The 55300-nt window shown below is 73.6% G+C and carries 49 protein-coding genes and 2 pseudogenes (1 of these 51 cut by a window edge); 25 read left to right on the top strand and 26 right to left on the bottom strand.

What is annotated here, in order from left to right; translation table 11 throughout:
• Position 1: 1 nt before the first annotated feature.
• Both HCJ93_RS18655 and mgrA read right to left on the bottom strand, forming a co-directional pair.
• Positions 2-412, bottom strand: coding sequence for a hypothetical protein (locus HCJ93_RS18655; protein WP_167996956.1), 411 nt, complete (start codon positions 410-412; stop codon positions 2-4).
• Between the two features lie 209 nt (positions 413-621).
• Positions 622-1614 (bottom strand): L-glyceraldehyde 3-phosphate reductase, encoded by a 993-nt coding sequence (gene mgrA / locus HCJ93_RS18660; protein ID WP_167996862.1) that lies wholly within the window; start codon positions 1612-1614, stop codon positions 622-624.
• 118 nt (positions 1615-1732) lie between these two features.
• Between mgrA and HCJ93_RS18665 the strand changes: the two genes are divergently transcribed.
• Together HCJ93_RS18665 and HCJ93_RS18670 are read left to right on the top strand one after the other, a co-directional pair.
• A complete protein-coding gene (locus tag HCJ93_RS18665) occupies positions 1733-2617 on the top strand; it encodes a LysR family transcriptional regulator (protein WP_167996863.1) in 885 nt (294 codons plus the stop codon).
• A gap of 27 nt (positions 2618-2644) precedes the next feature.
• Complete coding sequence (locus HCJ93_RS18670) at positions 2645-3160, top strand: mycothiol transferase (protein WP_167996864.1); 516 nt, start codon at positions 2645-2647, stop codon at positions 3158-3160.
• Here HCJ93_RS18670 and HCJ93_RS18675 read toward each other — a convergent pair.
• On the bottom strand, positions 3142-4221 hold the full coding sequence (locus HCJ93_RS18675) for an adenosine deaminase (RefSeq protein ID WP_167996865.1): 1080 nt from the start codon (positions 4219-4221) through the stop codon (positions 3142-3144). The two genes, HCJ93_RS18670 and HCJ93_RS18675, sit on opposite strands and share 19 nt — an antisense overlap.
• 46 nt (positions 4222-4267) lie before the next feature.
• Positions 4268-4660 (bottom strand): VOC family protein, encoded by a 393-nt coding sequence (locus HCJ93_RS18680; RefSeq protein ID WP_167996866.1) that lies wholly within the window; start codon positions 4658-4660, stop codon positions 4268-4270.
• 151 nt (positions 4661-4811) lie between these two features.
• Here HCJ93_RS18680 and HCJ93_RS18685 point away from each other — a divergent pair, with 151 nt between their 5' ends.
• Complete coding sequence (locus tag HCJ93_RS18685) at positions 4812-5537, top strand: dienelactone hydrolase family protein (RefSeq protein ID WP_167996867.1); 726 nt, start codon at positions 4812-4814, stop codon at positions 5535-5537.
• Positions 5538-5943: 406 nt separating this feature from the next.
• On the opposite strand, the gene HCJ93_RS18690 is transcribed toward HCJ93_RS18685, so the two are convergent.
• From HCJ93_RS18690 to HCJ93_RS18700, 3 genes are all read right to left on the bottom strand, one after another.
• Positions 5944-7335, bottom strand: a complete 1392-nt coding sequence (locus HCJ93_RS18690; protein ID WP_167996868.1) for a phosphoinositide-specific phospholipase C-related protein — start codon at positions 7333-7335, stop codon at positions 5944-5946.
• Between the two features lie 98 nt (positions 7336-7433).
• Positions 7434-8324 carry a glycoside hydrolase family 19 protein gene (locus tag HCJ93_RS18695; RefSeq protein WP_167996869.1) on the bottom strand — a complete coding sequence of 297 codons (891 nt, stop codon included), beginning with the start codon at positions 8322-8324 and terminating at the stop codon, positions 7434-7436.
• Positions 8325-8543: 219 nt separating this feature from the next.
• Positions 8544-8720, bottom strand: a complete 177-nt coding sequence (locus HCJ93_RS18700) for a DUF8839 family protein (protein WP_167996870.1) — start codon at positions 8718-8720, stop codon at positions 8544-8546.
• 201 nt (positions 8721-8921) lie between these two features.
• Here HCJ93_RS18700 and HCJ93_RS18705 point away from each other — a divergent pair, with 201 nt between their 5' ends.
• From HCJ93_RS18705 to HCJ93_RS18715, 3 genes are all read left to right on the top strand, one after another.
• On the top strand, positions 8922-9362 hold the full coding sequence (locus HCJ93_RS18705; protein ID WP_167996871.1) for an SPW repeat protein: 441 nt from the start codon (positions 8922-8924) through the stop codon (positions 9360-9362).
• Between the two features lie 231 nt (positions 9363-9593).
• Positions 9594-9857 (top strand): GlsB/YeaQ/YmgE family stress response membrane protein, encoded by a 264-nt coding sequence (locus tag HCJ93_RS18710; RefSeq protein ID WP_167996872.1) that lies wholly within the window; start codon positions 9594-9596, stop codon positions 9855-9857.
• Positions 9858-9997: 140 nt separating this feature from the next.
• Positions 9998-10483: a nucleoside deaminase gene (locus HCJ93_RS18715; RefSeq protein ID WP_167996873.1), complete on the top strand. Its 486-nt coding sequence runs from the start codon at positions 9998-10000 to the stop codon at positions 10481-10483.
• 72 nt (positions 10484-10555) lie between these two features.
• On the opposite strand, the gene HCJ93_RS18720 is transcribed toward HCJ93_RS18715, so the two are convergent.
• A complete protein-coding gene (locus tag HCJ93_RS18720; protein WP_167996874.1) occupies positions 10556-11197 on the bottom strand; it encodes a chaplin in 642 nt (213 codons plus the stop codon).
• Between the two features lie 290 nt (positions 11198-11487).
• Here HCJ93_RS18720 and HCJ93_RS18725 point away from each other — a divergent pair, with 290 nt between their 5' ends.
• The 3 genes from HCJ93_RS18725 (at position 11488) to HCJ93_RS18735 (ending at position 16052) form a co-directional block, all read left to right on the top strand.
• Positions 11488-13071 (top strand): alpha/beta hydrolase, encoded by a 1584-nt coding sequence (locus tag HCJ93_RS18725; protein ID WP_167996875.1) that lies wholly within the window; start codon positions 11488-11490, stop codon positions 13069-13071.
• 93 nt (positions 13072-13164) lie between these two features.
• A complete protein-coding gene (locus HCJ93_RS18730; protein WP_167996876.1) occupies positions 13165-14259 on the top strand; it encodes a baeRF3 domain-containing protein in 1095 nt (364 codons plus the stop codon).
• Positions 14260-14606: 347 nt separating this feature from the next.
• Positions 14607-16052, top strand: a complete 1446-nt coding sequence (locus HCJ93_RS18735; protein ID WP_167996877.1) for a PP2C family protein-serine/threonine phosphatase — start codon at positions 14607-14609, stop codon at positions 16050-16052.
• Positions 16053-16191: 139 nt separating this feature from the next.
• On the opposite strand, the gene HCJ93_RS18740 is transcribed toward HCJ93_RS18735, so the two are convergent.
• The gene (locus HCJ93_RS18740; protein ID WP_167996878.1) at positions 16192-17685 is read right to left on the bottom strand and encodes a DNA-binding protein NsdB; all 1494 of its coding nucleotides are present in this window, start codon (positions 17683-17685) and stop codon (positions 16192-16194) included.
• 247 nt (positions 17686-17932) lie between these two features.
• Between HCJ93_RS18740 and HCJ93_RS18745 the strand changes: the two genes are divergently transcribed.
• Together HCJ93_RS18745 and HCJ93_RS18750 are read left to right on the top strand one after the other, a co-directional pair.
• Entirely contained in the window at positions 17933-19072 is a 1140-nt protein-coding gene (locus HCJ93_RS18745; protein WP_167996879.1) for an aminoglycoside phosphotransferase family protein, read from the top strand.
• A 267-nt stretch (positions 19073-19339) separates the two neighbouring features.
• Positions 19340-21325, top strand: coding sequence for an N-acetylmuramoyl-L-alanine amidase (locus tag HCJ93_RS18750; protein WP_167996880.1), 1986 nt, complete (start codon positions 19340-19342; stop codon positions 21323-21325).
• Here HCJ93_RS18750 and HCJ93_RS18755 read toward each other — a convergent pair.
• The 4 genes and pseudogenes from HCJ93_RS18755 to HCJ93_RS18770 all read right to left on the bottom strand — a co-directional run.
• Complete coding sequence (locus HCJ93_RS18755) at positions 21288-21785, bottom strand: hypothetical protein (RefSeq protein WP_167996881.1); 498 nt, start codon at positions 21783-21785, stop codon at positions 21288-21290. The genes HCJ93_RS18750 and HCJ93_RS18755 overlap by 38 nt on opposite strands.
• A gap of 217 nt (positions 21786-22002) precedes the next feature.
• Positions 22003-22905: a universal stress protein gene (locus HCJ93_RS18760; RefSeq protein WP_167996882.1), complete on the bottom strand. Its 903-nt coding sequence runs from the start codon at positions 22903-22905 to the stop codon at positions 22003-22005.
• Positions 22906-23041: 136 nt separating this feature from the next.
• The gene (locus HCJ93_RS18765; RefSeq protein WP_167996883.1) at positions 23042-23284 is read right to left on the bottom strand and encodes a DUF397 domain-containing protein; all 243 of its coding nucleotides are present in this window, start codon (positions 23282-23284) and stop codon (positions 23042-23044) included.
• Between the two features lie 247 nt (positions 23285-23531).
• Positions 23532-23943: pseudogene (locus HCJ93_RS18770) on the bottom strand (Zn-ribbon domain-containing OB-fold protein); the annotation flags it as partial.
• 682 nt (positions 23944-24625) lie between these two features.
• Here HCJ93_RS18770 and HCJ93_RS18775 point away from each other — a divergent pair.
• A complete protein-coding gene (locus HCJ93_RS18775) occupies positions 24626-26179 on the top strand; it encodes an alkaline phosphatase family protein (RefSeq protein ID WP_167996957.1) in 1554 nt (517 codons plus the stop codon).
• Here the strand turns inward: HCJ93_RS18775 and HCJ93_RS18780 are convergent.
• Complete coding sequence (locus HCJ93_RS18780; protein WP_167996884.1) at positions 26145-27005, bottom strand: alpha/beta fold hydrolase; 861 nt, start codon at positions 27003-27005, stop codon at positions 26145-26147. The genes HCJ93_RS18775 and HCJ93_RS18780 overlap by 35 nt on opposite strands.
• 175 nt (positions 27006-27180) lie before the next feature.
• Between HCJ93_RS18780 and paaK the strand changes: the two genes are divergently transcribed.
• Positions 27181-28497, top strand: coding sequence for a phenylacetate--CoA ligase PaaK (paaK, locus tag HCJ93_RS18785; RefSeq protein ID WP_167996885.1), 1317 nt, complete (start codon positions 27181-27183; stop codon positions 28495-28497).
• Here the strand turns inward: paaK and HCJ93_RS18790 are convergent.
• Together HCJ93_RS18790 and HCJ93_RS18795 are read right to left on the bottom strand one after the other, a co-directional pair.
• Positions 28490-29983 carry an acyl-CoA synthetase gene (locus tag HCJ93_RS18790; protein WP_167996886.1) on the bottom strand — a complete coding sequence of 498 codons (1494 nt, stop codon included), beginning with the start codon at positions 29981-29983 and terminating at the stop codon, positions 28490-28492. The two genes, paaK and HCJ93_RS18790, sit on opposite strands and share 8 nt — an antisense overlap.
• A 249-nt stretch (positions 29984-30232) precedes the next feature.
• Positions 30233-30524: pseudogene (locus HCJ93_RS18795) on the bottom strand (nitronate monooxygenase); the annotation flags it as partial.
• Between the two features lie 201 nt (positions 30525-30725).
• On the opposite strand from HCJ93_RS18795, the gene HCJ93_RS18800 reads away from it, so the two are divergent.
• A complete protein-coding gene (locus HCJ93_RS18800; protein ID WP_167996887.1) occupies positions 30726-32501 on the top strand; it encodes a serine hydrolase domain-containing protein in 1776 nt (591 codons plus the stop codon).
• A gap of 109 nt (positions 32502-32610) precedes the next feature.
• Here HCJ93_RS18800 and HCJ93_RS18805 read toward each other — a convergent pair whose 3' ends face one another.
• The 3 genes from HCJ93_RS18805 to HCJ93_RS18815 form a co-directional block, all read right to left on the bottom strand.
• The gene (locus tag HCJ93_RS18805; RefSeq protein WP_206317627.1) at positions 32611-34179 is read right to left on the bottom strand and encodes a phytoene desaturase family protein; all 1569 of its coding nucleotides are present in this window, start codon (positions 34177-34179) and stop codon (positions 32611-32613) included.
• A gap of 91 nt (positions 34180-34270) precedes the next feature.
• A complete protein-coding gene (locus HCJ93_RS18810; protein WP_167996888.1) occupies positions 34271-36685 on the bottom strand; it encodes a serine/threonine-protein kinase in 2415 nt (804 codons plus the stop codon).
• A gap of 500 nt (positions 36686-37185) precedes the next feature.
• Positions 37186-37557: a four-helix bundle copper-binding protein gene (locus tag HCJ93_RS18815; RefSeq protein ID WP_167996889.1), complete on the bottom strand. Its 372-nt coding sequence runs from the start codon at positions 37555-37557 to the stop codon at positions 37186-37188.
• Positions 37558-37663: 106 nt separating this feature from the next.
• Between HCJ93_RS18815 and HCJ93_RS18820 the strand changes: the two genes are divergently transcribed.
• The 6 genes from HCJ93_RS18820 to ppk2 all read left to right on the top strand — a co-directional run bounded on the left by HCJ93_RS18820 (position 37664) and on the right by ppk2 (position 43218).
• A complete protein-coding gene (locus HCJ93_RS18820; protein WP_167996890.1) occupies positions 37664-38038 on the top strand; it encodes a DUF6479 family protein in 375 nt (124 codons plus the stop codon).
• Positions 38039-38349: 311 nt separating this feature from the next.
• Positions 38350-38856 carry a SigE family RNA polymerase sigma factor gene (locus HCJ93_RS18825; RefSeq protein ID WP_167996891.1) on the top strand — a complete coding sequence of 169 codons (507 nt, stop codon included), beginning with the start codon at positions 38350-38352 and terminating at the stop codon, positions 38854-38856.
• An 11-nt stretch (positions 38857-38867) separates the two neighbouring features.
• Positions 38868-39410, top strand: coding sequence for a cellulase (locus HCJ93_RS18830; RefSeq protein ID WP_167996892.1), 543 nt, complete (start codon positions 38868-38870; stop codon positions 39408-39410).
• A gap of 162 nt (positions 39411-39572) precedes the next feature.
• Positions 39573-40874 (top strand): bifunctional glycosyltransferase family 2/GtrA family protein, encoded by a 1302-nt coding sequence (locus tag HCJ93_RS18835; RefSeq protein ID WP_167996893.1) that lies wholly within the window; start codon positions 39573-39575, stop codon positions 40872-40874.
• On the top strand, positions 40871-42301 hold the full coding sequence (locus HCJ93_RS18840; protein WP_240967693.1) for a putative hexosyltransferase: 1431 nt from the start codon (positions 40871-40873) through the stop codon (positions 42299-42301). The genes HCJ93_RS18835 and HCJ93_RS18840 overlap by 4 nt, the downstream gene beginning before the upstream one ends.
• 113 nt (positions 42302-42414) lie before the next feature.
• Positions 42415-43218, top strand: coding sequence for a polyphosphate kinase 2 (ppk2, locus tag HCJ93_RS18845; RefSeq protein WP_167996894.1), 804 nt, complete (start codon positions 42415-42417; stop codon positions 43216-43218).
• Positions 43219-43306: 88 nt separating this feature from the next.
• On the opposite strand, the gene HCJ93_RS18850 is transcribed toward ppk2, so the two are convergent.
• The 6 genes from HCJ93_RS18850 to HCJ93_RS18875 form a co-directional block, all read right to left on the bottom strand.
• A complete protein-coding gene (locus tag HCJ93_RS18850; protein WP_167996895.1) occupies positions 43307-44713 on the bottom strand; it encodes a flotillin family protein in 1407 nt (468 codons plus the stop codon).
• Positions 44714-44826: 113 nt separating this feature from the next.
• On the bottom strand, positions 44827-45336 hold the full coding sequence (locus HCJ93_RS18855; RefSeq protein ID WP_167996896.1) for an NfeD C-terminal domain-containing protein: 510 nt from the start codon (positions 45334-45336) through the stop codon (positions 44827-44829).
• Between the two features lie 180 nt (positions 45337-45516).
• A complete protein-coding gene (locus HCJ93_RS18860; protein WP_240967700.1) occupies positions 45517-46083 on the bottom strand; it encodes an Rv1733c family protein in 567 nt (188 codons plus the stop codon).
• Positions 46084-46150: 67 nt separating this feature from the next.
• Positions 46151-46996 carry a rod shape-determining protein gene (locus HCJ93_RS18865; RefSeq protein ID WP_167996897.1) on the bottom strand — a complete coding sequence of 282 codons (846 nt, stop codon included), beginning with the start codon at positions 46994-46996 and terminating at the stop codon, positions 46151-46153.
• Positions 46993-47382 (bottom strand): TraR/DksA family transcriptional regulator, encoded by a 390-nt coding sequence (locus HCJ93_RS18870; RefSeq protein WP_167996898.1) that lies wholly within the window; start codon positions 47380-47382, stop codon positions 46993-46995. Before HCJ93_RS18870 ends, HCJ93_RS18865 begins: the two co-directional genes overlap by 4 nt.
• A gap of 48 nt (positions 47383-47430) precedes the next feature.
• Positions 47431-47757 carry a TraR/DksA family transcriptional regulator gene (locus tag HCJ93_RS18875; protein ID WP_167996961.1) on the bottom strand — a complete coding sequence of 109 codons (327 nt, stop codon included), beginning with the start codon at positions 47755-47757 and terminating at the stop codon, positions 47431-47433.
• Positions 47758-48039: 282 nt separating this feature from the next.
• Here HCJ93_RS18875 and HCJ93_RS18880 point away from each other — a divergent pair, with 282 nt between their 5' ends.
• From HCJ93_RS18880 to secD, 4 genes are all read left to right on the top strand, one after another.
• Entirely contained in the window at positions 48040-49008 is a 969-nt protein-coding gene (locus HCJ93_RS18880; protein WP_167996962.1) for a HAMP domain-containing sensor histidine kinase, read from the top strand.
• Complete coding sequence (locus tag HCJ93_RS18885; protein ID WP_167996899.1) at positions 49005-49694, top strand: response regulator; 690 nt, start codon at positions 49005-49007, stop codon at positions 49692-49694. The genes HCJ93_RS18880 and HCJ93_RS18885 overlap by 4 nt, the downstream gene beginning before the upstream one ends.
• Positions 49695-49783: 89 nt before the next feature.
• Positions 49784-50152 carry a hypothetical protein gene (locus HCJ93_RS18890; RefSeq protein ID WP_167996900.1) on the top strand — a complete coding sequence of 123 codons (369 nt, stop codon included), beginning with the start codon at positions 49784-49786 and terminating at the stop codon, positions 50150-50152.
• 65 nt (positions 50153-50217) lie between these two features.
• Positions 50218-52518 carry a protein translocase subunit SecD gene (secD, locus tag HCJ93_RS18895; protein WP_167996901.1) on the top strand — a complete coding sequence of 767 codons (2301 nt, stop codon included), beginning with the start codon at positions 50218-50220 and terminating at the stop codon, positions 52516-52518.
• Between the two features lie 151 nt (positions 52519-52669).
• Here the strand turns inward: secD and HCJ93_RS18900 are convergent, their stop codons facing one another.
• Positions 52670-54562: an ABC transporter ATP-binding protein gene (locus HCJ93_RS18900; protein WP_167996963.1), complete on the bottom strand. Its 1893-nt coding sequence runs from the start codon at positions 54560-54562 to the stop codon at positions 52670-52672.
• Between the two features lie 195 nt (positions 54563-54757).
• Here HCJ93_RS18900 and HCJ93_RS18905 point away from each other — a divergent pair, with 195 nt between their 5' ends.
• Positions 54758-55300, top strand: the 5' portion of a protein-coding gene (locus HCJ93_RS18905; protein ID WP_167996964.1) for a lysylphosphatidylglycerol synthase transmembrane domain-containing protein. It continues 357 nt past the right edge of the window; 543 of the gene's 900 nt are visible here — the first part of the coding sequence; the start codon lies at positions 54758-54760; its stop codon lies off the right edge, out of view.

Here is a 55300-nt window from a genome sequence, read left to right on the forward strand (position 1 = left end):
GCTAGGCGACGGGGACGCCCAGGCCGGGTGCGGCGCGCTGCATGCGCAGGGCGTCCACGGACTCGGCGAGCAGTTCGTACTCGGTGGTGTCGTCGCCGGTGGCGACGCGCACCAGCCGTCCGGCGGCCAGCGCCTCGGCGACCTCCTCCTGCCGGGCCGGGTCGGCGCACCAGGTGCGCAGCACGGCGGGGACGTCGGGCACGTCGTCCGGGACGGGGACGAGCGCGCCCGGGGGTAAGTGCTCGGCCTCCGGCCGCGGGTCCAGGCGCTCGGCGATCCAGCAGGCGCGGTCCCGCAGCCACCAGAGGGCGAGCGCGAGGGTGGGCGCACGGTAGGTGCCGAGCGGTACGCCGATGCGCCGGCCGTCGCAGACGCCGTACGCCGTGACATGGCACAGGAACTCGTCGTGCACGTGGCCTCCCCCGCAGAAACGGTCCCGCACACCGAGTATGTTCACGGCTGAAGCACTGTCACCACGCGTTTCCGGCCAGTCTCCCTGGCATATGCACGCCCCCCGGCCGACCGGTTCTCAGCCCCTCCGCTCCGGGTGCCGCGACGGCCACCGGCACCCGGAGCCGACGGGTCCCGCCCCTGCCGGGGAGACGGGCGACCGCGGGACGGCTACTGCTTGACGGCGGCGTCGATGCGGGCCAGCTCCTCCGCGTCGAAGTCCAGCTTCCGGGTGGCGGCGACGCTGTCCTCCAGCTGCTGCGGGCTGCTCGCCCCGACCAGGGCGGAGGTGACGCGGCCGTCCCTGAGCACCCAGGCCAGCGCCATCTGCGCAAGGCTCTGGCCGCGGGCCGCGGCGATCTCGTTCAGGGTGCGCAGCCGGGCGACCAGGTCCTCGGTGAGGGCGTCGGTGCCGAGGAAGGGACTGTCGCTCGCCGCCCGGGAGTCCTCGGGGATCCCGTCGAGGTAGCGGGCGGTGAGCAGGCCCTGCTCCAGCGGGGAGTAGGCGATGGAGCCGACGTGGAGCTCGTCGAGGGCGTCGAGCAGGCCCTCGTCCTCGGGGCGGCGGTCGAGCATCGAGTAGCGCGGCTGGTGGATCAGCAGCGGGGTGCCCAGGTCCGCCAGGATGCGGGCAGCCTCGCGGGTCTGCTCGGCCGAGTAGTTGGAGACGCCGACGTAGAGGGCCTTGCCCTGCTGGACCGCCGAGTGCAGCGCGCCCATGGTCTCCTCGAGCGGCGTGTCGGGGTCGAAGCGGTGCGAGTAGAAGATGTCGACGTAGTCCAGGCCCATCCGCTTCAGGCTCTGGTCCAGCGAGGAGAGCAGGTACTTGCGCGAGCCCCACTCACCGTAGGGTCCAGGCCACATCAGATAGCCGGCCTTGGTGGAGATGACCAGCTCGTCGCGGTACGGGGCGAGGTCGGTGCGCAGGGCCTCGCCGAACGCCAGCTCGGCGGCGCCGGGCGGCGGGCCGTAGTTGTTGGCCAGGTCGAAGTGGGTGACGCCGAGGTCGAAGGCGCGGCGCAGGATCGCGCGCTGGGTCTCGGCGGGGCGGTCGGGACCGAAGTTGTGCCACAGGCCGAGCGAGAGCGCGGGGAGCTTCAGGCCGCTGCGTCCGGTGTGCCGGTAGGGCATGTCCGCGTAACGGCCGGGATGCGGGGTGTACAACGCGACTCCTAGAGGGGTCTCGACGCAAGGGTGATCCGTCGCCCCCACTCTCCCGTGACCTGCGGGCAGCAGTCCAACAGAAGAATCGGATGAGATTCAGCGGCTAGGCTGCTCAATCATGGAACTGCGTCACCTCCAGCACTTCGTGGCCGTCGCCGAGGACCAGCACTTCACCCGGGCGGCGGAGCGGCTGATGGTCTCCCAGTCGGGCCTGTCCGCCTCGATCCGCGCGCTGGAGCGGGAGCTGGGCACGCCGCTGTTCGTGCGCACCACCCGCCGGGTGACGCTCACCGAGGCCGGGCGGGCGCTGCTGAGCGAGGCGGAGCGGATCCTGGCCGGGGTGCGCGCCGCGCACGAGGCGGTGGCGGCGGTGCAGGGCGTGCTGCGCGGCACGCTGTCGATCGGCACCGAGCAGTGCATCGCCGGGGTGGACGTGGCCCGGCTGCTCGCCGCGTTCCGGCGGCGGCACCCGGACGTGGAGATCCGGCTGCGGCAGTGGGGGTCGGGCGCGCTGGCGGAGGAGGTCGCGGCGGGGCGCCTGGACCTGGCGTTCGCCTACCGCACCGGGACCGACTCCGACCAGCTGCGGCCGGTGCCGCTGACGGCGGAGCCGATGACGGTGCTGTGCCATCCCGGGCACCGGCTGGCACGGGCCGGGATGCCCGTGACACCGGCCGATCTGGGCGGGGAGGTGTTCGTCGACTTCCACCCGGACTGGGGACCCCGCCGGTCCACCGACGCGGCGTTCGCCGCGGCGGGCGTGCGGCGCACGGTGGCGCTGGAGCTGAACGACGTGCACAGCCTGCTGGACCTGGTGGACGAGAACCTGGGCATCGCCGTGGTGCCGCGGCACTTCCGGTACAAGCGCGAGTCGCTCACCGCGCTGCCGCTGAAGGACACCGGCGAGGCGGTGTACGAGACGGTCGCCCTGCTGCCCGCCCCGCAGGCCACCAGCCCGGCGGCCCGCGCCCTGATGACCCTTCTGGAGCACGAAGGGGCGTAGCACGCCCGGATGCGCCAGGGTGGATGCATGCATGCCAAGGACATTCTCATCGACGGCTACGGCCGCATCCGGGAAGAGGTCCACGCCGCCGTCGAGGGCCTCGGCACGGACGAGCTGCACGCCCGGCCCGGCCCCGAGGCCAACTCGATCGCCTGGCTCGTCTGGCATCTCACCCGCGTCCAGGACGACCACATCGCCGACGCCTTCGGCCTGGAGCAGGTGTGGCTCGCCGGCGGCTGGGAGCAGCGGTTCGGGCTCGGCCTGCGGCGCCGCGACACCGGGTTCGGCCACAGCCCCGAGCAGGTGGCCCGGGTGCGGGTCGGCTCCGGTGACCTGCTGACCGGCTACTACGACGCGGTGCACCAGCAGACGCTGGGCGCGCTGCGCTCACTGACCGCCGGGGACCTGGAGCGGATCGTCGACGAGCGCTGGGACCCGCCGGTCAGCCTGGGCGTGCGGCTGGTCAGCGTCCTGTCCGACGATCTGCAGCACGCCGGACAGGCCGCCTATGTCCGCGGGCTGCTTCAGAGCACGTCGGCGTAGCCGGGCAGCACCACGTCCCGGATCAGCGCGTTGCGCTCGTCGAACGGCAGGAAGGCACTCTTGACCGCGTTGACGGTGACGGTCCGCAGGTCCTGGACCGTCCAGCCCGCCTGCTCGACCAGCAGCGCCATCTCACGGGTCATGGTGGTGCCGGAGACGAGCCGGTTGTCGGTGTTGAGGGTGACCCGGAAACCGAGGTTCTTCAGCGCGGTGATCGGGTGCTCGGCGATCGAGGTCGCGGCACCGGTCTGGAGGTTGGAGGTGGGGCACATCTCCAGCGCGATGCGCCGGTCCCTGATCCAGGCGGCGAGCCGGCCGAGCTTGCCGGCGGCGAGGTCCGGGATGTCGTCGGTGATGCGCACACCGTGGCCGATGCGCTGGGCGCCGCACACCTGGACGGCCTGATGGATGCTGGGCAGGCCGTGGGCCTCGCCGGCGTGAATGGTGAAGGGCACGTTCTCGCGCCGCAGACGCTCGAAGGCGTCCAGGTGGTCCGCCGGCGGGAAGCCGTCCTCGGCTCCGGCGATGTCGAAGCCGACGACACCGGCGTCACGGAAGGCGACGGCCAGGTCGGCGGTCTCCCGCGTCCGGTCGAACATGCGCATCCCGCACAGCAGCGTGCCGACCCGCACCGGGGTGCCGGCGGCCGCCGCCTTGGCCATGCCGGCGGCGAGGCCCTCCTGCACGGTCTCGACCACCTCGGGGAGGGTCAGCCCGCCCCTGGTCATCAGCTCGGGCGCGTAGCGGACCTCGCCGTAGACCACGCCGTCCGCGGCGAGGTCGAGGACGTACTCCTCGGCGGTGCGCAGCAGGCCCTCGCGGTGCTGCATCACGGCCAGGGTGTGCTCGAAGGTGGCGATGTAGCGCACCAGGTCACCGGAGCCGGCGGCCTCGGCGTACCAGGCGGCCAGCTCCTCCGGGTCGGTGGTGGGCAGGGTGTGGCCGACGGACTCGGCCAGCTCCACCAGGGTGGCGGGCCGCAGTCCGCCGTCGAGGTGGTCGTGCAGCACGGCCTTGGGGAGGCGGCGGAGGGTCTCGGTGTCTATGCGCGTAGAAGTCATCAGCGGTGCTTTCCTGGGCAGGGGGTTCGGGTACTGCGGGCCGAGATCAGGCGGCGGGCTGGAGCAGGTCCCAGTGGTTGCCGTAGAGGTCCTGGAAGACGGCGACGGTGCCGTAGGGCTCGTGCCGCGCCTCCTCCAGGAAGACCACGCCGGCCTCGGTCATCCGGGCGTGGTCGCGGGCGAAGTCGTCGGTGTGCAGGAAGAAGCCCACCCGGCCGCCGGTCTGGTCACCGATGCGGGCACGCTGCCGTTCCCCCTGCGCGCGGGCCAGCAGCAACCCCGTCCCGGCACCCTCGCCGCCGGGCGCGACCACGACCCACCGGGAGCCGTCACCCCGCGGCGTGTCCTCGACCAGGCGGAACCCGAGCGCGCCGGTGTAGAAGCGGATCGCCTCGTCGTAGTCGTCGACGACCAGGGTGACCAGCGCGACGTGCCTCATCGTGACCTTCCTGGAGGTGGGGTTGACCGGAGAGGTTATACGTAAAACCCGACCGGACGCCAGTCCCGGCCGCGGGGAGTCCCACAACCCGCGCTCTGCCTGCAGCAGAACACCGGCCGTACCCGGCTCGGCGGTCACTACAGTCCGGCTCATGACGACAGTCGAGACGCGCTCGGTCGCATACGCGGCGGACGGCCTGACCATGACCGGCCACCTCGCCCTCCCCTCCGGTACCGGCCGGCGGCCCGGGGTCCTGGTGGGGCCCGAGGGGGTGGGGCTCAGCGACGTCGAGCGCCGCCGGGCCGAAGCGCTCGCCGAGCTGGGATACGTGGCCCTGGCCTTCGACCTCCACGGCGGTCGCTATCTGGCCGACCCGGAGGAGATGCTGGCCCGCTGCATGCCGCTGCTCGCCGACCCCGAGCGGATGCGGGACATCGGCCATGCGGCGCTCGATGTGCTCCGCGCGGAGCCGCGCACCGATCCGGACCGGATCGCCGCCGTCGGGTACGGCACAGGGGGTGCCATTGCGCTGGAACTGGGGCGCGCCGGCGTCGGCCTGCGCGCGATCGCGACGGTCAACGGGCTGATCACGGGGCGGCCCGGGGAGGCGGCGCGCATACGCTGCCCGGTGTGGGCCGGGGTCGGGTCGGAGGACCCGATCATGCCGGCGGCGCAGCGCGAGGCGTTCACGGCCGAGATGCAGGACGCCGGGGTCGACTGGCGTCTGGTGGTCTACGGCGGGGCACTGCACGCCTTTCACCACCCGCCGGTGGAGCACGCTGCGCTGCCGGGGGTCGGCCATCATCCCCGGCATGCACAGCGGGCCTGGCGGGACGTGGTCGGCCTGCTGGCGGAGTGTGTTCCTCTGACGGAGTGACCCGGGCGGGCCTCGGTATGCGGTCGGGCGGCGCCCTCGTGGACTCGTGGAGCGGCTCGGGCCGCTGCCGACCGAGGCGTCTGCTCGGCTGAGGCACGGGCGGCGGCCACACCGCCCCGCTGCCCACGCGGGGGCGGGCCGGGGGCGGTGACGGCGGCCCGCGCCTGCAGGGTGCCGCTGCGCCCGCCCGTGCCGCCCCGAGCGGCGCGACCGCCCGAAGCCGCGTCGGCACGACGACCGAAGCGAGGTCGGCGCGACCGCCGCAGCCAGGTCGGCACGACCGGCCGAAGGAGGAACGGCGTGGCAGCCCGCCCCGAGCGCCATGACCGCCCGCAGCTGCGTCGGCGCGGTCGGCGTGGCGGCCCCCGGCGGGGTACGAGGGGGTGCCGGGGGCCGCGCTTCCGGATCAGCCCATGACCGGGGGGTACGTGTAGGTGTTGAGGGTGGTCACCGCGGAGGCGGGGTCGCCGAGGTCGTAGTGGTCCACGGCGAGGTAGTTGGGCTTCTTGCGGGCGGCCGGCTGGCAGAAGCGGCGGGCGCGGTCGGTGAGCTTGGAGTTGTCCGTGGCCGCCGTGGCGGTCACCGGGACGTCACGGAAGTGGTTCATCACGAACAGCGGCCGGAAGCCGGGCTCGGTGCGGGTCAGCGGGATGGCGGTGCCGGCGTCGTACCAGCGGCTGTAGCAGGACCAGTCGGAGGTGCCGACGCCCGGACCCATGGACCAGAAGTTCTCGACCGTCCACTCCCGCTGGTACATCACGCCGAAGCTGTCCCGGGTGAGGCCTGCGGCCTCGTCAGCGGCGCGGCTGTGGTCGGTGAAGATCAGCAGACGGTGCCCCGCGGCGGTGAGTTCGGCCAGGGACGGCCAGCCGTGCTCGCGCACGCCGGTGCGGTCGGGCCGGTAGAGGACGTCCGACAGGCCGTCGACACGGGCGAGTTCGGCGCGCAGGACCGCGGGTTCGACGTAGTCCTCCAGGAACACGGTGACGAACTGGTCGGGGTGGGCCTTGAGGAAGTCGACCATCCGTTGCAGGTCCACCCAGAGGGCGACGGGTCTGCGGACCAGCGTGCAGCTGTTGTGGCAGAGGATGGCGCCGTCCGGCGTCTGGTGGATGTCCAGCATGAACCCCCGTACGCCGTCGGCGAGCTGGCGTTCGATGCCGTGCCGCTGATTGGGGAAGAGGTCGGCGAAGGGCGGCGCGAAACCGCCGTCGACGCCGTTGGCGTAGGCGTTGTGCGCGGTGAGGAAGGTGACCTGGTCGAGGGTGCGGCGGTCCGGGGGAGGCATGGGGCCGGTGACCGGGTCGACCGGGGTGAGGTACCAGGAGGCGAGGTCGTCCGCGCCGTTGCCGACGACGAGTTGCGCGGGGTGGGTGCCGCCGGCCGGTTCGGGGCTCAGGGCGAGGCGGCGGTCGGTGCCGGGCACGGTCAGGGTGAAGCGGTCGTCGCCGGCCGGGGCGATCTGCCAGGGGGCGTCCTGGCTGCCGCAGCCGACGGTGCGGGCCTGGTCGCCGGCGCGGCCGAGGCAGCTGCCGGGGCTGTCGGTGTTCTCCAGCAGGTAGGTGCCCCCGTCGGCGCGCAGGTGCCACTGCTGGCGGTCCTCGTCGCCGCGCGGGCGGTGCTGCTCGACGGCTCCGGAGCGGTCGGCCGCGTTGAAGCCGGTGACGGTGCTCTGGACGTAGTACGTGCCGGGTGGCGGGACCGGCGCGGCGCCGGCGGCGGGCCCGGGCGCCACGACCGCCGCGGCGAGCGCGGCGGTCGTGGCGGCGGCGGCGAGCAGGGCGTGGCGGGTGCGCATGTGGAGTGCCCCTTCGTCCGAGGGGTGGCCGCACGAGAGTCCACCCCATGTGGTCAGGTGCATGACACCACGCCCCACGGTGCGGCGTCAGGGGTTCGTCAGCAGTACAGGTTGCCGCCGGGCGAGACGCCGAGGATCTGGGTGAACCGCTGGTAGGTGTCGACCCGGCTCTGCACCTGGGCCGGGTTCTTGCCGTCGCACTCCAGGGAGCCGTTGATGCTGCGGATGGTCTGGCCGAAACCGGCCTGGTTGACCATGGCGGCATGCGGGGTCATGGTGCCCGGTCCTGTCTGGGTGTTCCAGTACCACAGGGCCGTCTTCCAGGCCACGGCCGCGTCGTTCTGCACCAGCCAGGGGTTGTTGAGCAGGTCGATGCCGAGCGCGTCGCCCGCCGCCTTGTAGTTGAAGTTCCAGCTCAGCTGGATCGGCCCGCGTCCGTAGTAGGCGTCCTGTCCTGCCGGGCAGCCGTAGGGGCGGCTCCAGTCGCAGTAGTGCGGGTAGTTGGCGGTGTTCTGCTCCACCACGTGCACCAGACCGCCGGTCTCGTGGCTGACGTTGGCGAGGAAGGCGGCGGCCTCCTGCTTCTTCACCGTGTCGCTGCCGGTGTTGGCGAAGCCGGGGTAGGCGCTGAGGGCGGCGGTGAGCCCGCTGTAGGTGTAGAAGGGGTTCCGGTTCGGGAACATCTGGTTGAACTGGGCCTCCGTCACCACGAAGGACCCGACGGGGGTTTCCGGCCCGTTGTCACAGGCGTAGGGCTCCCAGTACCAGGTGCTGATGGTCGGGTCGTAGCCCGGGTTGCCGTGCTCGGCCACGTAGGCCCTGCCGTCCGTGTAGCGGACGATGTCACCGGCGTTGTACCACTTCCCGGCCTGCCAGTCCGGGTAGCTGGAGCAGGCGGCGGCCGCGGCGGGGGCGGCGGGGAGCAGGACGGGTGCGGTACCGGCCAGCACGAGTGCGGCGGTCACGGCGGCGAAGCGGCGTCTCGACAAGGGATCAACTCCTTTGCGGGACACGGCCGCTCCCGCGCACAGGGCAGCAAGGGGCGACCCTCGACCGCGTGCACCGGGGAGCCGGTCACGGCGTGGGGGCGGCCGTGGTGGGGGGTGTCGGGCACACTCAACCGCTTTGGTCTGTACCAGTCAAGGGTTTAGACCAATAGATTGCGGGAGTCCGCTTCCACCGCTCCGCCTTCGCCGGCGCCGGCCGCCTCAGCCGCCCTCCGCGGGCACCACGACCAGGAACGCGTCCGACTCCAGATCCATGACCACCGTGGCCGGCTCACCCTGCGCACGACACCGGGCCGCGTACTCCCCGGCCGGCCACGATCCGCGCGGGGACCCCGCGGGAAACCGCTCCAGCACCTTCGCTCCCGATGCCGTGGTCATGGGGGCGGACACCTCCTGTGATCTGCGCGTGCTCACCTCGCCACAGTCCGTCTGCCCCCGCACGACCCGGACATGTCCGGCCCGGAGTCACGCCCCTCTGACCTCTACACATAAAGCCGAGATAAGCGCAAAATATACGTAAGCGGCACCAACCGCATACCGCATCAGTGCGGTCAGGTCTGCTAGTCGAAGGAGACGAACATGGCCAACGTCTCGCACCCCAGTGGCGACATCACGACCCACCCCGATGCATCGGAGATGCGGGCCCGCTACGAGCGCATGCTCGGCGGACGTGATGTGGTCCTCGTCGACGGACCCGTATTCCTGCTCGGCCTGTACTGTGCGGTGTCTCCGTGGATCGTGCACTACACGGCGAGCCAGCCGGCGCTGGTGACCCACAACCTGATCGTGGGTATCGCGATCGGCCTCCTCGGCCTCGGATTCACCGCGGCCCCCGCGCGCATGTACGGCCTGAGCGGAGCCATGTGCGCCCTCGGCGTGTGGATGATCATCTCGCCCTGGATCGTCGGCGAGAGCCCGGACGCCGGGGTCGTCTGGAACAACATCGTCGTGGGCGCCCTGACCCTGGTGCTGGGGCTGATGTGTGTCGCCACAGCGGCGAGGGCCACGACCCGGTCGTGACCCCCGGCCGCTTCCTCCCCTCCTCCACGCATGAAGGGAGCCGGAGGCCGGTCCGCGCCCGCCGCGGACCGGCCCTGACGTGTCCGGCGGTGACCGACCGGGGCGCCGGCGTCACGCCGGTCGCGCCGCGCACGCACCTCACGCCGTGCCACCCAGCGGTGCGTGCCGCCGGGATCCCTGGGCAGAAGCTTCAGAGCGGCTCTACTGCCGGGTCAGGAGAAGAGGGGCGATATGGAGATCGACGGCATCATCAGTGCCATCGTCATCGGCATTGTCATCGGCGTGCTGGGCCGTCTGGTGGTTCCGGGGCGTCAGCGCATCGGGATTCTGTGGACGATCCTCGTCGGCATCGTGGCCGCGCTGATCGGTTCGGCGATCGCGGCGGCCCTGGGCGTGGCCGACACCAAGGGTGTCGACTGGATCGAATGGCTCATCCAGATCGGCCTGGCCGCGGTCGGTGTGATCGCGCTGGACCGGGCGAAGGCCCGCCGCTGAGAACACGGCGGCTTCGGCCACGGACAGCGGAACGGGTCCGGGGCGCACCCCGCGCGGGGTGCGCCCCGGACCCGTTCGCGCCTCGGGCATGCCCAGGGTGACGGGGATGCCGGTCACGTCGTCGTCATGGGAGGTCGTCCATGGTCGTGAAGGATGCCGAACTGACGCATCTGCGTCGCTGTGTGGAGCTGGCGGCCGAGGCCCTCGAGGCCGGGGACGAGCCGTTCGGATCCGTGCTCGTGGGCGGGAGCGGTGACGTGCTCGCCGAGGACCGCAACCGGGTGGCCTCCGGGGATCGTACCCGGCATCCCGAGTTCGCCCTGGCGCGCTGGGCCGCGGAGCACATGGCGCCCGGCGAGCGGGCCGCCGCCACGGTCTACACCTCCGGTGAGCACTGCCCGATGTGCGCGGCGGCGCACGCCTGGGTCGGTCTGGGACGGATCGTGTACGTGGCCTCCTCCGCGCAGCTGACCGGCTGGCTCGCCGAGCTGGGCGTTCCGGCGCCGCCGGTGCGGCCGCTGCAGGTGCGGGAGGTCGCACCCGGCGTCACGGTGGAGGGCCCGGTGCCCGAGCTGACGGAGCGTGTCCGGGAGCTGCACCGCCGGTTCCATCGCGCGGCGGGCTGAGCCCGGGTGACCGCCGGGCCGGCCGGTGCCGAGGGCCCCGGCCGGCCCGAGGCGGCACCAACGGTTCTGCGCTCAGGCGTCCCGGCGCGGGCGGAAGCGGCGGTGCAGGGCGACGCCGCCGAGGAACAGCGCGGCGCCGGTGGCGGCGACCGGCAGGGTGTGATCGGCGCCGGTCTCGGCGAGGGCGCCGGTGGTCTGCTGCTCGGGGGCGGGGGCGGGCTCGCTGCGGGGCGGGACGGAGCGCTCGGGCTCCTGCTCGGCCGGCCGCCCGGGCTTCTCGCCGGAGGTGTTGACCGACTCGTTGCCCTCGGCGGCGTTGCCGGCCCCGGCCACGTTCACGCTGTTGCCGCTGACCTCGACCGGCAGATGCACGGGCAGCTGCACGCCGTTGCCGGAGGCCACGCCCGGGGAGTCCTGTGCGGTGCTCACTGCGGAGGCACCGCCGGAGGCCCCTCCGCCGGACCTGCCGTCGCCGTCCTCGTTGACGCAGGCGTTGCCCGCGGCGGGGTTGAGGAGCCCCACCACGTTCACCGTGTTGCCGCACACGTTGACCGGGACGTGCACCGGCAGCTGCACGGTGTTCCCGGAGAGCACTCCGGGGGAGCCGGCGGCGGCTCCGTCGGCCCCGGCATCGGCGTACGCCGGCACGGCCAGGCCCATCGCGCCCGACGCGGCCGCGACGGCGATCACACCGTTACGGGTAACCCGTCTCATAGGTGTCCTGCCTTCCAGACTCGGTCGCGAGCACTCGCCCGCACCGGGTGCAACGCGGGCCCACCATCCGAGTTATGGCTTATCCGTAAGTCACTCCCCGTTCACTCCAACGGGCGTCCCCGGGGTCGAAACTCCGGCAAAGCCGTCGAACTCACGGCGGCCGCCCACCCGTCCGAACGGGGGTGTGCCGGTGGGCCGTCCGGCCGGCAGGCGAGGCCGCCGGCGCCCGCTTATCGTGGGCCAGGGCGCCGGCTCCCGGTCGGCTCCGGGCGGCGCCCGTGGAGGCATCGATGCAGGCCAAGCTGTCCGTGCGCCCCTCTCTGCGGCGCTGCGCCGTCGTCGCGACGGCGACGCTGGCGCTGCTGGGCGCGGGCCTGCCGGCCGCGGGCGGCGCCGAGGAGCCGGATCTCAGCCGCTTCACCGGCCAGAAGATCAAGTGGTCGGCGTGCGAGGGCATGGACATGCCCAAGGACCTGCAGTGCGGCAAGATCACCGTGCCGCTCGACTACTCCGATCCGGACAGGGGCAGCCTCGATCTGGCCCTGGCCCGCTACCGGGGCACCGGCGACCCGAGGGGTTCGGTGGTGCTGAACTTCGGCGGCCCGGGCGGCTCCGGGGTGCTGGGACTCGCCCACGGCGGCAAGGAGTTCATGGGTCTGACCGACGAGTACGACGTGGTGTCCTTCGACCCCCGCGGCGTCGGCCGCTCCGCGCCGGTCAGCTGCGGCGAGGAGGCCACCAGTCGGGCGCTGGAGGTCACCGACGGCGAGGACATGTCCGATCCGGCGGGCATGATGCGGCAGTTGCGCGAGGTGGCCGCCGAGTGCACCGAGCACTCGGGACCGGTGCTGCGGCACATGGGCACCGTGGACGTCGCCCGCGATCTGGACCTGATGCGCGAGGTGCTCGGCGACGACAAGCTCAACTACCTGGGTTTCTCCTACGGCACCCGGCTCGGCGCGGTGTACGCGGCCCGGTTCCCCGACAAGGTGGGCCGGATGGCGCTGGACGGGGTGGACACCCTGACCGAGCCGCTGACCGAGCAGGGCCTGGTCAGCGCCAGGGGCCAGCAGAAGGCACTGGAGAACTTCCTGACCTGGTGCACCGAGGACATCGCCTGCCCGTTCGGGCAGGATCCCCGGCTCGCCCGCGAGCAGGTCGTGAGCCTGGTCCGCTCGCTGGACGAGGACCCGGTGCCCACGGACTTCGGCTTCGAGTTCAGCGGCCAGGACCTGGCCGGCGCCATGGGGCAGGGGCTGTACAGCAGGGAGCTGTGGCCGCTGCTGCAACGGGCGCTCGCCCAGCTGATGGAGGACGGGGACACACGCGGTGTGGAGGCCTTCGCGACGGGCGGGGTGACGCTGCCGGTCCCGGTGCCGCTGCGCGGCCACACCCCGCTGACCGACGAGGAGGAGGTCCCGCTGGACAACCTGCCGGCGGCGCTGATGGCGGTGAACTGCGCGGACGACCCGGACCGTCCGCCCGTGGCCCGGGTGGCCCGCGACTTCGCCCGGCTGCGGGAGGCCTACGAGGAGGCCTCGCCGGTCTTCGGGCGCTACCGGCTGGCCCAGGTGCTGCTGTGCCACGGCCGGCCCAAGGGGACCGACTACATCCGTGAGCGGGTCAAGGACGTGGACACGCCGAAGCTGCTGCTGGTCGGCACCCGGGGCGACCCGGCGACGCCGTACGCGTGGACGGTGCAGACGGCGAAGCGGCTCGGCTCCTCCGCGGTGGTGCTCGACAACCGGGGCGAGGGGCACACCGGCTACGGCTCCTCCAAGTGCGTCCACCGCACGATCGACGACTTCCTGCTCTACGGCTCCCTGCCCCGCGACGGCAGCTCCTGCGGCTCGGAGGGGGACGAGCGCAGGTAGCGCGGCCGCCGGCCGCCCGCTGGTGGCCGAGGATGCGCGGTCGGCCGGATTGCCCCGAATGCCCTACGGCGGAATCGGCTCTATGGTGCTGTCATGGAGCACGATCTGAGCCCCGCGACCCTTGCCGAACTGCGCCGCCCGCGGCCCTACCCCGCGGTCTCCGTGCTGACGCCGACGAACCGGCGCGATCCGCTCAGCGCCGAGGACGTCGTCCGGCTGCGCAATGCGGTGACCGAGGCCAAGCGGCGGCTGGAGGCCGATCCCGCGGTCACCCGGGACCGGCGCATCGAGGTCTCCAAAGAGCTGGACCGGGCCCTGGCCGAGGTGGATCTGACGCACTGCGAGGACGGCCTGGCCATCTTCGCGGCCCCCGGGGAGCACCAGGTGTGGACGCTGGCGCGTTCCGTGCCCGAGCGTGTGGTGCTCTCGGACACCTTCCTCACGCGCAACCTGGTCTCCGCGCACGCCGCGGAGCAGCCGTTCTGGGTGCTGTCCGTCTCCGCCGACCGGGTCACCCTGTGGAGCGGCGGGGTGGACCGGGTCGTCGAGGAGAAGAGCGGCGGCTTCCCGATGACCCGTCCCCCGGAGAACTTCGACCCCGAGCGGGTGGAGCGGATCGGCGACCAGCCGAGCGCCTTCCGGGACGAGAGCACCCGGCGCTTCTTGAAGGAGGCCGACGCCGCGATGGAGGCCGTACTGCGCCGCGACCCGCGGCGGCTGTACGTCACCGGCGAGCCGGCCGCCCTGTCCGCGCTCAACGAGATCGGCACGGTCACCAAGGACGCCGTGCACGTCCAGCACGGCGGGCTGGCCCACGGCCCGCACGAGGCGGTGTGGCAGGCGATCCGCCCGGTGCGGGAGGAGGAGGCCCGGCAGAGCACGGAGCAGGTGCTCAAGGAGCTCGAGGCCGCCAAGGGGCGCAAGGAGTACGCGGCCGGGGTGGACGAGCTGTGGCAGAGCGCCCGGGAGGGCCGGGTGCGGCTGCTGGCGGTCGAGGAGAACTACCAGGTGACCGTGCGCGACACCGGGGACCATCTGGTGATCGCGGCCAACGGTGAACTGGACGTGCGCCACGACATCGTCGACGAGATCGTGGAGCAGTGCCTGGAGACCGGCGCCGAGGTCCGCTTCGTCCCGGACGGCACGCTCGGGGACGCGCAGGGCATGGCGGCGGTGCTGCGGTACTGAGGTGCTGAGCAGGCTTCGGTGAGGGCGCCCGGACGCGCGCCGGAAGCGGCGCGCTGACGTACCGTCACACGCGGCCGCCTGCGAACGGGCGCCCGCCTCTCGAACGCCTGACTGAAACACCGCAGGTGCCCCATCGGCCCGTCAAGTCACTTGCTTACCATCCGAGTTGACGCCGGGGACCGGCCCGCCGCACATACCCCGGAGTAACTCCGCGAAGACGGTGGCATATGCCCTCGGCACCGCCCTATCGTGTGTTGCCGAATCCCTTACGAGCCGTCGTGGGCTGTGCAACAGTCGTAACAGTCCCTCCGCCTCGAAGGCCGTTCCGACCCGCATCGGAGTGCGTCATGCCGTCCCACCTCTCCGCGGACCGCTCAGCCGCCCAGCCGCCAGGGCGCGGCTCGGTCGACGCACTCATCTCCCAGACCCGGCGGCTCAAGGGCGAGGTGGACGCGGTGCGCCGCGGCACCCCGGCCGACGCCGCCGACCCGCGCAACCGCTTCCAGCGGGCGCTGTACGATCTGGCGCTGCATCAGCTCAACGATCTCGACGAGCACTTGGCACAGCTGCGGGAGGCCCCGCGGCACGCCTCCGGGCCGTCCTCGCCCGCACCGCCGGTGCCCCGGCAGGGCTCCCTGGTCAGCCGGGTCGGCAGCGCGGAGTGGAATCTGCTCACCGACGAGGCCAACTGGTCCCCCGAGCTGTACGGCCTGCTCGGCCGCGACCCCGCCGCTCCCCCGCTCACCCTCGACGAGCTGCCCTCACTGGTGCTCCACGAGGACCGGCCGAAGCTGACGGCGATGGTCACCGGCTGCCTCGTCGACGGCCGTCCCATCGACGGCGAGTTCCGTGTCGTCCTCCCGGACGGCGGCGTACGCACCATGCACATGATGGGCGAACCGGTGCTCGGCGCCGACGGCAGCACCGCCTCGATGTGGGCGGTGCTGCGCGATGTCAGCGAACTGCGCCGCTGCCGCAGGGCGGTCAGCGAGACCCGTGACTCGCTGCACCACCAGAGGCAGGCGGCCGAGCAGATCGAGCACCGGCTCGCGGTCGAGCTGCAGGAGGCCGTGCTCCCGGCACGGCACGGCACCCTGCGGCTCCCGCACACCGGCCCGCGCGGCGCACGGCCCCGGGCAGACCGGCCGGGGCTGGACATCGCCGCCCTGCACCTGCCCTCGTCCACCGGTCCCCGCATAGGCGGGGACTGGTACGACGCCCTCGACCTGACCGACGGAACGACACTGCTGAGCGTCGGCGGACTGACCGGGCAGGGCGTCGCCGTGGCCTCCGCCCGGGCGATGCTGCTCGGCGCGGTGCGCGGCATGGCGATGGCGGGCACGACCCCGGGCCCGCTGCTGACCTGCCTCAACGGGCTGCTCGACGCCACCGTGCAGCCCGCCCTGGGCAGCGCGCTGTGTCTGCGCTACCGGTCCGGCTCCCGCTCCCTGGTGTGGGCGCGGGCCGGCCGGCTCGCCCCGCTGCTGTTCCGCGGCCGGACGGGACGGGTGCTGGAGGCACCGGAGGGCATGCCGCTCGGCGCCGCCTCCGGCGCGGTGTACGGGCAGGCCGAGGAGACCCTCCTGCCTGGCGACCTGCTGCTCCTGCCCACCGACGGTCTGGTGCCGGGGTACGCGGGAGCGGAGGCCGCGCACCGCCTGCTCGCCACACTAGCCCCGCGGATCACCGGGGCCACCACCGCACAGGACTGCGTCCGGGCGATGGTCCGGGAGTTCGGCGAGCAGCACCGGGAGGACGACGCCTGCGTGCTCGTGGCACGGGTGACCGACTAGCGCGGATCACCGACGGCACGGCCATGCGCGGGGTGTCCGGCACGGACGGCCCCCGGCGTTCGGCACGGATCACCTCCGGCTCCGCACACGGATGACCCTCCGGCCCGGCATCCCGGACGCCGGCTCGGCGCCGGTTCCGTCACGCCGGTGCGGTCTTGCCGCCCCGCCCCTTCGGCTTCGGCAGCGCCAGCTCGATCTCCTCGCGCAGCTCCTGGATCCTCGGGTAGTCGGCGAACTGCGCGGTGAGCCGGTACATCTGGCGCAGCCGGTCCCAGGTGCGGTGGGAGGAGTTCTGCCCCATCGACACCAGGGCCAGCCGGGCGAAGCGGTCGGCCTGCTCCGGGTCGTCGGCGATGAAGCAGGCGGAAGCCATGGACAGGAAGTCGAAGATCTTCGACCGCTGCTGGGCCTCCACCCGCAGCGCCAGCGCCTTGTCCGCGTAGTGCTGGGCGTGGGCGGCCGCTCCCGGCTCGAACTCCGCCAGCGTGCGGTACGCCAGGGCCTGCATGCCGTACAGGTCCGCCTCGTTGAACAGCTGCATCCAGCTCGGCGGCGGCACATCGCCCTTGTCGGAGACGAACAGATCCTCGGCCTGGCCCAGGGTGCGGCGCATCGCCTGGCCCTTGCCCATGGACGCCTGCGCCCACGCCTCGATGGTGTGGAACATCGCCTTGGTGCGCGGCAGCAGTTCCTGGCCGGAGCCGGACTGGGCGAGCTTCATCAGGTCCAGCGCATCGTCGGGCCGGCCGAGATGCACCATCTGGCGGGCCGCCCGGGACAGCGCCTCACCGGCGCGCGGCCGGTCGCCGCCCTCCCGCGCGGCGTGCGCGGCGATGACGAAGTACTTCTGCGCCGTGGGCTCCAGGCCGACGTCGTGCGACATCCAGCCGGCCAGGACGGCGAGATTGGCGGCGACGCCCCACAGGCGCCGCTGCAGGTGGGGTGGATGGCGATAGGCGAGCATGCCGCCCACCTCGTTGAGCTGGCCGACCACCGCCTTGCGCTGGAGACCGCCGCCCCGGGCGGCGTCCCAGGCGCGGAACACCTCCACGGAGCGCTCCAGTTCCTCGATCTCCTGCGACCCGATGGGGGCGGCCTCGTAGCGGTCGAACCCAGCGGGGTCGGCGTGCAGGGGATTGTTCAGGCGGGGAGCGTCGGCGGTCAGCGCCGGATCGGTGTGCAGCCAGTCGTGCATGGCGCTGCTGAGTGCGGATCCCGCGGCGAGCGCGGCGCCCGCGCCCACCAAGCCGCGTCGGTTGAGCATGAGGTCCATTCCCGTGAATTCGGTGAGGACCGCGGCGGTCCGCTCGGGCGCCCACGGGAGGGAGTCGGGATGTTCCGCGTTCTGGCCGCTCTGCCGTTTCCCTGCACGCCCGCGCCGGACCAGACCGAGGTCCTCGATGGTCACGACACGGCCGAGACGCTCGGTGAACAGAGCCGCCAGCACCCGCGGTACGGGATCGCGCGGGATCTCTCCCATGTCGATCCAGCGCCGCACCCGGGAGGTGTCGGTCGCCAGCTGGGGGTGGCCCATGGCCGCCGCCTGCTTGTTGACCAGCCTCGCGAGTTCGCCCTTGGACCAGCCGGCCAGGCCGAACAGGTCCGCGAGCCGGGTGTTGGGTTGTCCGCTCACGTAAGCCCCCAGGTTCTCGGCTGAGTTGACAGTAGCCCGGTGAGAGTTGCCGGGCGACTATTCGCCACGGTTCGCCAGGGTGCGCCAGATGGTGTGCCAGGGGACATCGGGTGTCGAGTAGGAGTGCGCCACCACGACCCGGCCGCCCTTTCCGGTACGGCCGGTGCATTCCCCCAGGGTGCGCCTGGAGGGCCCGGGCCGGGTGGGGCACTGACGTCGCAGGCACACGAAGGGATCTGTCTCGCCCATGTACGCAGCATCGTCCTCCGTGTCCGCCCCGCCCCGGCCGCTGCGTTCGCGTCCGTCGGACAGCGGCCCCTATCTCGCCCCCGCACGGCCGGCGGCTCCCGTGCTCGGCGCGGGACGGGTACGGCGCGCTCCGGGGCCCGGCACACAGCCGGTCAGCGGCAGACTCGACCTGTCCGGCCCGCAGGGCGCCCAGTTGCGCACGGCGATCGCCTCGGTGCACCGGATCTGCCCGGAGTTCTCCCCGGTGCAGGTGCTGCGCCGCAGCGGACGGTCGGTGCTGCTGGTCGGCACCACGGGCCGCAGCACCGCGGTCGCCAAGTGCTTACTGGACCACTCCCCCGCCTGGTCCGAGCGGATCCGCCACGAGATAGCGGCGTACCGCTCGTTCGTCCGGCACCGTCCGCCCGTGCGGGCGCCCCGGCTGATCGCGGCGGACCCGGACAACTGCACGCTGGTGATCGAGCGGATGCCCGGCCGGGTGGCGGCACTTCAGCGGCACCCCACGGAGGCGCCGCCGCGGGCGGACATCAGGGCGGCACTCGGAGCGATCTGCCGGCTGAACTCCTGGCGGCCGGCGCCGGGGACGTTCGACGCCCCGCTGGACTACGCGGCCCGCATCGCCCGCTATCACGAGCTGGGGCTGCTCACCGACCGGGACATGGGTGATCTGCAGAAGCTGCTGCACGGCATCGCGGTCGCCGCGGGGCGGCAGGGCATGGGGCAGTTCTGCCACGGGGACGCCCTGCTCTCCAACATCCTGATGTCACCGGCCGGTCCAGTGCTGGTGGACTGGGAGCACGCGGGCTGGTACCTGCCCGGCTACGACCTGGCGACGCTGTGGTCCGTACTCGGTGACGCGCCGGTGGCGCGGCGGCAGATCAGCCAGATCGCGCAGTCGGCGGGCCCGGCCTCGCGGGACGCCTTCCTGGTGAATCTGATGCTGGTGCTGACCCGCGAGATCCGCACCTGTGAGACGGCCGTGCAGCGTTCGATGCAGGACACGGCCCCGGCGGCACCGGGTCAGGCCCAGCCGGGTGCCGCGCCGTCCGGCGAGGAGCAGCGGCTGCTGCTGCGGCGGCTGCACGACGACTGCCAGCTGGCCCGCCGGGCCGTGCGTGCGGCGGTCGGCACTCGCTGACGGGGACGAGGATCCGCGGTGCGCCCGACGGGGGCGCACCGCGGATCTCGTATGTCCTGGGCGGTTCCTGCGCAAGGGGCCATTGGTGTACTCCTGTGCTGCGCCGCCGGCCCCGGGGCCGCCGCCACGAAACTCCCGCACACCTCGATTGACAAGGGAATTCCTCCCCTGCTGGGCATGATTGACGGATCGTCGGACCGGCGGTACCACTGACGCACCGCTCGGCCCCGAACGGCTCATCCCGCTCGTTCGTCCCAGGAGGCTGTTGTGCGAGGATCCCCCATCGAGTCCGTCCGGCCCGCCGGGCGGCGGCGCGCCCGGGGGGCCGCGGGTGCCCTGGCCGCCGCGGCGCTGACGCTGCCGCTGCTCGGCGCCGCCCCGTCGTCCGGGGCTCCGCCCGCCACCGCCCGGCTGCAACAGGCGTTCGCCGAGGCGTCCGCGGAGTACGGGGTACCGCAGAGCGTGCTGCTCGGGGTGTCCTATCTGCAGTCCCGCTGGGACAGCCACGGCGGCGCGCCGAGCGTCGCCGGCGGGTACGGCCCGATGCACCTCACGGACGCCCGCACGGCGCTGGCCACGGCCGGCCACCACGGACGGGGCACGGAGGATCCGCGGGGCGACGACGCCCGGCCCGCGCCGCGCCCCGGGGACCTCGGCTTCCGCGCGGGCACGCTGCCGCCCCGGCTGACCACCCTGCTCGAGGCCGCCCGGCTGACCGGGCTGAGCCCCGAACGGCTGCGCGAGGATCCCGCCGCCAATGTGGCGGGCGGCGCGGCGCTGCTGGCCGAGGCCCAGCGGGAGCTGGGCGCGCCGGCGAGCGGCGACCCGGCCGACTGGTACGGGGCGGTGGCCCGCTTCTCCGGCGCGGACGACACCGCGACGGCGACGGCGTACGCCAACGAGGTCTTCGCGGTGATCCGCGAGGGCGAGCGGCGCACCACGGACTCCGGTCAGCGGGTGGCCCTGGCCGCCCGTCCTGATGTGGTGCCGGACCGCTCGGCGGTGCGGCGAGCCGGACTGCGGGCCGCCTCGTCCGCCGGTACGGAGTGTCCGCCGACGATCTCCTGCGAGTGGATCCCGGCGCCGTACAAGGAGTTCGGCGACGGCGACTACGGCAACCACGACCTGGCGGAGCGGCCCGCCTCGCAGCGCATCCGGTACATCGTGGTGCACGACACCGAGGGCGCCTGGGAGGGAGTCCTCGACATGATCCAGGACCCCACCTATGTGTCCTGGAACTACAGTCTGCGCTCCACCGACGGGCATGTCGCCCAGCACGTCAAGGCGAAGGACGTGGCCTGGCACGCCGGGAACTGGTACGTCAACGCCGGCTCGATCGGCCTGGAGCACGAGGGCTTCCTGACGAAGCCGGACGCCTGGTACACCGAGGCGATGTACCGCTCGTCGGCCCGTCTGGTGAGGTACCTGGCCGAGAAGTACGACATCCCGCTGGACCGGCACCACATCCTCGGCCACGACACGGTGCCGGGCCCGACCACCTCGGCCGTGCGGGGCATGCACACCGACCCCGGCCCGTACTGGGACTGGCGGCACTACTTCGAGCTGCTGGGCGAGCCGCTGAAGGCCACCGGCGGGAAGAACGCGTCCGTGGTGACGATCCGCCCGGACTACGCCGAGCACCAGCCGGTGTTCACCGGCTGTGAGCGCTCGCGCGAGCCGTGCCCGGCGCACGGCTCCAGCGCGGTGCGGCTGTACTCCGACCACGACGAGAAGTCCCCGCTGATCAGGGACATCGGGCTGGGCTCGGCCCCGACGACCGGGGTGAACGACCTGTCGTCACGGGTGTCCACCGGCCAGCAGTTCGCGGTGGCGGACCGCTGGGGCGACTGGACCGCCATCTGGTACCTGGGTCAGAAGGCCTGGTTCCGCAACCCGGAGAAGCAGCCCACGGCCGTGCCGTCGGCCGGACGGACCGTGACCCCGCGCAAGGGCCTGGACTCGGTGCCGGTCTACGGCCGCGCCTACCCGGAGGCCTCCGCCTACCCGGAGGGCGTGCCCGTCCAGGCGGTCTCCCCGCTGCCGTACACGCTGCCCAAGGGGCAGGAGTACGTGGTCGGCGGCGAGATGCCCGGCGAGTACTACTACTCGGTCACCTTCGATACCGGCTCGCACCGGGTGGTCACCGGCAAGGACCGCTACTACCAGATCCAGTTCGGCCACCGGATCGGCTTCGTCCGGGCGGCCGATGTCACGCTCAGCCCTGCTGGAAAAGCTCCGCGGGCAGGGGCTTGAGCAGCGCGTACAGGTCGTCGGTGATGGGCCGGTCCCAGGCGGCGATGGTCACCAGGACATGGTCGCTGCGGTCGAACTGGACGCAGGAGATCCGGTCCTCCGACAGCTTGATGCGCCGCACGATGAGCAGGTTGTCGCCCTGCATCACGGGTACGTCCTCGGTACCGACGACGGTCACTTCCTCGTCGTTCTCCAGCGCGAGCAGCAGCTGGGCGACCTCGAAGGGCACCTCGCCCTCGGCGACGTCGCGGGCCGGGGACCCCTCGGGCAGATTGCCGATGATCATGGCGGGTCCGCGGCCGCCGAAGAGGTCGTAGCGCAGGAAGACACCCTGGCAGCTGCCGTCGGGGGCGGGCAGCAGCCCGGCGCCCAGATTGCCGGGCCAGTCGCCCGGATCCATGGCCAGCACGTCGAAGTCGGGGCCGGCGGGGGTGGCACTGCGGCGGCGGAGGAACGACATGCCGCCATGGTACGTGGCCGCACCGGCGAACGGGCCGCCGGGCGGCGCCCGCCCGGGCTACCCGGGACGCCGGTGCCGCTCGTGGTGGCGGGCCACGCGCGGCCCGGCGGATCCGTCGCCCCCTCGGCCCGAGCCGGAGCCCGGTGCGGACCTCACCGCCGGCCCGCCCGGCACGGGCGCCTTCGCGGCCGGACCGGGGCGGTGTCCGCCGGGCCGGTCACTCCTCCGGAGGCACCGGTGGGATCACCGCCACGGGGCAGGCGGCGTGGGAGAGGACCGCCTGGGTGACCGAGCCCATCATGCGGGCGGGGGCCAGGAGGCGGCGGCGGTGGCGGCCGACCACGACCAGCTCCGCGTCGCGGGAGGCGGCGACGAGGTGGCCGGCGGCGTCGCCGGGCAGGGCCCGGATCTCGGCGGTCACCTCGGGACGGGCCTTGCGGTGGGGGGCGAGGAAACCCTCGGCCAGGGTGAGGGTCTCGTGTTCGACGGCGTCCTGGTCGACGGCCGGGCCCGGCATCTCCCCGGGCAGCATCCAGGTCTGCAGGGGCCAGGGGTAGGCGGCGACGATCTCGAGACGGGCGTCGCGCATCGCGGCCTCGGCGAAGGCGAAGGCGAGCGTCGCCTCGTCGGGGCTGTCGGTGTTCAGTCCGGCGACCACGCGCGGGCCGGGGCCCGCCCGGTAGCCGTCGTGCACCTGGCGTCCGGGCCGGGGCACCACGACGACCGGGCAGTCGGCGTCGCGGGCGACGGCCAGCGAGGTGGAGCCGAGGAGCAGGCTGGCGAAGCCGCCGCGGCCCCGGGAGCCGAGCACCAGCAGCTGAGCCGAGGCGCCCAGGTCGGCGACGACCGCGCCGGGTGCGCCGTCCAGGGCGGCGTACTCGACCGGCGGAAGCCCCTCGCGCCCGTCGAGGCGCTCGCGGATCCGGTAGAGGACCGGGCTGCCGGGCTCCTGCGGCGGTGCCGCGGCGAGCACCTCGGGCGGGGACCACAGCGGGTACTGGCGTACGTGCACCACCTTCAGCGAGGCCCGGCGCCGGCGCGTCTCGTCGATCGCCCAGTCCAGGGCGCGCAGACTGTCCTCGGACCCGTCGACCGCCGTGACGACCGGCTCACTGATCATGGGAATCCCTCGCCTCCGCAGTACGGCCGTTGCTCGTCCGCCCAGCCTGGCCCAGCCAGGGCCGCGCGGCGGCGTCCCCGTCCGCGTGTCCGGAAATCCGGCGTGCACACTCCCCGGTTCAGCTGCCGGTGCGCCCTCAGGTCAGGTCGAAGTCCCCCTCGCGGGCACCGGACACGAAGGCGCCCCACTCGTCGGGGGTGAAGATCAGGGACGGGCTGCCCGGGCGCCGGCTGTTGCGCATGGCGACGAAGCCCTCCACGAAGGCGATCTGCACATCGCCCCGGCCTCGGCTGCTGGACTGCCACTGCGCGTTGCTCAGGTCCAGGTCCGGCTTGTCCCAGCCCTTGGGCGGGCGCTGCTGGGTGGTGCTCTCGGCCACGTCCGTGCTCCTCCTGGTGTGCGTCGTCCGCGGCCAGCCTAGCGATCGGTCCCCGCCCCCGACAGGTCATGTGAGCGGGACCTTCGCGGGTCGGCGGGGAAAGGGCCTCAGGGGTCGGGGGGTTCGCTGCCCACGAGCCACATGGCGAAGACTGGGAGCCGCCGCAGCAGCGGGCGCACCTGGTGGTCGCCGTGCGGGACGCTTCCGGTGAGCAGGGCGTGCGGGCCGGCTGCGCGGCCTCGCGGGAGCCGGAGTGGTGAGTGAACGGTGGTGGGGCCCCCTCGTACGGCTCGAAGCAGGCGATGTCGGTGAGGGCGCCGGTGCGTTCGGCGGCACCAGCGGATGCGGATCCGCATCCCGGTGCGCACGGCGTCCGGACCGGGCGCGTCGAGGGCGTGCAGCAGCGCGGTGTCCGCACCGTCGAGGCGGACCAGGACCCAGGCGAAGGAGGCGGCCAAGGGCTGTCCCCCGCGCGGGGCGTGGTTCCAGGCCCAGGTGGTGACGGTGCCGGTGGGTGCGACCTCGACGAGTCCGCGCAGTTCCTCGGCGGTGACGGGGCCGTACTCGGCGGGCGGGACATGGATCCGGCGGTCGGAGCCGCGCACGCCGAGGACGACGCGTTCGCGCAGTCCGGTGAGGAAGGCTTCGCCCAGCGGCAAGGCGGACCATCGGTGGGCATGCGCGGTCGCGACCGCGGGCGGGTGACGTCCGGCGCGGTGGTTTGAACACCGAGCGCGGTACGGACGTACTGGTGCCTGCAGGCCCGGACACCGGGCCCGTTCGTCATGCCATCGCAGGACTGCGCGGAAGGACCACCGGGTGCCGCTCTTCACACGCTCCCGTCAGCTGCCGGGCCCCACCGCCGAGAGCACCCCGAACACACCGGGCGTACAAGGCGACCCGGCGGAGACCGACGCCCCGGAGAGGGAGCGGGACGCGGCGGCGCCGGACGCGGACGCGAGCGCGGCGCCGGACGGAAAGTCCGGGAGGGTGTCCGGGAAGGCGGAGACGTCGGCGGGCGAGTCGACCTCCGACGGTGCGGGTGAAGCGCCCGCTCCGGGCGAGGGCCCGGCCGGGGACGACGCCGGCCCGGTCTCGCCGGACGCCGGCCGCGAGTCGCCCGGCGAGAAGGCATCCCCGCCGGAATCGGACGGCGCCCGCCCCACGACCGGCGACGAGGACGGCACACCGGGCGGCACCGCGACCGTGACGGACGACCTCCCCGTCTCCCCCACTCGCCCCGGCTGGTTCGGTTGGCGGCGCCGTCATCCCCGTGCCGCACACCGGGTGAGCGTGGGGACGACGGTCCTGGCCGGTGCGCTCGTACTGGTCGCGCTGCTGATGCCCAACCGGCTGGAGCGGATGCACCTCGTGGCGTTCCTGCGGCTGCCCGCCGAGGGCATCCTGCTGGCGACCCTGCTGCTGGCCCTGCCGCCCCGGCCCCGGCGGATCACCGCCGTCGTCGCCGGTGTCCTCCTGGGCCTGCTCACCGTGCTGAAGTTCGTGGACATGGGCTTCTACCAGGTGCTGGCCCGGCCGTTCGACCTGGTGCTCGACTGGATCCTGCTCGACGACGCGGCGGAGTTCGTCCGGGAGTCGTTCGGCCGCGGCGGGCAGGTGCTGGCCGTGATCGGGGCGATCGTCCTCTTCCTCGCGGTACTGGTCCTGATGACGCTGGCCATGGTGCGGGTGACCGCCCTGATGGTCCGCCACCGGCACACCGCCACCCGGACCACGATCGTGCTGGGCCTGGTCTGGATCACGTGTGTCACCTTCGGTGTGGAGGTGGGCGGTGCCAAGCTCGCCACCCGGGGTACGGCCCAGATGGTGGAGAACCGGGTGGAGGCGGTGCGTGCGGGCCTCGCCGACGCCCGTATCTTCGAGAAGCAGGCCGCGGTGGACGCCTTCGCCGACACCCCGCCCGACCAGTTGCTGACCGGACTGCGCGGCAAGGACGTGCTGTTCACCTTCATCGAGAGCTACGGCCGGGTGGCGATCGACGACCCGGCGATGGCCGGGCCGATGGACGCGGCGCTGCGGGAGGGCACGGACCGGCTGAAGGCGGCCGGATTCGAATCGCGCAGCGCCTGGCTGACGTCGCCGGTGACCGGTGCGGGGAGCTGGCTGGCCCACTCCACCTTCCTGTCCGGCCTGTGGATCAAGAACCAGCAGCGGTACCGGAGCCTGACCACCAGCGACCGCATGACGCTCACCAAGTACTTCCGCAAGACCGGTGACTGGCGCACCGTCGGCATCGTCCCCGGGGTGCGGCGGGCCTGGCCGGAGGGCAAGTTCTTCGGCCTGGACCACATCTACGACTCCGAGCACCTCGGCTACCACGGCCCCTACTTCAGCTGGACGCCGGTGCCCGACCAGTTCAGCCTGGAGGCCTTCGAACGGCTGGAGCACGGCAGGAAGAACCGCGAGCCGATCATGGCGGAGATCATCCTGGCCTCCAGCCACAACCCCTGGTCCCCTGTCGCCCGCATGATCGACTGGGAGGACCTGGGGGACGGTTCGGTGTTCCACCGGATCAAGAAGGAGGGCACCGACCCCAAGGAGGTCTGGAAGGACCCGGAGAAGGTGCGCACCGAGTACCGCCGGGCCATCGAGTACTCGCTGCGCAGCCTCACCGAGTGGATGGAGCGCTACGGCGACGAGGACACGGTGCTGGTCTTCCTCGGCGACCACCAGCCGGTCCCGACCGTCACCGCGGGAAGCCGCAACAAGGACGTGCCGGTGACCATCGTGGCGCGGGACAAGAAGGTGCTGGACCGGGTGGCCCACTGGAACTGGACCGAGGGCCTCAAGCCCGCGCCGCACGCCCCGCGCTGGGGCATGGACAAGTTCCGCGACCGCTTCATGACGGCCTACGGTCCGCAGGGCGGGCGCTGAGGAACTGCCCGACCCGTGCGGTGAACCACTCCGGGTCGTCCAGCCACGGGTAGTGCCCGGCGCCGGGCTGCACCGCGAACTCGGCGTCCGGGACGATCTCGGCGCAGCGGCGGGCGAGCTCCGGGCGGGGGCCGCCGTCGAGCTCTCCGGCGAGCACCAGCACCGGGGCCGTCAGCCGGGCGAGCGCCGCCCGGGCGGCGGGCGGGTCCCAGGCGCCGTCCGCGCCGAACAACTCGGCGGCCTCGTCGTTGTACTGCGTGTCCCCGGCCCGGTCGTGCGCGCGGGCGGTCTCGTCCCAGCGGCCGTAGAAGAAGGGGGCGAAGACCGGGTCGTAGTCGCCGGTGCCGGCCAGCCAGTCCCGGTACGCCGGCCAGGCCTGGGCGTACCAGGGTTCGTCCCGGCGCAGCAGGGCCGCCGCCCGGCGGTCCTCGGCGGTGGCCGGCATGCCCAGCGCCCAGGGGGTGGCGGTGATCAGGGCCAGCCGTGCCACCCGCCCGGGGTGCCGGGCCGCATACAGCAGGGCGAGGCTGCCGCCCGCGGAGTGGGCGAGCAGGTCCATGCGCTCCAGGCCCAGGTGGACGCGGAGCGCCTCCACGTCGTCCACGAGCCGGTCGCAGCGGTAGGTCGACGGGTCCTTCGGGACGGACGAGTCCCCGGTGCCGCGCAGGTCGAGCAGGGCGAGCCGGCGGTGGGCGTCGAGTCCGCCCAGGTTTCCCAGGTAGGCGCTGGCCCGCATGGGGCCGCCGGGCAGGACGACCAGCGGTTCGCCCTCGCCCCGCAGGTGACAGGCGAGCGTGGTCCCGTCCGGCGCGGTGAAGATCGGCATGAGGGTGATCCTGCGGCGCGCGCCCGGCCATGTGCAACGGACTTCCGGAGAAAGTGCAGGCCCAGGTCTTGCATCGACCGGTGGTGACCTGAATTACTGACCCCTGAAGCTCAACCGAATGATCGGTCGCCCGGATTGATGCGATTCGTGTGCGATGCGTGAAGGGAAGGTCCTGATGACTCAGGCGGCGGACCTGCGGGACGCGGCGGAGCGGCTCGACGCGGAGGGGCTGCGCGCGCTGCAGCTGGAGCGGCTTCGGTCCTCGCTGCGGCACGCGTACGAGAACGTGCCCTTCTACCGCGAGTCCTTCGACAAGGCGGGCGTCCGTCCCGACGCCTGCCGGTCGCTCGCCGATCTGGCCCGTTTCCCGTTCACCACCAAGGCGGACCTGCGGGAGAACTACCCGTACGGCATGTTCGCCGTTCCCCGCGAGCGCATCCGCCGGATCCACGCCTCCAGCGGCACCACCGGGCGGCCCACGGTCGTCGGCTACACCGAGAACGATCTGTCCATGTGGGCGGACATGATGGCCCGCTCCATCCGCGCGGCGGGCGGCCGGCCCGGCGACATCGCGCATGTGGCGTACGGCTACGGCCTGTTCACCGGCGGCCTCGGCGCGCACTACGGCGCCGAGCGGCTCGGCTGCACGGTGGTCCCCGCCTCCGGCGGCATGACGGCACGGCAGGTGCAGCTGATCCAGGATCTCGAGCCCGCGATCATCATGGTGACCCCGTCCTACATGCTCACGCTGCTGGACGAGTTCGAGCGGCAGGGCATCGACCCGCGCGGCACCTCGCTGCGGGTGGGCATCTTCGGCGCCGAGCCGTGGACCGAGCAGATGCGGCGGGAGATCGAGGAGCGATTCGCCATCGACGCCGTGGACATTTACGGGCTGTCGGAGGTCATCGGCCCCGGTGTGGCGCAGGAGTGCGTGGAGACCAAGGACGGCCTGCACATCTGGGAGGACCACTTCTACCCGGAGGTCGTCGACCCGGTCACCGGTGAGGTGCTGCCGGACGGGGAGCGGGGCGAGCTGGTGTTCACCTCGCTGACCAAGGAGGCCATGCCGATCGTGCGGTACCGGACGCGTGATCTGACCCGGCTGCTGCCGGGCACCGCCCGGGTGTTCCGGCGCATGGAGAAGGTGACCGGGCGCAGCGACGACATGGTGATCCTGCGCGGGGTGAACCTCTTCCCCACGCAGATCGAGGAGATCGTGCTGCGCACGCCGGGTGTCGCCCCGCACTTCCAGCTCCGGCTGACCCGCGAGGGCCGTATGGACGCCCTGACGGTGCGCGCGGAGGCCCGCCCGGACGCGGACAGCGCGGTCCGCGCCTCGGCCGCGCAGCTGATCAGATCGGCCGTGAAGGACGGCATAGGGGTCTCGGTGGACGTGGAGATCGTCGATCCGGAGACGCTGGAGCGTTCGGTGGGCAAGATCCGGCGGATCGTGGATCTGCGGTCGGAGCAGCCCGCCGGGCCGGTCAGCTGAAGCGGTCGCGCAGCTCGCGTTTGAGGATCTTCCCGCTGGCGTTGCGCGGCAGTTCCTCGACGAACAGCACCCGCTTGGGCGCCTTGAACGGCGAGAGCTTCTCGCCGGCGTGCGCGATCAGTTCCTCCTCGGTGACGTCGCCGCGCGGGACCACCACCGCCGTGACGGCCTCCACCCAGCGGTCGTCGGGCAGACCGATCACGGCCGCCTCGGCGACCGCCTCATGGGTGTAGAGGGCGTCCTCGACCTGGCGTGAAGCCACCAGCACGCCACCGGAGTTGATGACGTCCTTCACCCGGTCGACGATGGTGAAGTAGCCGTCGGAGTCGCGCACCGCGAGGTCGCCCGACCGGAACCAGCCGTCGCGGAACGCCCGGGCGGTCTCCTCGGGCTTGTCCCAGTAGCCCTCGCAGAGCTGCGGTGAGCGGTAGACGATCTCGCCGGGGGTGCCGTCGGGCACGTCCTTGCCGTCCTCGTCGACCACCCGGGCGTCGACGAACAGCACCGTCCGGCCGCAGGAGTCCATGCGCCCCTCGTGCTCGTCCGGCCCGAGGACGGTGGCCAGCGGCCCGATCTCGCTCTGCCCGAAGCAGTTGTAGAACGCCAGGTCCGGCAGCCGCTCCTTCAGACGCTCCAGGACCGGCACCGGCATGATCGACGCCCCGTAGTACGCCTTGCGCAGCCCGCTCAGGTCGCGGGTGTCGAAGTCGGGGCGGTTGGACAGGCCGATCCACACGGTGGGTGGCGCGAAGAAGCTGTCCGCGCGCCCGCTCTCGATCAGGTCGAACAGCCGGTCGCCGTCGGGGGCGTCGAGGACGATGTTGGTGGCGCCGACGGCCAGGTAGGGCATCAGGAACACATGCATCTGCGCCGAGTGGTACAGCGGCAGCGCGTGCACGGGGCGGTCCCCTGCCGCCAGGTCGAGGGCGGTGATGGCGCTCAAGTACTCGTGCACCAGAGCGCGGTGGGTCATCATCGCACCCTTGGGCAGGGCGGTGGTGCCCGAGGTGTAGAGCAGCTGCACCAGATCCTCGGAGCGGGGTTCGGGGCCGTCGTACAACGGTGCCCCGTCCAGCCGGGCGAGCAGGCTGTCCTCGCGGTCGCGCAGCGGCAGGGACGGCACCTGGCCGGGGAGCCGGCCGGTGAGACCGGGGTCGGTGAGGACCAGGCTGCTGCCGGACTGGTGCACCAGGTAGGCGAGGTCGTCCCCGGTCAGGTTCTGGTTGACGGGCACGTGCACCAGGCCGGCGCGGGCACAGGCGAGGAAGCCGATCAGATAGGCGTCGGAGTTGTGGCCGAAGGCGCCCACGCGGTCGCCCGGGGAGAGCCCCTCGGCGAGCAGGAGCCCGGCCGCGCGGGAGACGGCGGCGTCCAGTTCCTCGTAGGTCCAGGTGCGGTCCGCGTACTCGAGTGCCGTGCGCGCCGGGGTGCGCCGTGCGCTGCGTCGCAGGACTCCGTCGACCGTGCTGCCGTGTCCGGGCGTCATGACTGACGATCCTCGGTCGGCGGGCGGGGCGGGGTCAAGACGCCGGTCCGGGGCGGGTGCAGGGACGGAGCGAGCGGCTGCCCGTGGCGGGCAAGGGCCGGACGGCCGGGCTCCCGGGATGGTTGAACGGTCGTCAGAAGTCCGTGCAGTCGTCCTGACGGTCGAACATACCGGTTGGTGCGCTCAGCCACTCCTTCCCCGACGACGTTGGGAGGCACGATGCGTATCCGCCCGAGACGGTTCGCTGATGTCCTTGACCCAGGCGCGGTGGCGCTCGGGGATCGTCGTCTCCGCATCGGCCCCGGTGACGCCCTCCACCTTGCCGGCGGGCATCACCACGTCCAGGCCGTGGGGCCGGCCGCCGGTGCGGGCCTCGATCCAGTCGAGGGCGCGGGCGAGCTCACCGGGGGCCGGTGCAGCGGACCGCGCCGAGCAGTCCGAGGCCGCCGGCCCGGCTGTTGGCGGCTGCGACGGCCGGGAACGGGGTGAAGCCGAAGACGGCGTGCTCGATTCCGAGGGTCTGGCTCGGCTCCGTCCGCACGGGCGCAGGATGCCGCACTCCTCCGGACGACGGAAGAGCCTTCCTGACGGTTCGCCAGTTCGACTTGATGGGTCGTCAGATCATGCGGTGTGCACACCCATTGACACACAGGCCACTCTGACAGGAAAGTTTCACTCCGCGAAGCGATCGCGAAAGATTCTTTCAGACGGCGCGGCAGGCTCAGGAGCCGGGAGGAAGCCCATGGCGGGCGACGGAGCGAGCGGCATCACCAGACGTCAACTCGGTCGCGGGACCCTGGCGCTGGGAGGTGCCCTGGCCCTCGCCGCGCTGCCGGCGGGACCCGCCGCGGCGGCCCCGGCGGGCGGCGGGCGCACCACCCTGCGGCACGGCTCACCCCACCGGGCCGGACTGCTCGCCGAGCATCTGGACCGGCTCGTCGCCGACGCCGAGGCCTTCCTCGGCCCGTCCCCCGAGCACCCCTGGTACGCGGGCGCCGTACTGCTCGCCGGCCGGGGCGGCACCGTGGCCCTGCACCGGCCCATCGGCATGGCGGTGCGTTACCGGGCCTACGACGAGGAGACCGACACCGGCATCGAGTTCCCCGAGGACCAGCAGATCCCGATGGCCGAGGACACCGTCTTCGACCTGGCCTCGGTGTCGAAGCTGTTCACCTCGATCCTCGCCGTGCAGCAGATCGAACGCGGACGGCTGGAGCTGGAGGCCCCCGTCGCCTCGTATCTGCCCGGCTTCGGGCGGGCCGGCAAGCAGGAGGTGACGATCCGCCAGCTCCTCACCCACACCTCGGGATTCCAGGCCTGGATCCCGCTGTACCAGGAGCCCACGTACGAGGAGAAGCTCCAGCGCCTGTACGACGAGCAGCTGGTGAACCCGCCCGGCACGGCCTACCTGTACTCGGACCTGAACCTGATCTCCCTCCAGCTGGTCCTGGAGAAGGTCACCGGCCGCCCCCTGGACACCCAGCTGCGCGAGGAGATCACCGGGCCGCTCGGCATGCGCCGCACCCGCTACAACCCACCCGCCTCCTGGAAGCCGAAGATCGCCGCCACCGAGGACGCCCGGCTGCCCTGGTCGGGGCTCGACCGGGGCCTGGTGTGGGGCGAGGTGCACGACGAGAACGCGTACAGCCTCGGCGGGGTCGCCGGACACGCAGGCGTGTTCTCCGACGCCTGGGACCTGGCGGTGCTCGGCCGCACCCTGCTCAACGGCGGCTCCTACGGCAGGGCGCGCATTCTGCGGCCGGAGTCGGTGGAGCTGATGTTCACCGACTTCAACACCGACTTCCCCGGCGACGAGCACGGGCTGGGCTTCGAGCTCTACCAGCACTGGTACATGGGCGCGATGGCCACCCCGCGCACGGCGGGCCACACCGGCTTCACCGGGACGGCCCTGGTGCTCGACCCGACCACCGACTCCTTCCTGGTCCTCCTCGGCAACTCCGTGCACCCGGTGCGCAGCTGGCGCTCCGGATCCGCTCCCCGGGTGGCGGCCGCCAACAACCTGGCACGTGCGGTGCCGGTGCGGCCCGCCCAGGGACGGGCCGCCTGGTTCTCCGGAATGGCGAGCTCCACGGAGGCGACGCTCGCCCTGCCGGCGCTGGACACCGGGCGGGGCGACGCCCGGCTGCGCTGCGCCCTGTGGTGGGACACCGAGCCGCGGTCCGACGTGCTCACCCTGGAGGCCACGGACGACGGCGGAGCCACCTGGCGTCCTGTTCCCTTCACCACCGTGCCCCGGCGGGGTGAGCCCGTGCCCCACCCCTCGGGCACGGCCACCGGCTGGTCGGGGCGCGTCTGGCACACCCTGACCGCCGAACTGCCCGCCGCGCGCGGCCTGGTGCTGCGCTGGCGCTACTCGACGGACCAGCTCTACGTGGGCCGCGGTGTCTACGTGGACGCCCTGCGCGTCGAGTCGGCCGGCCGGGTGCTCTTCGACGAGGCACGGCCCGCCGACCGGGACCGCATCGAGGCGCGGGGGTGGACGGCTTCGGCGAACTGACCTCCGGCCGGCCCGGCTCGTGGTCCGCCGGGCGGCCGGCCGTGCTCGCGCTCCGTCCGGCGGCCGGCCGTGCTCGCGCTCCGTCGGCCGACGGACCTCCGGACCCTGGTCAGTCCCCGCTGCTCTCCAGTACGGCCATCGCCGCGTTGTGTCCCGGCACCCCGCTGACCCCGCCGCCGCGGACCGCGCCCGCGCCGCAGAGCAGGACGTTGCCGTGGCGGGTCTCCACGCCCCAGCGGCCGGTGCCGTCCTGGGCATGGGGCCAGGACAGGTCGCGGTGGAAGATGTGGCCGCCGGGCAGTCCGAGGTCGCGTTCGAGGTCGAGGGGCGTCCTGGCCTCCAGGCACGGGCGTCCGTCCGCGTCGGTGGCCAGGCAGTCGGCGAGCGGTTCGGCCAGGTGGGCGTCGAGCTGGGCGAGCGTCGACTTCAGCAGCTCCTCGCGTGCCGCCTCGTTGTCGTGCCGGAACAGCCGCGCGGGCGTGTGCAGGCCGAAGAGGGTGAGGGTCTGGTAGCCCCGCGCGGCCAGGTCCGGGCCGAGGATCGTGGGGTCGGTGAGCGAGTGGCAGTAGATCTCCGACGGCGGCACGGCCGGGAGTTCACCCGCGGCCGCCTGGGCGTGCGCGGCGGCCAGCTGCTGGTAGCCCTCGGCGATGTGGAAGGTGCCGGCGAAGGCCTCGCGGGGGTCGACCGAGCTGTCGCGGAGCCTGGGCAGCCGCTTGAGCAGCATGTTCACCTTCAGCTGGGCGCCTTCGGCGGGCTCTGGAGGTGTGTCGCCGGTCAGGGCGGCCAGCTCCTGCGGGGAGGCGTTCACCAGGACGTGGCGGGCCGCGGCGACGCCCTCCCCGTCGGCGGTGCGGTAGGTGACCTCGGCGTCGGTGCCGTCGGTGTCGATGCGCACCACCTCGTGGCCGGTGGCGAGGACGGCGCCGGCGTCGCGTGCGGCGGCGGCCAGCGCGCCGGTGAGGGCGCCCATGCCGCCGACCGGGACGTCCCAGGCCCCGGTGCCGCCGCCGATCACGTGGTAGAGGAAGCAGCGGTTCTGCTTCAGGGACGGGTCGTGGGCGTCGGCGAAGGTGCCGATGAGGGCGTCGGTGAGGACGACGCCGCGTACCAGGTCGTCGTCGAAGTGGCGTTCGACCGCGACGCCGATCGGCTCCTCGAACAGCGTCCGCCAGGCCTCCTCGTCGTCGACGGTACGGCGCAGCTCCTCGCGGGTGGGCAGCGGCTCGGTGAGCGTGGGGAAGACCCGCCGGGCGACGCGGCCGGTCATGCCGTAGAAGCGCTGCCAGGACTCGTACTCGCGGTCGGAACCGGTGAGCCGGACGAAGGCCTCGCGGGTGCGCTGCTCGTCACCGGCGACCAGCAGGCCGGTGGGGCGGCCGTCGCGTTCGGTGGGCGTGTAGGAGGAGACGGTGCGGGAGCGCAGCCGGAAGTCGAGTCCGAGCTCGGTGACGATCTTCTGCGGCAGCAGGCTGACCAGGTACGAGTAGCGGGACAGCCAGGCGTCGACACCGCTGAACGGCCGCGTGGACACGGCCGCTCCCCCGGTGTGGTCCAGCCGCTCCAGCAGCAGCACGGAGCGCCCTGCCCGGGCGAGGTAGGCGGCGGCGACCAGGCCGTTGTGGCCTCCGCCGACGATCACGGCGTCGTAGGTCCCGGACGGGTGGAGTGCGGTCATGCTTCTTGGTAGCACGCGAAGATCGCGGGCGGCCAGGGGGCGAACCGGGTGCCGGGGCGGCCCGGGGGCCGGGCGCGGGGGAGGCCACCGGTCACCGTCCGTCCGCGGTTGCGCGGCGGCGCAGTGCGGCCACGTGTCGGTAGAGGTCCACGGCCTCGGTGTCGCGGCCCAGCTGCTGCAGGCACTGGGCCTCGTCGTCGCGGCTGGCCAGGGTGTCCGGGTGGTCGGGGCCCAGGACGCGCTCCCGCGCCTCGGCCACGGCCCGGTACTCGGCCAGCGCCTCCGCCCACCGGCCCAGCCAGCCCAGGCCGACGGCCACCTCGCGGCGGCTGACCAGCGTGTCCGGGTGGTCCGGGCCGAGGGTGCTCTCCCGCAGGGCGCACACCTCGCGGGACTCGGCCAGCGCCTCCTCCCAGCGGCCGAGCCGGCCGAGGTTGACGCCGACTCCGTGGCGGGCGCGCAGCGTCTCGGGGTGGGTGGGGCCCTGGACGCGGGTGCGGTCCCGGACGAGTGCGCGGTAGTGCTCGAGGGCCTGGGTGATGTGGCCGAGCCGGCCCAGGCTGATGCCGATCTCGTAGCGGGCGGCGAGGGTGTCGGGATGGTCGTGGCCGAGGACGGCGGCCCGCGCCTCGGCGACCTCCCGGTAGATGTCCAGCGCCTCCTGCCAGCGGCCCAGCAATCCGAGCGTGTAGGCGACTTCGTAGCGGCTGACCAGGGTGTCCGGATGGGTGGGGCCGAGCACCCTGGCCCGGGCGCGTGCGACCTCGCGGGCCATGCCGCAGGAGTCCTCGAGGCGGCCGAGCCGGCCGAGGTTGAAGGCCAGGTTGTGCCGGCAGCGCAGGGTGTCGGGGTGGTCGGGGCCCTGGGTGCGCTCACGGGCGGAGAGCACCGACAGATAGACCTGGTGGGCGTCGAGGGCGCGGCCCAGCTGGGCCAGGACGTAGGCCATCTCCTGGCGGGCGGCGAGCGTGTCGGGGTGGTCGGCGCCGAGCGCGCGGATGCGGGCCTCGGCCACCTGTTTGTACTCCTGCAGTGCCTCGGCGGCGCGGCCGGTGCGGCTGAGCGCGAAGGCGACCTCGTAGCGGCTGGCGAGGGTGTCGGGGTGCTCGGGGCCGAGCAGGCGGCGGCGTTCGGCGGCGACCGCACGGTGCACCTCCTCCGCCTCCGTCCAGCGCCCCAGCCGGCCCAGGCTCAGGCCCGCGTTGTGCCGGGCGGCCAGCGCGGTCAGCGTCTCCGGGGGCGGGGTGGGCGGGTCGTCGGGCACGGACCGGTCGGCGCGCACCGCGCCGGCGGGGCGGGGAATCCATTCCCCGGTCAGGCCGGCCGCGGGGTCCGGCGGGGTGGTCCGCAGCGTGCCGCCCGCGGCCTTGTGCCCGGTGGTCATGCCGCGGGTCCAGGAGGGTGAGCGCGCGGGCCGGCCGGTTCCGGCGCGCCGGCCGGCGGCGGGTGCCGCACCGGCTGCCCGCTCGTCCCCGGGTGTGCCCGTCGCGCCGGCCGTCATCCGGCCCTCCCCCGGCGGGAGGGCCACCCCCGGCGGGAGGGCCGCACGCTCCGCCCAGCCGGGCCGCGTTCGGCCCGCCGGGCCCGCCCGGTCCTGCCCGGCCGGCGCCGCCCCGCTCACCGGCTGCCCCCCGCTCCCCGGCACCACGAGCGGGCCCGCTCGGAGCGCGGCCAGGCGACCGGACAGCTCCCGGGCCGTGTCCGGGCGGGCCTCCGGGTCCTTGGCGAGCAGATCCAGAATGATGCGGTCCAGCTGCTCGGGCAGTTCGGCGCGGTGGGTGCGCGGTGGCCGGGGCGGGGTGTCGCGGTGGCCGACCAGGACCGCCCAGGCGTCGTCGAGGTCGAACGGCGGCACCCCGGTGGCGAGCTCGTACAGCACGCAGCCGAAGGAGTACAGGTCGCTGCGCCGGTCCACGGTGGAGCCGCTGATCTGCTCCGGCGACATGTAGTGCGGGGTGCCCATCGCCACACCCGTGCCGGTCAGGCGGGAGGTGAAGCCGATGTCGTGGCCGAGGCGCGCTATGCCGAAGTCGCAGATCTTCACCGTGCCGTCGGCGGTGCGCACGATGTTCGCGGGCTTCAGGTCCCGGTGCACCACGCCCTGGTCGTGGGTGTAGGCGAGCGCGGCGGCCACCTGTTCGGCGATGTCCACGATCTGCTCGACCGGCAGCGGATGGTGCTTGTTGTCCTCCAGGAGCTGGCTGAGGTTGCGGCCCTGGAGCAGCTCCATCACCAGGTAGAGCACGCCGCCGGACTCCCCGAAGTCGTGCACCACCGTGATGCCCCGGTGCTGCAGGGCCGCCGCCACCCGGGCCTCGCGGCGGAACCGCTCTCTGAGCACGCGTCCGAACGACTGGTCCTGGCCGGAGCCGAGCGGCTTGAGGCACTTCACCGCGACCTGCCGCCCCAGAGACTCGTCACGGGCCCGCCACACCTCGCCCATGCCGCCGCGCCCGATCAGGTCCAGCAGCCGGTACCGGCCCTGGATGAGCCTGGTGTCCCCCATCTTTCGCGCACGCCCCCGTCGCTGTAAGCCGTGCCCTCCCCTGGCTCGTCCAGTATGGCGACCATCCGCCCGACTTTGTACGGTGCCGTGTACTCCTGCGCACTACCTCCGCACCCGCGGCATACCCAGGCCGATCCAAGGAAATGATCTCCCATTGGATCTCGTTGCTGCCGCCGCCGAAGCGTTGCGGAAATGGGGAACGGGCGTGGAGGGAGCGGCGATGCCGTGCGGGGGCGCGGGGGCCGTCCACACCCGCAGGCCCCGAATGCCGCCGGGCGCGGGGGCCGGTGTGCCGGCCGGCGGCCCCGAACGACGCGAGCGCGGCGGCCGGGCGACGCGGGCGGCCCCGCGTCAGGGCGACGCCAGGCGGCCGTGCGCGGTGACCGCGGGCGGCGCCGGGCCGCCCCGCACACCGCTCGGCGGCCCCGGACCGCGCGCTCCGAGGCGCGTCTCGCCGGGGCGCGCCGCATCGGCGCGCCTCTCGTCACCGACGCGGGACGTCAGAGCAGTACGGCGAGGAAGTCCGTGCAGGCACGGGCACAGGCGCGGCAGGCCTCGGCGGTCTGCTCGGCCCCCGGCTGCCGGTCGAAGACGTGTGCGCTCTCCAGGGCCACCTGGCGGCACCACTCGACCTGGACCCGGATGGTGTCCTCGTCCACCTGGCTCTGCTCGGACAGCACGCGGCAGGTGGCGTCGCACACCTCGGCGCACATGATGCCCTTGCGTCGTACGAGTTCCTGGTTCTCGGTGCCGTCCGGATCCACGAGGCTCGCCCGCAGTGCGCACGCCCTGGCGGTCTCGGTGCACGCCTGGGCGCAGGCGAAACGGTCCTCGAGGAACCGGAACAGCTCCTCCTGCGATGTGGTCGTCACACAGCGCGAGTAGCCGGGGCCGCTCGAGGCCAAACCCTTTCGGTGTCCGGGTCGCGCCCGTTTCTCCCGGCCGGTTCACCGGCCCGTCCGGGGGTACCCGCGCTCCATGACGAACACCTCATGGATCGAGACGGCCGACCTCGCCGCCGGGCGCGGAGCCCTCGGCATCGGGATGGTGGTGGCGGCGGCCGTGGTCGTGGCCCTGCTGATCGGCGCCTTCGCCTTCGGCAGCCGGCGGGTCCGGCAGGCCGGGCGCGTCCGGCCGCGCCCGGAGGAGCAGCCGCGGATGCCGGAGGGAGGCCCGGTCCGGGAGGTACGGGAGAACAGGGAGCCCGACGAGATGCCGACGGGTGAGGGACGGCTGACCCCGCACGAGATGCCGGGCCGGGGCAGCTCGGGCACCGGCGCCGCACAGGAGCGGCCCCGGTGGGACGAGGGGAGCAGCGGCGGTTTCGGCAGCGGCGGGCCGGGCGCGCGCTGAGCGGCCGGTGAGGCGTCCACGAGCGGTCAGCCGCGGTGATGCGGCGGCTGCGGGTGCGCGGCAGCCGCTTGCGCGGTTCCGCGGGACCCTGAAGGACGTCGCCCTGCCGGCCTGAACCACCCTGCCGCACACTCGCCTGAAGGGGCGGGTCGTGCGGCCCTCTGATGCGCCGGACGGCGCGGGTGAGGGCCGCACGGCCCGCCCTTCGCCTGTCCGCGGTGACATGGATCACAGCATCTCGGTGCATCGTTTCGGGGGGCCGGGAGTCTTTGTCAGGGGTGCAAGGGATTGCCGGACACGGGGGCGCAGGGATGGAGCGATGGGGGGCCGACGGCTTCGACGCGTTCGTGGCCGCCCGCTGGTCGTCGCTGCTCCATGTCGCCCGGCTGCTGACCGGCGGGGACCGGCAGCGGGCCGAGGACCTGGTCCAGGAGGCCCTGGTGAAGCTGTGGTTCGCCTGGCCGAGGATCGCCGAGCAGGCCCCGGAGGCGTACGTCCGCCAGGTGCTGGTGCGGATGGCCGCCCGGTCGGCGCGCAGGCGGTGGTGGGGCGAGCGCCCGGTGGAGCGGCTGCCCGACCGGCCCGGCCCCGGCGACATGTCCGCGGCCGTGGCCGAACGCTCACGGCTGGAGGAGGCGCTGGCGCTGCTGCCGCCGAAGCACCGGGCCGCGGTGGTGCTGCGGTACTGCGAGGACCTGTCGGAGACCCAGGTGGCCGAGGCTCTCGGGTGCCCGGTGGGCACGGCCAGGTCGCACGCCTCGCGCGGGGTGGCGCGGCTGCGGCAGATCCTGTCCGGCACGGTCGGGCACCTGGGGTGAGGGGAGAAGCGATGGACGACTTCGAGCGGGAGCTGGCCCGCATGATGCGCGAGTCCCACCGCCCGAGCCCGTACGGCCCCGACCAGCAGCAGCGCCTCCACGCCGGCATCCGGTCCCGCCGCCGGGCCCGGATGCTGTGGCGGGCCGGCGGATCCGCGCTGGCGGTGACCGGCCTCGGCATCGGCCTGGCGCTGCTGCCCGCGCTGAACGACGGGTCACGGCCGGAGGACCGGCAACGGCTCCCGGCCGCCACGCCCTCGGCACCCCCGGTCCTGCCCAGCCCCACCGAGTCGATGCCGCCCGGCGGTCCCGGCACCTCGCCGCCGGATTCCTCGGATGCGGGCACGTCCGTGCCCGGAGACGGCCGCACCCCCACCTCCCTGACGCCCTCCCCCACCGGAGACGGCCGCACCCCCACCTCCCAGACGCCCTCCCCCACCGGGAGCGCCGGGACTGCGCCTCGGCCGCCGGACGGGCCCTCCCCGTCGGCCTCGCGGTCCGCGCGGTTCGCCGGCTCCGGGCCGGACGGCCCGGAGAAGACCGACAGCGGATAGCGGCCCCGGACAGCCCCTCCGCCCCGATCGCGCACACCCGCGAGTACCGGACGGCTTCGCTCCGGTACTGGGCCCCGTGCACCCAGATGACCGCCCGTGGCGCCGCCCGGCAGCCCCCCCTTCCGGGGCCCGTCCGGCGCCGGAAAGAGACCGTGACCCGTCATGAGAACCGCGAGGCGGTCGGCACCGTCCGGCCGCCGCCCCTCCGCCGCGAGCGCCGCCCCGGTGGCCCTTCCGCGCCGTGCGCCGCTGCCCGCCCCGCACACCGGGCCCGTCCTGGACGTGGTCGTGCCGGTCCACAACGAGGAGACCGATCTGGAGCCGTGCGTGCGGCGGCTCCACGCCCATCTCGGCGAAACGTTCCCCTACTCCTTCCGCATCACCATCGCGGACAACGCCAGCACCGACCGCACCCCGCTGATCGCGGCCCGGCTGGCCGACGAGCTGCCCGGCACCGAGTGGATACGGCTGGCCGAGAAGGGGCGCGGCCGGGCCCTGCACGCCGCGTGGTCACGCTCCCGCGCCCCGGTGCTCGCCTATCTGGACGTGGACCTGTCCACCGACCTCGCGGCGCTGCTGCCGCTGGTGGCACCGCTGATCTCCGGGCACTCGGACATCGCGATCGGCACCCGTCTCGCACGCGGCTCGCGGGTGGTGCGCGGACCCAAGCGGGAGTTCATCTCCCGCTGCTACAACGGCCTGCTGCGCGGCACCCTGGCGGTGGGCTTCTCCGACGCGCAGTGCGGTTTCAAGGCGGTGCGGCGGGACGTCGCCGAGCGGCTGCTGCCGCTGGTGCAGGACCGGGAGTGGTTCTTCGACACCGAGATGCTGGTGATCGCCGAGCGCGCCGGCCTGCGCATCCACGAGGTGCCGGTGGACTGGGTCGACGACCCGGACAGCAGGGTGGACATCCTGGCCACCGCGCTGGCGGACCTGCGCGGCATGGCCCGGCTGGGCCGCACGCTGGCCGGGGGCCGGCTGCCGCTGACCGCGCTGCGCCGCACCGGCACGCCGGGCGGGGACGGGCTCGGGCTGCCGCCCGCGCTGGTGCCGCAGCTGCTGCGCTTCGCCGCGGTCGGGGTGGCCTGCACGCTGTTCCATCTGCTGCTGTTCACCTCCCTGCGGCCCCTGGCCGGCGCCCAGGCGGCCAATGCCCTCGCCCTGCTGGCCAGCGCCGTCGCCAACACGGCGGCCAACCGGCGGCTCACCTTCGGGGTGCGGGGACGCGGCGGGGCGCTGCGCCACCAGCTCAAGGGCCTGGCCGCGTTCCTGGTGGGCCTCGCCCTCACCAGCGGTTCGCTCGCCGTTCTCCAGCACACCGCGCCGGACGCCGGTGCCCGGGTGGAGCTGGTGACGCTGGTCGCCGCCAACCTCGCCGCCACGCTGCTGCGTTTCCTCCTTCTGCGGGCCTGGGTGTTCCCGGGCCACCGCTCCCGCCGTACGACAGGAGCCTCCGTCTCATGAGCACCGCCGGGACCAGCCGGACCGACGATCCGACGCCCTCCCCGCCCGTCTCCTCGGCCTCCTCGCCGCGCTCTCCCGCCTCGCCACCCTCCCCCGCCTCGCCCTCTTCGACCTCCCCGCGCCCCGAACCCGCCTCGCCGGTCCCGTCGGTCTCGCCGTCTCCGTCGTCCTCGCCGCCCGGGGCGCCGGTCGCGACGGCCTGGCCGGTGCTGCCGCGCCCCGCGCCGCCCGGCCTGCCCGAGCGGTGGCGCCGGGCCGCCGCCGCCCGGTACGGCCCGGTCCTCGCCACGTACGGCGTGCTCAAGCTGGCCGGCTTCGCGGTGTTCATGTACCTGCTGGACTCGGCCGGCGACTTCCGGGAGAAGCACCCGCGGTTCGGCGGGGGCGAGCACACCTGGGACGTGCTGGGCAGCTGGGACGGCTGGTGGTACCAGCAGATCGCCCTGCACGGCTACGACCCGGCCCTCGAGCCGGTGCCGGGCGCCACCGGAATGATCACCCTGAAGGGGAACTCGGCGGCGTTCTTCCCGCTCTACCCGGCCCTGATGAAGCTGGTCTCGGCGGTCACCGGGCTCGGCCCGTACGGCTCCGGCATGGCCGTCTCCGTCGTCTTCTCCTTCGTCGCGGCGCTCGGCGTCCACGCCGTCACCGCCCGGCTCGGCGGGCCGCGGGCCGGTCTGGTCGCGGTCGGGCTGTGGGCGGTGTGGCCGGGGTCGGGTACCGAGTGGGCGGTGTACTCGGAGTCGGTGTACACCGCGCTGGCCGCATGGGCCTGCTACGCGGTGATGACCCGCCGCTGGCTCACCGCGGGCGTGCTGACCTTCACCGCGGGCCTCGCCCGCCCCACCGCGGTGGCCCTGGTCGCCGCGCTCGCCGTCGCCGGGCTGGTGGAGGTGTGGCGGCACCGGGAGAGGTGGCGCCGGCCGCTGCTCGCGGTGGCGATCGCCCCGCTGGGCACCGCCGGCTACCTCGGCTGGGTCGGCTACCGCATGGGCGACTGGAACGGGTACAGCAAGCTGCAGGACGGGGCCTGGGCGCACAAGTTCGACTACGGGCGGCACACCGCCGACGTGCTCACCTCGGTGGCCGTGGGCCGCACCGACTACCACTTCGCGATGCCGTTCGAGGACATGATCGGGGTCGCGGTGGTGCTGACGGTCCCGGTGCTGACGGTGCTGCTGGTGCGGCTGCGGCCGCCGGCCGTGCTGGTGGTCTACACGGTGCTGTCCTACCTGATGGTGATGGGAACGCAGCAGTACTTCGGCAATGTCTCGCGCTATCTGCTCCCGCTGTTCCCTCTCTTCATCCCGCCGGCCCTGGCCATGCGGCGCCTGCGCCGGCCCTCGCTGATGACGGTCCTGGGCACGGCGGCCCTGGCGTCCGGCTCGTACGCCGGGTACGCGCTGTTCGAGCTGGGGGTGCCGTAGAGCCTCCGGGGCGGGAAACGCCCTGGGGACCTTCCCGGCGGGACCGCCCCTGGTGCGCCCGGCCGCGGGTCCGTCCGGGTGCGGCCGGGCCCGCCGGTCAGTAGCGTGCGGGCATGGGCGGCGAGAAGGCGGCGAAGCTGCCGCGCAAGGTGTACGAGAAGGAACTGCTGCGGCTGCAGATCGAGTTGGTCAAGCTCCAGGAGTGGGTGCGGGCGGAGGGCGCCCGGCTGGTCGTGGTGTTCGAGGGGCGGGACGCGGCCGGCAAGGGCGGCACCATCAAGCGGGTCGCCGAGCACCTCAATCCTCGGGTCGCGCGGGTCGCCGCGCTCCCCCGGCCCACGGAGCGGGAGCGCACCCAGTGGTACTTCCAGCGGTACGTGGAGCATCTGCCGGCCGGCGGGGAGATCGTGCTGTTCGACCGCAGCTGGTACAACCGGGCCGGCGTGGAGCACGTCATGGGCTTCTGCACCAAGGAGGAGCACGAGCTGTTCCTGCGCCAGTGCCCGGTCTTCGAGCGGATGCTGGTGGAGGACGGGATCCTGCTGCGCAAGTACTGGTTCTCGGTGAGCGACACCGAGCAGCAGGAGCGGTTCCGGCGCCGGCTCGAGGATCCGCTCAAGCGCTGGAAGCTGTCGGAGATGGACCTGGAGTCGATCACCCGCTGGGAGGACTACTCGCGGGCCAAGGACACCATGATGGTGCACACCGACATCGCCGAGGCGCCGTGGTACGTGGTGGAGAGCGACGACAAGCGGCGGGCCAGGATCAACATGATCGCCCATCTGCTGGACTCCGTGCCCTACCACGAGGTGCCGCCCGCGGTGCTGGAGCTGCCGGAGCGCCCCAGGTCCACCGGCTACGAGCGCTCGCCCCGCGACCTGCGCACCTACGTCCCCGACCACGCGGCCACTCTCTGAGCGGCCCGGGAAGCGGCACGGACGTGCGGCGCCGCGAGGTCCCTCGCGGCGCCGCAGCCTCACCTTCCCCCGTACGAGTGACGGGGCGTCACTCGCCGATCGGCACCTTCCCGTTGGGCTGCGCGCCGCCGCGGGCGGCCAGGCCCTTGAGCAGCTCGGCGAGATCGACGCCCGTGGTGGAGCCGAGCAGCTCCATGCCCTGGGCGACGTTGTCGGCGACCGTGCGCGGCAGCCGGCCGGCGCCGTCCGTGGAGATCACGGTCATCTTGTCCACCGCGGCCAGCGGCTCGGCGGCCTTGCCGACCACCTGCGGCAGCACCTCGACCAGCATCTGCAGCACCGCGGCGTCGCCGTAGCGCTCGAAGGCGTCGGCCTTCTTCTGCATCGCCTCGGCCTCCGCCGAGCCCTTGGCCGCGATGGCCGCGGCCTCCGCGTCGCCCTCGATGCGCACCGCCTCGGCGAGCGCCGCACGCTGGGCCTTCTCGCCCTCACCGGTGAGCCTGGCCCGCTCGGCGGCCGCCTCGGCCTCCTTGACCGCGGCGATACGGCGGGCCTCGGCCTCCTGCTCGGCCTGGTAGCGGGCGGCGTCCGCGGGCTTGCGGACCTTGGTGTCCAGCTCACGGTCCGTCAGCTCGGCCTGCCGCTGGGCGACCTTCTCCTGCTCCTGGAGGATCTCCTGCTGCCGTGCCGCCTCGGCGAGCGGTCCGGCGGCGTTGGCGCGGGCGGCGGCCTCGTCGGTCTCCGCCTTGATCTCGGCCTGCTTCAGCGCGAACGTGCGCTGGGCGATGGCGATCTCCTCCTCGGCCTTGAGCCGGGCCTGCTCGGAGGCGCGCCGGGCCTCCGCCTCGGCGATGTCGGCCTCCTGCTTGGCGCGGGCGGCCTCGGGGCGGCCCAGGTCCTCGAGGTAGGAGCCCTCGGTGGAGATGTCCTGGATCTGGAAGGCGTCGAGGACCAGGCCCTGCCCGGACAGGCTGGCCTCGGCCTCCTCCGCGACCTGCCCGGCGAAGGCGGCGCGGTCACGGATGATGTCCTCCACCGACATGCGCCCGACGATGGAGCGCAGGGCGCCGGAGAGCACCTCCTGGGTGAAGCCGACGATGCCCTCCTGCTGCATCAGGAAGCGCTGGGCGGCGGCGCGGATGGAGTCCTCGGTGCCGCCGACCTTGACGATGGCGACACCCTCCAGGTTGGCCTTGACGCCGCGCAGCGTGACCGCGCCGCGGACGGCGACCGGGATGTGCCGGCTGGACAGGTCGAGGGTGAACTTCTGCTGCACGAACGGCACGACGAAGACGCCGCCGCCGACCACGACCTTCTGGCCGCTGTTGTCGGTGAAGACCCGCCCCGTCTCCGGGTCGGTGGACTTCTTGCCGCGCCGGCCGGTGACGATGAACGCCTCACTGGGTCCGGCGACCTTGTAGCGGGTGATGACCACGAGGGCCAGCAGGACGACGAGGACGACCGCGCCGACGACGGCGATCAGTACTGGGCTCATATGTGTGTATCCCCTTCAGCCCTCCCTTGGGGACGGCGCATCGGAACGACGGAACGACATGACGTACGGAGGTGCGGCCGCGCTGCGGCCGGCCCAGGCGGCACCGTGCCCGGTCAGCGCTCGACCGGGCGGACCACCACGGAGGTGGGCGTCGGGGACGACTCCACCCAGACCTCGGCGCCCCGGTCCACGGGCACCGAGCACTTGGCGGCCAGCTTCAGCGGCTGCCCGGCGAGGTGCACCAGCACTTCGCCGTAGCCGTCCGCCGGGATGGCGGTGACCACGGAGCCCGGGCTGCCGACGAGATCGCCGCCGCGCGGCGTGGCGGCCGGGTCGTCCCGCATCAGCACCCGGGTGAACCTCAGCGTCAGCCAGGCGGCACCGAGCCCCGCCAGGACACCGATCGCGGTGGCACCGGCGGCCCCGACGTCCGTGGTGGCCAGGGCGACGGCCCCGCCGAAGCCGAGCATGGACACGAAACCGGCGACGACCGGGAGCGAGAGCCACCCGTCGAGCAGTCCGTCCAGCACGCCGTCGAGCAGACCCTCCAGAAGCCCGTCGAAGATCAGGGAGAGCGCCAGCACCACGAGTCCGGCGATACCCAGCCCCAGGAACCAGTTCATTCAGGGCCCCCTGTCGTCGACAACCCCCGTGTGCGCATCCTGGCACATGGGCGGGTCGCGGCACATTGCCGGAGTCCGGCAATCTTTACGCCGTCTTGATGCCGTGTTCGACTACGGGCCGCTCCCGGTGCGGGCGGCGGGCTCCCGGAAGGGCCGCGGCTGCCTGTGAGCCGGCGGAACTCAGGTGGGGGTCGTCCAGCGGGGTGCGGTCTTTGCCCAGGCGGCGTCCCAGGCGGCGAGGTTGCGGCGGTGCAGGGCGAGAACGGTCGCGGCGTGCGCGGCGGCTCCGCCGAGTGCGACACCGACGGCGGCGATCAGGCCCCAGCCCATGCCCCGGCTGCGGATCTGCGCACGGGACATCGGCGGTTCGGTGGTCTCGCCGTCCGCGCCGACCCAGATGCGGACCTTGCTGCCGGCGGGCAACCCCGGCCGTACCTCGGCGCGGGCGGTGCGGGTGCGGCCCTCCCGGGTGACGAAGCGGACCTCCACCGGGTAGCGGGTCTCCTTCTCCTCCTCCGAACCCGGTTCGGGGTGGCGCGGGGCGTCCCGGGTGAGGGTGGCGGTCGCCTGGTACCGCGTCTCTCGCTGGTGCCGTGCGGTGTCCTCGTAGTGCCGTGTCGCCGCGTCGCCCACCAGGAAGGCGGCCACCGGTGCCACCGCCGACACCACGAGGAGCAGGACGACGCCGGTCCAGGCGCGGATCACGTCGGTGCGGCGGCGCAGGCTGTTGCGCCGCAGGGTGCGCATCCGCCACAGCGCCAGGCGCGAGGGCGGGCCGGGAGGCGGCTGGGGCGGCCGGGGAGGGACCGTCACGTCAAGGCTCCTCGAGGGAATGCAGGTCGTGCCCGGGCGCGGAGGGACGCTCCCGGGTCCCGTCCGGCGTCCGGCGCCGCAGGGGGCCGGCCAGGCTCGCGGCGCCCAGGACCGCGGCGGTGTGCGGGGACGGCACCGGGCTCACCGGGCAGCCCAGGCGGGCCGGGAGGGCGTGGGTGATGTCGGGGCGCAGGGCGCCGCCGCCGGCCAGCAGGACGCCCCGGCGCAATGCGGTGCGGGTGCGCGCGGTCCGGTCCTGGCGCTGCATCCCGGTCACCATCTCGACGACGGCGTCGGTGAGCTGCCCGGACGGTGTGCCGTCGGCCAGGTCACCGGTCCCCAGCGCCATGCGGCGCGCGTCGGTCACCTCACCGCCGACCAGCAGCACGGCCTCGGTGAGATGCGCGCCGATGTCCACCACCAGCAGCGGCCGGGTGTCGTCGGCGCCGGCGGCCACGGCCACCGCCCGCGCCGCGGGAACCGTCAGCACCTCGCGCGGGCGGAGGACTTCGGCGGCCGTGCGGGCCGCGGCGCGGAAGTCCGGACCGCCCAGGGCGGGTGTGGTGACGACGACCAGGGGCCGGCCGAAGCGGGGCAGCCGGTGGCCGAGCAGCCGGTCGAGCATCCGGGCGGCACCCGCCGGGTCGACGATGGTGCCGCGCTGGACGGGGTGCATCCCCCCGCGGCCCGGGAAGGTCACGGTGGGCACGTCGACCACGATGCCCCGCCCGGCGATCCACGCCCGGGTGCGGGCGCTGCCCAGGTCGAGGGCGACCGCCGGGCCATGCCGCCGAAGCGGCCGGACCGCGCCCGGTCCGGCCGCCCGCAGCACCCGTGCCCCCGTCATCGGACCGCCTCCCGCACCTGCTGGCAGCGGCCGCAGTAGCGGGCCTGCGGCACGATCCGCAGCCGCTCCCGCTCCACGGGACGGCGGCACAGATGGCAGCTGCCGTACGTACCGGCGTCCATGCGGGCCAGCGCGGCCTCGACGTCGGCGAGGACCATCCGGGCGGAGGCGGCGAGCTGGGCTCGGACCTCGCCCTGGCCGGGCCCTTCCGGAGCGCGCCCGCCGCCGGGCCGGGATCCGGCGCGGGCGGCGAACTGCCGCAGCTGCTCCCGGCGGAACAGCCGCTGCTCGTTCAGGCTCTCGCGCAGGGCCGCGAGGTCCTCGGACGTGAGGCCGGCGTTGTTCGCACCGGCCTGCGGGCCGGACAGCGTGTCGGGAGACACCATTTCACCCCTCAGGCGGGACGAGGACGGGGAAGACGGGGACGGCGCCGGTCAGGCCGCGCGGCGGCGGCAGGTGACGCAGTGGCGGGTGTACGGCAGGATCTCCAGGCGCTCCGGTGGCACCGGCTTGCCGCAGCCCTCGCAGATCCCGTACGTGCCGTCGTCGAGACGGGCGAGGGCCTGTTCGATCTCCTGGAGCGCGCTCTGGATCGCCTCGCGCTGGCGTGCGGTGAGCGGATCGTCGGGACTCGCCGATTCTTCGTCGAGTGCCTTGAGCTGGGCCAGCCGGGTGCTGCGCGCGTGCTCCAGGCGCCGGCGGATCTCCTCGGTGGCGGAGCTGCCGGGGCGCGGTTCGGTGCGGGGCACGTCGAGCGACATGTCAGGGTCCTCCAGGTCGGCATACGAGTGGATGTCCTCACCATGGCCGTATCCGGGTGCGGATCCCATGGGCCGAGGTACCCATCTGTGCGGGGTCGGCGGACCCACCCCACCCGGCCTGGGCACCGGGGTCCGCCGGAAATGGGGTGCGCACCCCATCGACGGGGCGCCGGGGCGCCGGGCACGCTGGCCGGTGATCGCCAGAGCAGGGGGCCGCGGCCGCACCGTTCGGCGCGGTGACCGACAGTAGAGGCAGACGAGTGTGAGGAAGGCGTGACCTCGGTGTCCCTGTACTGGCGGATCTTCGGCCTCAACGCGGTGGTGCTGGGCCTGGCCACCGCGCTGCTGCTGTGGGCTCCGGTGACCGTGTCCGTTCCGGTGCTGCTAACGGAGGCGGTGATCCTGGTGGGCGGTCTCGCGGTGATGCTGGTGGCCAACGCGGCGCTGCTGCGCATCGGTCTCGCCCCGCTGGACCGGGTGACCCGGCTGATGACCACCGTCGACCTGCTGCGCCCGGGGCAGCGCCTGCCGGTGCGCGGCGGCGGTGAGGTCGCGGAGCTGGTCTCGACGTTCAACGCGATGCTGGAGCGGCTCGAGGGCGAGCGTGCCGCGAGCAGCGCCCGCGCCCTGCTCGCCCAGGAGTCCGAGCGGCGGCGCATCGCGCAGGAGCTGCACGACGAGGTCGGGCAGAGCATGACGGCGGTGCTGCTGGCGCTGGAGCGGGCCGCGGACGAGGCGCCGGATCCGCTGCGGGCCGATCTGCGGCAGGTGCAGGAGATCACCCGGGAGAGCCTGGACGAGGTGCGCCGACTGGTGCGGCGGCTGCGTCCGGGCGTGCTCGACGACCTCGGCCTGGTCAGTGCCGTCACCTCGCTCGCCACCGAGTTCGCCACCCATACGGGCCTGCGGGTGCGCCGCAGCTTCGACGCCGATCTGCCGACGCTGGACCGGGAGGCGGAACTGGTGATCTACCGGGTGGCGCAGGAGGGGCTGACCAACGCCGCCCGGCATGCCGAGGCGCAGAACGTCGAGGTGAGCCTCCACCCCGACGGCGGGAATGTCGTGCTGGAGGTGAGCGACGACGGCCGCGGCGTCGGTGCCGCCCAGGAGGGCGCCGGCATCCGCGGCATGCGTGAACGTGCTCTGCTCGTCGGGGCCACACTGGACATCGTCCCTGCGGCCCCCGCCGGAACCACTCCCGCCGGAACCAGGATCCGGCTGACCGTGCCCGTCCTCAGGAAGCAGTCATGACCCAGCACCCCTCGCCCGGCGCCGAAGGCGCCGGTACCTCGCCGATCAGGATCCTGCTCGCCGACGACCATGCCCTGGTGCGGCGCGGGGTACGGCTCATCCTCGACCGGGAGCCGGACCTGGAGGTCGTCGCCGAGGCCGGGGACGGTGCGGAGGCGATCGCCCTGGCCCGCGATCACGAGGTCGACCTGGCCGTGCTGGACATCGCCATGCCCCGGCTGACGGGGCTGCAGGCGGCGCGGGAACTGGTGGCGCTGAAGCCTGGCCTGCGGATCCTGATGCTGACGATGCACGACAACGAGCAGTACCTGTTCCAGGCGCTCAAGGTCGGCGCGGTCGGCTATGTGCTGAAGTCGGTCGCCGACCGGGATCTGGTGGCCGCCTGCCGGGCGGCGATGCGGGACGAGCCGTTCCTCTACCCGGGGGCGGTGACCGCGCTGATCCGCACCTACCTCGACCGGGTGCGCCACGGTGAGGAGGCGCCCGAGCAGCTGCTCACCCCGCGTGAGGAGGAGGTGCTGAAGCTCGTCGCCGAGGGCCACTCCTCGCGGGAGATCGCCGAACTGCTGTTCATCAGCGTCAAGACGGTGCAGCGGCACCGGGAGAACCTGCTGAACAAGCTGGGCCTGCGGGACCGCCTGGAACTGACCCGCTACGCCATCCGCGCCGGGCTGGTGGAGCCTTGACTGCGCGGCTCCACGGGCTGAGACCGGGGCAGGTCCTCCGGTCGCCCCGGCACGCGGGCGTGGCCGCCGCCCGGTGGCCCCGGGGTGCGGTGGCCGCCGTCGCCGTCCTGGCCTTCCTGCTGCTGGTCCTCGCGCCGGGGCCCGCGGCCCAGGCCGGCCTCACCGGGGTCGCGGTGCCCGGGGCCGTTGCCGCGTCCGCTGTCTCGGCCGACCCGTCCGGTGTGCGGCCGGCCGCGGACGACGCGTACATGGGGTCCTCGCCCGTCGTTCTCAGGCCGCCGCGCGACGCCGGTGAGCGGAGCGTGCCCGCGGGGCCGCTGCTGTTCACTCCGCCGTACACGCCCGCGATCCCGCCGCGTCCCGCACCGCCCGCGCCGGTGCACGGCAACGCGCCGCCCGACGCCGCCCATCTGCCCGGTGACCTCGGCCGGGCGCCGCCCGCCGCCTCCAGCACCTGAGAGACCACCACTCCTCACCGCCGCGCCGCCCGCAAGGGCCGTGGCCCGCCTGCTGGAGGCATCACGTGAAACGTCCCGCCCGGTTCCGGGCGTTGTTCGCACTGGCCGTGGTGGCCGCGGCCGTGTTCATCGCCGTGACCGTCCCCGTGAAACTCGGTCTGGATCTGCGCGGCGGCACCCAGATCGTCCTCGAGACCCGGTCCACGCCCGGGGCCAGGGCCGACGGGGAGGCCACCGACCGCACCCTCGAGGTGCTGCGCGGCCGGGTGGACGCGCTCGGTGTCGCCGAGCCCACCCTGGTCCGCTCCGGTGACAACCGGATCATCGTCGAACTGCCCGGTGTGCAGGACCCGCGCCGGGCCGCCGACGTCCTGGGCCGCACCGCCCAGCTCTCCGTCCACCCCGTGCTCGGCCCCGACGCCCCGAAGGAGAAGGGCGAGCGCACCCTGCCCGACGAACAGGGGGAGCGGCTCAGGCTCGGCCCGGCCGCGCTCACCGGCACCGACGTGGAGGGCGCCGAGGCCCGCTTCGACCAGCAGGGCGGCGCCGGCTGGCATGTCACTGTCGACTTCGAGGACGACAAGAAGTGGGCCCGGCTGACCGGCCAGGCCGCCTGCACCCCGCCCGGCGATCCGCAGCGCCGGGTCGCGATCGTCCTCGACAACAAGATCATCTCCTCGCCGCAGGTCGATCCGTCCGTCGCCTGCGACGTCGGCATCACCGGCGGGTCCACCCAGATCACCGGCTCCTTCTCCAGCGACGAGGCGCGCGAGCTGGCGCTGCTGATCGAGGGCGGTGCGCTGCCGGTGCCGGTGGAGACGGTGGAGCAGCGGACCGTCGGCCCGACGCTGGGCGCCGAGGCCATCGAGGCGAGCGCCTGGGCGGCGGTCGTGGGCACCGCCCTGACCGCGTTGTTCATCATCGTGGTGTACCGGCTGCTCGGCTTCCTGGCCACGGTGGCGCTGGCCTGCTACGGCGTGATCTCCTACGCGGCCCTGGCGGCGATCGGCGCGACGCTCACCCTGCCGGGCCTGGCCGGTTTCGTGCTGGCGATCGGCATGGCCGTCGACGCCAATGTGCTGGTCTTCGAGCGGGCCCGCGAGGAGTACGGCAAGCGGAACCGGCCCAGCAGCCGCTCGTCGCTGACGGCCGGATTCAAGGGCGCGTTCAGCGCGATCGCCGACTCCAACATCACCACGCTGATCGCGGCGGTGCTGCTGTTCCTGCTCGCCTCCGGTCCGGTGAAGGGCTTCGGCGTCACGCTGGGCATCGGTGTGGTCGCCTCGATGATCAGCGCGCTGGTGATCACGCGGGTGCTGGCCGAGTTCGCGGTGTCGCGGCGCTGGGTGTACCGCCGTCCGCAGCTGACCGGCCTGGCCTCGCTCGGCCGGGTCCGCGCGTACCTGATGCGCCGTGACCCGCAGCTGATGCGCCGGCCGCGCCGCTGGCTCGCGGTGTCCGCCGTGGTGCTGGTGCTGGCCGGTGCGGGCCTGGTGGTGCGCGGGCTGAACTTCGGGGTCGAGTTCACCGGCGGCCGGCTGATCGAGTACTCCACCTCCACCGCCGTGGACCCGGACCGGGCGCGCGACGCACTGGCCGACGCGGGCTTCCCGCAGGCGGTGGTGCAGTCCTCGGGCGACAACCAGCTGACCGTGCGCACCGAGAAGCTGAGCAACGCCGAGGCGGCCGAGGTCGCCGACGCCATCGCCGAGGTGGGCGGCGGCGCGGAGAAGGTGCGCGACGAGCTGATCGGGCCGAGCCTCGGCGAGGAGCTGCGCCGCAACGCGCTGATCGCGCTCGGCCTGGCCCTCGGCGCCCAGCTGCTGTATCTCGCCGTGCGGTTCCGCTGGGTGTTCGGCACCTCGGCGGTGGCCGCGCTCGCCCACGACGTGGTGATCCTCACCGGGATCTTCGCCTGGCTGGGCAAGCCGATCGACGGGGTGTTCCTGGCGGCCCTGCTGACCGTGATCGGCTACTCGGTGAACGACTCGGTCGTGGTCTTCGACCGGGTGCGGGAGCTGCTGGCCAAGGACCGCAAGCGGCCGATGGCGCAGTCCGTGAACCAGGCGGTCCTGCAGACGGTGCCGCGCACGGTCAACACCGGCATCGGAGTGATCTTCATCCTGGCGGCGCTCGCGGTGCTCGGCGGAGCCTCGCTCACCGACTTCGCGCTCGCCCTGCTGATCGGCATCGGGGTGGGCACGTACTCGTCGGTGCTGACCGCCTCGCCGCTGGCCGTCGAGCTCGACGGCCTGCAGCACCGCAGGCGCGGAGGCGGCCGGGGCCGGCCGGGCTCCGGGCGCCCGAAGGCCGGTGCCGGCCGGGCGCCGAAGGGCCGGGACGGAGGCACCGGCGCACAGGTGTGACCCGGCCGGCAGGGTGTGCCGCAGGCCTGTGGCGCCCGCGTCGGGCGGCGGACACCGGGCCGGCGGGGCGGGGCGGACGACTCGTCGCACCGCCCGTCGCCCCGCCGGCCTCCCGGCCCGGGCGTGGAACTCGCCCGGGTCGCCCGGTGGTTCAGGCCGCCAGCGGTGCGTGCTCCGTGCCGTCGCCGGCCGGCTGCCGGGCGAACTGGGTGCGGTACAGCTCGGCGTAGCGCCCGCCCGCCGCCAGCAGCTCGGCGTGGGTGCCGCGTTCGGCCACCCGGCCGTCCTCGACCACGAGGATCAGGTCGGCGGCCATCACGGTGGACAGCCGGTGCGCGATCACCAGCGCGGTCCGGCCCTGGAGGGCCTCGGTGAGCGCCTCCTGGACGGCCGCCTCCGAGGTGTTGTCCAGGTGCGCGGTGGCCTCGTCGAGGATGACGACCCGCTGGCGGGCCAGCAGCAGCCGGGCGATGGTCATGCGCTGGCGCTCGCCGCCCGAGAGCCGGTAGCCGCGCTCGCCGACCACGGTGTCCAGGCCGTCGGGCAGGGACCGCACGAGGTCGTCGAGACGGGCGCGGCGCAGCGCGTCCCACAGCTCCTCCTCGCTCGCCTCCGGGCGGGCGAGGAGGAGGTTGGCGCGCACGGTGTCGTGGAAGAGGTGGCCGTCCTGGGTGACCATCCCGAGGGTGTCGCGCAGGGAGGCGGCGGTCAGGTCGCGCACGTCGACGCCGCCGACCCGCACCGCGCCCGAGTCCACGTCGTAGAGCCGGGGCAGCAGCTGGGCGATGGTCGACTTGCCGGCGCCGGAGGAGCCGACGAGGGCGACGGTCTGGCCGGGTTCGGCGCGGAAGGAGACACCGTGCAGCACCTCGGCGCCGCCGCGGGTGTCCAGAGTGGCGACCTCCTCCAGGGAGGCGAGGGAGACCTTGTCGGCGGACGGGTAGGCGAAGCGGACGTCGTCGAACTCGACGGACACCGGGCCCTCCGGGACGTCACGGGCGCCGGGCTTCTCCTCGATCAGGGGCCGCAGGTCGAGGACCTCGAAGACGCGCTCGAAGCTCACCAGAGCGCTCATCACCTCGACCCGCGCCCCGGCGAGCGAGGTCAGCGGCGCGTACAGGCGGGTGAGCAGCAGGGCCAGCGAGACGACCGCGCCCGGGTCGAGGGCGCCGCGCAGCGCGAACCAGCCGCCCAGACCGTAGACCAGGGCCAGGGCGAGCGCGGAGACCAGGGTGAGGGCGGTGATGAACACCGACTGGGCGGTGGCGGTGCGCACGCCGATGTCGCGGACCCGGCGGGCGCGCTCCGCGAACTCCCGCGATTCCTCCTCGGGCCGCCCGAACAGCTTGACCAGGGTGGCGCCGGGTGCGGAGAACCGCTCGGTCATCCGGGTGCCCATGGCGGCGTTGAGGGTGGCGGCCTCGCGCTGCATGCGCGCCATGCGACGGCCCATCAGCCGGGCCGGGATCACGAACACCGGCAGCAGCACCAGCGCGATCAGGGTGATCTGCCAGGACAGGGCGAGCATGACCGTGAGGGTGAGCAGCAGGGTGACGACGTTGCTCACCACGGTGGACAGGGTGTTGCTGAAGGCCCGCTGGGCTCCGATGACGTCGTTGTTGAGCCGGGAGACCAGCGCTCCCGTACGAGTGCGTGTGAAGAACGCTACGGGCATGCGCTGCACATGGTCGAAGACGGCCGTGCGCAGATCGAGGATGAGGTCTTCGCCGAGGCTCGCCGAAAGCCGGCGGCCCAGGATGCCGAGCGCCGCCTCGGCCACCGCGATCAGGGCGATGAGCAGGGCCAGGTGGACGACTCGCTGCTCCTCCCCGCCGGTGACGATGGTGTCGACCACGCTGCCGGCGAGCAGCGGGGTGGCGACCGCGAGCAGTGCGGTGGCCGAGCCCAGCAGCACGAACAGGGCGATCCGGCGGCGGTGCGGGCGGGCGAAGCCGCCGATGCGGCGCAATGTCACCCGTGCGAGGGGACGGCGTTCCTGTGCGTTCAGGACGCTGTGCAACTGTGTCCACGCTGTGGTCTCCATGCTCATGGAGCCGAACGTAGAACCTCAAGCAACGTTGAGGTCAAGCTCCGAGGTGCGAAGGTCCCGATGACGCTGCAGGAAACCCTGCCCACCGGTGCGCCCGACCCGCGGGAACGCACTGCCGTGTCACCGGAGTGCGCGGTGGGGCACGGCGGCTCGCGGGGTCCGGCGCGGACGGTCCGCCGGGTGCTGTGCGTGGTGCCGCTGCTGCTGGTGACCGTGGTCGCGGTGCGGCACCGCTCGGTCCTCGCCGATGGCTTCGCGCATCTGCCGGCGGCGCGCTGGCCGTGGCTGCTGGCCGCAGCCGGGGCCACCTGCCTGACCTGGGTGGCGGCGGCCTGCACCCGGCAGGGCGCGGTGCTGCCGCGGCTGCCCGCGCGGCGGCTGCTGGCCACGCAGTTCGCGGCGGGCGCGGCGAACCATCTGCTGCCCACCGGCCTCGGGGCGAGCGCGGTCAACCTCCGGTTCATGACGGTGTGCGGTCTGCCGCTGTCGCGCGCCTCGGCCGGTCTCGCGCTGTATCTCCTCGCGGAGGCGGTGGGCCGGGTGGCGGTGCTGGGCGGGCTGCTCGTCGCCTTCCCCGGCGCGCTGAGACCTCAGGTGCTGCTGCCCGAGGGGGTCTTCGGCCCGCTGCTGCTCGGCCTCGCCGGGGTGGCCGCCCTCGCGGCCGGCGCCCTGGTGTGCGCACGGCGGCTGCGCAGGGCCGTGTGCTCCTTCCTGCGCACCGCGCTGGGCGAG

This window comes from Streptomyces composti, assembly GCF_012034205.1.
GTDB classification, from domain to species: domain Bacteria; phylum Actinomycetota; class Actinomycetes; order Streptomycetales; family Streptomycetaceae; genus Streptomyces; species Streptomyces composti.

What these genes read in the sequence shown, in the direction of transcription:
- HCJ93_RS18670 (WP_167996864.1), top strand. Translation starts at nt 2,645, where the DNA reads ATGCATGCCAAGGACATTCTCATCGACGGCTACGGCCGCATCCGGGAA.
- HCJ93_RS18800 (WP_167996887.1), top strand. Translation starts at nt 30,726, where the DNA reads ATGGCGGGCGACGGAGCGAGCGGCATCACCAGACGTCAACTCGGTCGC.
- HCJ93_RS18710 (WP_167996872.1), top strand. Translation starts at nt 9,594, where the DNA reads ATGGAGATCGACGGCATCATCAGTGCCATCGTCATCGGCATTGTCATC.
- ppk2 (WP_167996894.1), top strand. Translation starts at nt 42,415, where the DNA reads ATGGGCGGCGAGAAGGCGGCGAAGCTGCCGCGCAAGGTGTACGAGAAG.
- HCJ93_RS18865 (WP_167996897.1), bottom strand. Translation starts at nt 46,996, where the DNA reads ATGACGGGGGCACGGGTGCTGCGGGCGGCCGGACCGGGCGCGGTCCGG.
- HCJ93_RS18680 (WP_167996866.1), bottom strand. Translation starts at nt 4,660, where the DNA reads ATGAGGCACGTCGCGCTGGTCACCCTGGTCGTCGACGACTACGACGAG.
- HCJ93_RS18860 (WP_240967700.1), bottom strand. Translation starts at nt 46,083, where the DNA reads ATGCGCACCCTGCGGCGCAACAGCCTGCGCCGCCGCACCGACGTGATC.
- HCJ93_RS18715 (WP_167996873.1), top strand. Translation starts at nt 9,998, where the DNA reads ATGGTCGTGAAGGATGCCGAACTGACGCATCTGCGTCGCTGTGTGGAG.
- HCJ93_RS18875 (WP_167996961.1), bottom strand. Translation starts at nt 47,757, where the DNA reads ATGTCGCTCGACGTGCCCCGCACCGAACCGCGCCCCGGCAGCTCCGCC.
- HCJ93_RS18885 (WP_167996899.1), top strand. Translation starts at nt 49,005, where the DNA reads ATGACCCAGCACCCCTCGCCCGGCGCCGAAGGCGCCGGTACCTCGCCG.
- HCJ93_RS18690 (WP_167996868.1), bottom strand. Translation starts at nt 7,335, where the DNA reads ATGCGCACCCGCCACGCCCTGCTCGCCGCCGCCGCCACGACCGCCGCG.
- HCJ93_RS18805 (WP_206317627.1), bottom strand. Translation starts at nt 34,179, where the DNA reads ATGACCGCACTCCACCCGTCCGGGACCTACGACGCCGTGATCGTCGGC.
- HCJ93_RS18840 (WP_240967693.1), top strand. Translation starts at nt 40,871, where the DNA reads ATGAGCACCGCCGGGACCAGCCGGACCGACGATCCGACGCCCTCCCCG.
- HCJ93_RS18730 (WP_167996876.1), top strand. Translation starts at nt 13,165, where the DNA reads ATGGAGCACGATCTGAGCCCCGCGACCCTTGCCGAACTGCGCCGCCCG.
- HCJ93_RS18870 (WP_167996898.1), bottom strand. Translation starts at nt 47,382, where the DNA reads ATGGTGTCTCCCGACACGCTGTCCGGCCCGCAGGCCGGTGCGAACAAC.
- HCJ93_RS18735 (WP_167996877.1), top strand. Translation starts at nt 14,607, where the DNA reads ATGCCGTCCCACCTCTCCGCGGACCGCTCAGCCGCCCAGCCGCCAGGG.
- HCJ93_RS18720 (WP_167996874.1), bottom strand. Translation starts at nt 11,197, where the DNA reads ATGAGACGGGTTACCCGTAACGGTGTGATCGCCGTCGCGGCCGCGTCG.
- HCJ93_RS18760 (WP_167996882.1), bottom strand. Translation starts at nt 22,905, where the DNA reads ATGATCAGTGAGCCGGTCGTCACGGCGGTCGACGGGTCCGAGGACAGT.
- HCJ93_RS18685 (WP_167996867.1), top strand. Translation starts at nt 4,812, where the DNA reads ATGACGACAGTCGAGACGCGCTCGGTCGCATACGCGGCGGACGGCCTG.
- HCJ93_RS18725 (WP_167996875.1), top strand. Translation starts at nt 11,488, where the DNA reads ATGCAGGCCAAGCTGTCCGTGCGCCCCTCTCTGCGGCGCTGCGCCGTC.
- paaK (WP_167996885.1), top strand. Translation starts at nt 27,181, where the DNA reads ATGACTCAGGCGGCGGACCTGCGGGACGCGGCGGAGCGGCTCGACGCG.
- HCJ93_RS18850 (WP_167996895.1), bottom strand. Translation starts at nt 44,713, where the DNA reads ATGAGCCCAGTACTGATCGCCGTCGTCGGCGCGGTCGTCCTCGTCGTC.
- HCJ93_RS18705 (WP_167996871.1), top strand. Translation starts at nt 8,922, where the DNA reads ATGGCCAACGTCTCGCACCCCAGTGGCGACATCACGACCCACCCCGAT.
- HCJ93_RS18835 (WP_167996893.1), top strand. Translation starts at nt 39,573, where the DNA reads ATGAGAACCGCGAGGCGGTCGGCACCGTCCGGCCGCCGCCCCTCCGCC.
- HCJ93_RS18700 (WP_167996870.1), bottom strand. Translation starts at nt 8,720, where the DNA reads ATGACCACGGCATCGGGAGCGAAGGTGCTGGAGCGGTTTCCCGCGGGG.
- HCJ93_RS18755 (WP_167996881.1), bottom strand. Translation starts at nt 21,785, where the DNA reads ATGTCGTTCCTCCGCCGCCGCAGTGCCACCCCCGCCGGCCCCGACTTC.
- HCJ93_RS18900 (WP_167996963.1), bottom strand. Translation starts at nt 54,562, where the DNA reads ATGGAGACCACAGCGTGGACACAGTTGCACAGCGTCCTGAACGCACAG.
- HCJ93_RS18820 (WP_167996890.1), top strand. Translation starts at nt 37,664, where the DNA reads ATGACGAACACCTCATGGATCGAGACGGCCGACCTCGCCGCCGGGCGC.
- HCJ93_RS18825 (WP_167996891.1), top strand. Translation starts at nt 38,350, where the DNA reads ATGGAGCGATGGGGGGCCGACGGCTTCGACGCGTTCGTGGCCGCCCGC.
- HCJ93_RS18810 (WP_167996888.1), bottom strand. Translation starts at nt 36,685, where the DNA reads ATGGGGGACACCAGGCTCATCCAGGGCCGGTACCGGCTGCTGGACCTG.
- HCJ93_RS18745 (WP_167996879.1), top strand. Translation starts at nt 17,933, where the DNA reads ATGTACGCAGCATCGTCCTCCGTGTCCGCCCCGCCCCGGCCGCTGCGT.
- HCJ93_RS18675 (WP_167996865.1), bottom strand. Translation starts at nt 4,221, where the DNA reads ATGACTTCTACGCGCATAGACACCGAGACCCTCCGCCGCCTCCCCAAG.
- HCJ93_RS18775 (WP_167996957.1), top strand. Translation starts at nt 24,626, where the DNA reads ATGCCCAACCGGCTGGAGCGGATGCACCTCGTGGCGTTCCTGCGGCTG.
- HCJ93_RS18790 (WP_167996886.1), bottom strand. Translation starts at nt 29,983, where the DNA reads ATGACGCCCGGACACGGCAGCACGGTCGACGGAGTCCTGCGACGCAGC.
- HCJ93_RS18780 (WP_167996884.1), bottom strand. Translation starts at nt 27,005, where the DNA reads ATGCCGATCTTCACCGCGCCGGACGGGACCACGCTCGCCTGTCACCTG.
- HCJ93_RS18830 (WP_167996892.1), top strand. Translation starts at nt 38,868, where the DNA reads ATGGACGACTTCGAGCGGGAGCTGGCCCGCATGATGCGCGAGTCCCAC.
- HCJ93_RS18855 (WP_167996896.1), bottom strand. Translation starts at nt 45,336, where the DNA reads ATGAACTGGTTCCTGGGGCTGGGTATCGCCGGACTCGTGGTGCTGGCG.
- HCJ93_RS18665 (WP_167996863.1), top strand. Translation starts at nt 1,733, where the DNA reads ATGGAACTGCGTCACCTCCAGCACTTCGTGGCCGTCGCCGAGGACCAG.